Source organism: Streptacidiphilus sp. PB12-B1b (assembly GCF_014084125.1).
Lineage (GTDB): Bacteria > Actinomycetota > Actinomycetes > Streptomycetales > Streptomycetaceae > Streptacidiphilus.
Genome location: NZ_CP048405.1, coordinates 4,726,999 through 4,783,948, shown reverse-complemented (window position 1 = coordinate 4,783,948; position 56,950 = coordinate 4,726,999). Strand labels below are relative to the sequence as shown.

The 56,950-nt window shown below is 74.7% G+C and carries 46 protein-coding genes (1 of these 46 cut by a window edge); 17 read left to right on the top strand and 29 right to left on the bottom strand.

Features of this window, described 5'->3' with window-relative positions; all coding sequences use genetic code 11:
* Positions 1 to 13: 13 nt before the first annotated feature.
* Positions 14 to 1,351: a hypothetical protein gene (locus GXW83_RS21165; RefSeq protein WP_182444586.1), complete on the bottom strand. Its 1,338-nt coding sequence runs from the start codon at positions 1,349 to 1,351 to the stop codon at positions 14 to 16.
* 32 nt (positions 1,352 to 1,383) lie between these two features.
* On the opposite strand from GXW83_RS21165, the gene GXW83_RS21160 reads away from it, so the two are divergent.
* Together GXW83_RS21160 and GXW83_RS21155 are read left to right on the top strand one after the other, a co-directional pair.
* Positions 1,384 to 1,842 carry a hypothetical protein gene (locus tag GXW83_RS21160; protein WP_182444585.1) on the top strand — a complete coding sequence of 153 codons (459 nt, stop codon included), beginning with the start codon at positions 1,384 to 1,386 and terminating at the stop codon, positions 1,840 to 1,842.
* 151 nt (positions 1,843 to 1,993) lie between these two features.
* Entirely contained in the window at positions 1,994 to 2,437 is a 444-nt protein-coding gene (locus GXW83_RS21155; RefSeq protein WP_182444584.1) for an SRPBCC family protein, read from the top strand.
* 30 nt (positions 2,438 to 2,467) lie between these two features.
* On the opposite strand, the gene ligD is transcribed toward GXW83_RS21155, so the two are convergent.
* Positions 2,468 to 3,478 (bottom strand): non-homologous end-joining DNA ligase, encoded by a 1,011-nt coding sequence (gene ligD, locus GXW83_RS21150; protein WP_182444583.1) that lies wholly within the window; start codon positions 3,476 to 3,478, stop codon positions 2,468 to 2,470.
* 76 nt (positions 3,479 to 3,554) lie between these two features.
* On the opposite strand from ligD, the gene GXW83_RS21145 reads away from it, so the two are divergent.
* The 4 genes from GXW83_RS21145 (at position 3,555) to GXW83_RS21130 (ending at position 12,397) form a co-directional block, all read left to right on the top strand.
* Positions 3,555 to 4,628, top strand: a complete 1,074-nt coding sequence (locus GXW83_RS21145; RefSeq protein WP_182444582.1) for an ATP-dependent DNA ligase — start codon at positions 3,555 to 3,557, stop codon at positions 4,626 to 4,628.
* Between the two features lie 183 nt (positions 4,629 to 4,811).
* Complete coding sequence (locus GXW83_RS21140; protein WP_225447148.1) at positions 4,812 to 5,399, top strand: hypothetical protein; 588 nt, start codon at positions 4,812 to 4,814, stop codon at positions 5,397 to 5,399.
* 73 nt (positions 5,400 to 5,472) lie between these two features.
* The gene (locus GXW83_RS21135) at positions 5,473 to 7,503 is read left to right on the top strand and encodes an SPFH domain-containing protein (protein WP_182444580.1); all 2,031 of its coding nucleotides are present in this window, start codon (positions 5,473 to 5,475) and stop codon (positions 7,501 to 7,503) included.
* Positions 7,504 to 7,537: 34 nt separating this feature from the next.
* A complete protein-coding gene (locus tag GXW83_RS21130) occupies positions 7,538 to 12,397 on the top strand; it encodes a DNA repair ATPase (RefSeq protein WP_182444579.1) in 4,860 nt (1,619 codons plus the stop codon).
* Here GXW83_RS21130 and GXW83_RS21125 read toward each other — a convergent pair.
* From GXW83_RS21125 to GXW83_RS21110, 4 genes are all read right to left on the bottom strand, one after another.
* Complete coding sequence (locus GXW83_RS21125; protein WP_182444578.1) at positions 12,328 to 13,401, bottom strand: CdaR family transcriptional regulator; 1,074 nt, start codon at positions 13,399 to 13,401, stop codon at positions 12,328 to 12,330. The genes GXW83_RS21130 and GXW83_RS21125 overlap by 70 nt on opposite strands.
* Before the next feature lie 107 nt (positions 13,402 to 13,508).
* Positions 13,509 to 15,002, bottom strand: coding sequence for a glutamate synthase subunit beta (locus tag GXW83_RS21120; RefSeq protein ID WP_182444577.1), 1,494 nt, complete (start codon positions 15,000 to 15,002; stop codon positions 13,509 to 13,511).
* Between the two features lie 113 nt (positions 15,003 to 15,115).
* Complete coding sequence (locus GXW83_RS21115; protein WP_182444576.1) at positions 15,116 to 15,601, bottom strand: SRPBCC family protein; 486 nt, start codon at positions 15,599 to 15,601, stop codon at positions 15,116 to 15,118.
* 10 nt (positions 15,602 to 15,611) lie between these two features.
* Positions 15,612 to 17,243 carry an NAD(P)/FAD-dependent oxidoreductase gene (locus GXW83_RS21110; RefSeq protein ID WP_182444575.1) on the bottom strand — a complete coding sequence of 544 codons (1,632 nt, stop codon included), beginning with the start codon at positions 17,241 to 17,243 and terminating at the stop codon, positions 15,612 to 15,614.
* 239 nt (positions 17,244 to 17,482) lie between these two features.
* On the opposite strand from GXW83_RS21110, the gene GXW83_RS21105 reads away from it, so the two are divergent.
* The 3 genes from GXW83_RS21105 to GXW83_RS21095 are packed head-to-tail and all read left to right on the top strand — an operon-like array spanning position 17,483 to position 20,767.
* The gene (locus GXW83_RS21105; RefSeq protein WP_182444574.1) at positions 17,483 to 19,258 is read left to right on the top strand and encodes a glycoside hydrolase family 15 protein; all 1,776 of its coding nucleotides are present in this window, start codon (positions 17,483 to 17,485) and stop codon (positions 19,256 to 19,258) included.
* Between the two features lie 46 nt (positions 19,259 to 19,304).
* On the top strand, positions 19,305 to 20,324 hold the full coding sequence (locus GXW83_RS21100; protein ID WP_182444573.1) for an SDR family oxidoreductase: 1,020 nt from the start codon (positions 19,305 to 19,307) through the stop codon (positions 20,322 to 20,324).
* Entirely contained in the window at positions 20,321 to 20,767 is a 447-nt protein-coding gene (locus tag GXW83_RS21095) for a hypothetical protein (protein ID WP_182444572.1), read from the top strand. The genes GXW83_RS21100 and GXW83_RS21095 overlap by 4 nt, the downstream gene beginning before the upstream one ends.
* 11 nt (positions 20,768 to 20,778) lie before the next feature.
* Here the strand turns inward: GXW83_RS21095 and GXW83_RS21090 are convergent, their stop codons facing one another.
* Both GXW83_RS21090 and GXW83_RS21085 read right to left on the bottom strand, forming a co-directional pair.
* Positions 20,779 to 21,663: an alpha/beta fold hydrolase gene (locus GXW83_RS21090; RefSeq protein WP_182444571.1), complete on the bottom strand. Its 885-nt coding sequence runs from the start codon at positions 21,661 to 21,663 to the stop codon at positions 20,779 to 20,781.
* Positions 21,664 to 21,828: 165 nt separating this feature from the next.
* Positions 21,829 to 24,228, bottom strand: a complete 2,400-nt coding sequence (locus tag GXW83_RS21085) for a protease pro-enzyme activation domain-containing protein (protein ID WP_182444570.1) — start codon at positions 24,226 to 24,228, stop codon at positions 21,829 to 21,831.
* Positions 24,229 to 24,574: 346 nt separating this feature from the next.
* Between GXW83_RS21085 and GXW83_RS21080 the strand changes: the two genes are divergently transcribed.
* On the top strand, positions 24,575 to 25,552 hold the full coding sequence (locus GXW83_RS21080; protein WP_225447147.1) for a hypothetical protein: 978 nt from the start codon (positions 24,575 to 24,577) through the stop codon (positions 25,550 to 25,552).
* A 4-nt stretch (positions 25,553 to 25,556) separates the two neighbouring features.
* Here the strand turns inward: GXW83_RS21080 and GXW83_RS21075 are convergent, their stop codons facing one another.
* The 15 genes from GXW83_RS21075 to GXW83_RS21010 all read right to left on the bottom strand — a co-directional run bounded on the left by GXW83_RS21075 (position 25,557) and on the right by GXW83_RS21010 (position 41,168).
* Positions 25,557 to 26,528, bottom strand: a complete 972-nt coding sequence (locus GXW83_RS21075) for an MASE1 domain-containing protein (protein WP_182444569.1) — start codon at positions 26,526 to 26,528, stop codon at positions 25,557 to 25,559.
* 55 nt (positions 26,529 to 26,583) lie between these two features.
* The gene (locus tag GXW83_RS21070; RefSeq protein WP_182444568.1) at positions 26,584 to 27,471 is read right to left on the bottom strand and encodes a PP2C family protein-serine/threonine phosphatase; all 888 of its coding nucleotides are present in this window, start codon (positions 27,469 to 27,471) and stop codon (positions 26,584 to 26,586) included.
* A 224-nt stretch (positions 27,472 to 27,695) separates the two neighbouring features.
* Positions 27,696 to 28,685 carry a hydrogenase expression/formation protein HypE gene (gene hypE, locus GXW83_RS21065; protein WP_182447474.1) on the bottom strand — a complete coding sequence of 330 codons (990 nt, stop codon included), beginning with the start codon at positions 28,683 to 28,685 and terminating at the stop codon, positions 27,696 to 27,698.
* A gap of 94 nt (positions 28,686 to 28,779) precedes the next feature.
* The gene (gene hypD, locus GXW83_RS21060; RefSeq protein WP_182444567.1) at positions 28,780 to 29,904 is read right to left on the bottom strand and encodes a hydrogenase formation protein HypD; all 1,125 of its coding nucleotides are present in this window, start codon (positions 29,902 to 29,904) and stop codon (positions 28,780 to 28,782) included.
* Positions 29,901 to 30,221: a HypC/HybG/HupF family hydrogenase formation chaperone gene (locus GXW83_RS21055; protein ID WP_182444566.1), complete on the bottom strand. Its 321-nt coding sequence runs from the start codon at positions 30,219 to 30,221 to the stop codon at positions 29,901 to 29,903. Before GXW83_RS21055 ends, hypD begins: the two co-directional genes overlap by 4 nt.
* 46 nt (positions 30,222 to 30,267) lie before the next feature.
* Positions 30,268 to 32,697 (bottom strand): carbamoyltransferase HypF, encoded by a 2,430-nt coding sequence (gene hypF / locus GXW83_RS21050; RefSeq protein ID WP_182444565.1) that lies wholly within the window; start codon positions 32,695 to 32,697, stop codon positions 30,268 to 30,270.
* On the bottom strand, positions 32,694 to 33,536 hold the full coding sequence (gene hypB, locus GXW83_RS21045; RefSeq protein WP_182444564.1) for a hydrogenase nickel incorporation protein HypB: 843 nt from the start codon (positions 33,534 to 33,536) through the stop codon (positions 32,694 to 32,696). Before hypB ends, hypF begins: the two co-directional genes overlap by 4 nt.
* A 3-nt stretch (positions 33,537 to 33,539) precedes the next feature.
* A complete protein-coding gene (hypA, locus tag GXW83_RS21040) occupies positions 33,540 to 33,938 on the bottom strand; it encodes a hydrogenase maturation nickel metallochaperone HypA (RefSeq protein WP_182444563.1) in 399 nt (132 codons plus the stop codon).
* Positions 33,939 to 34,170: 232 nt separating this feature from the next.
* Complete coding sequence (locus GXW83_RS21035) at positions 34,171 to 34,800, bottom strand: hydrogenase maturation protease (protein ID WP_225447146.1); 630 nt, start codon at positions 34,798 to 34,800, stop codon at positions 34,171 to 34,173.
* Positions 34,797 to 36,266: a hypothetical protein gene (locus GXW83_RS34290; protein WP_225447145.1), complete on the bottom strand. Its 1,470-nt coding sequence runs from the start codon at positions 36,264 to 36,266 to the stop codon at positions 34,797 to 34,799. Before GXW83_RS34290 ends, GXW83_RS21035 begins: the two co-directional genes overlap by 4 nt.
* On the bottom strand, positions 36,263 to 36,949 hold the full coding sequence (locus GXW83_RS21030; protein WP_182444561.1) for a DUF6084 family protein: 687 nt from the start codon (positions 36,947 to 36,949) through the stop codon (positions 36,263 to 36,265). Before GXW83_RS21030 ends, GXW83_RS34290 begins: the two co-directional genes overlap by 4 nt.
* The gene (locus GXW83_RS21025) at positions 36,946 to 37,554 is read right to left on the bottom strand and encodes a DUF5947 family protein (RefSeq protein WP_182447472.1); all 609 of its coding nucleotides are present in this window, start codon (positions 37,552 to 37,554) and stop codon (positions 36,946 to 36,948) included. The genes GXW83_RS21030 and GXW83_RS21025 overlap by 4 nt, the downstream gene beginning before the upstream one ends.
* Before the next feature lie 62 nt (positions 37,555 to 37,616).
* Positions 37,617 to 38,219 carry a NifU family protein gene (locus GXW83_RS21020; RefSeq protein WP_225447144.1) on the bottom strand — a complete coding sequence of 201 codons (603 nt, stop codon included), beginning with the start codon at positions 38,217 to 38,219 and terminating at the stop codon, positions 37,617 to 37,619.
* Positions 38,216 to 40,000, bottom strand: coding sequence for a nickel-dependent hydrogenase large subunit (locus GXW83_RS21015; RefSeq protein WP_182444560.1), 1,785 nt, complete (start codon positions 39,998 to 40,000; stop codon positions 38,216 to 38,218). The genes GXW83_RS21020 and GXW83_RS21015 overlap by 4 nt, the downstream gene beginning before the upstream one ends.
* 79 nt (positions 40,001 to 40,079) lie before the next feature.
* A complete protein-coding gene (locus GXW83_RS21010) occupies positions 40,080 to 41,168 on the bottom strand; it encodes a hydrogenase expression protein HypE (RefSeq protein ID WP_182444559.1) in 1,089 nt (362 codons plus the stop codon).
* Between the two features lie 255 nt (positions 41,169 to 41,423).
* Here GXW83_RS21010 and GXW83_RS21005 point away from each other — a divergent pair, with 255 nt between their 5' ends.
* Positions 41,424 to 43,601: a carboxyl transferase domain-containing protein gene (locus GXW83_RS21005; RefSeq protein ID WP_225447143.1), complete on the top strand. Its 2,178-nt coding sequence runs from the start codon at positions 41,424 to 41,426 to the stop codon at positions 43,599 to 43,601.
* Positions 43,602 to 43,709: 108 nt separating this feature from the next.
* Here the strand turns inward: GXW83_RS21005 and GXW83_RS21000 are convergent, their stop codons facing one another.
* Positions 43,710 to 45,149, bottom strand: coding sequence for an NAD(P)/FAD-dependent oxidoreductase (locus tag GXW83_RS21000; RefSeq protein ID WP_182444558.1), 1,440 nt, complete (start codon positions 45,147 to 45,149; stop codon positions 43,710 to 43,712).
* 168 nt (positions 45,150 to 45,317) lie between these two features.
* On the opposite strand from GXW83_RS21000, the gene GXW83_RS20995 reads away from it, so the two are divergent.
* Together GXW83_RS20995 and GXW83_RS20990 are read left to right on the top strand one after the other, a co-directional pair.
* A complete protein-coding gene (locus GXW83_RS20995; RefSeq protein ID WP_182444557.1) occupies positions 45,318 to 46,133 on the top strand; it encodes a PIG-L family deacetylase in 816 nt (271 codons plus the stop codon).
* 168 nt (positions 46,134 to 46,301) lie between these two features.
* Positions 46,302 to 47,432 (top strand): glycosyltransferase, encoded by a 1,131-nt coding sequence (locus GXW83_RS20990; protein WP_182444556.1) that lies wholly within the window; start codon positions 46,302 to 46,304, stop codon positions 47,430 to 47,432.
* Between the two features lie 36 nt (positions 47,433 to 47,468).
* On the opposite strand, the gene GXW83_RS20985 is transcribed toward GXW83_RS20990, so the two are convergent.
* The 3 genes from GXW83_RS20985 to GXW83_RS20975 all read right to left on the bottom strand — a co-directional run bounded on the left by GXW83_RS20985 (position 47,469) and on the right by GXW83_RS20975 (position 51,876).
* Positions 47,469 to 49,256 (bottom strand): peptide-N4-asparagine amidase, encoded by a 1,788-nt coding sequence (locus GXW83_RS20985; RefSeq protein ID WP_182444555.1) that lies wholly within the window; start codon positions 49,254 to 49,256, stop codon positions 47,469 to 47,471.
* Positions 49,257 to 49,334: 78 nt separating this feature from the next.
* Positions 49,335 to 51,134 (bottom strand): acyl-CoA dehydrogenase, encoded by a 1,800-nt coding sequence (locus tag GXW83_RS20980; RefSeq protein WP_182444554.1) that lies wholly within the window; start codon positions 51,132 to 51,134, stop codon positions 49,335 to 49,337.
* Positions 51,135 to 51,231: 97 nt separating this feature from the next.
* Positions 51,232 to 51,876, bottom strand: a complete 645-nt coding sequence (locus GXW83_RS20975) for a TetR/AcrR family transcriptional regulator (protein ID WP_182444553.1) — start codon at positions 51,874 to 51,876, stop codon at positions 51,232 to 51,234.
* A gap of 123 nt (positions 51,877 to 51,999) precedes the next feature.
* On the opposite strand from GXW83_RS20975, the gene GXW83_RS20970 reads away from it, so the two are divergent.
* Positions 52,000 to 52,539, top strand: coding sequence for a DUF4240 domain-containing protein (locus GXW83_RS20970; protein WP_182444552.1), 540 nt, complete (start codon positions 52,000 to 52,002; stop codon positions 52,537 to 52,539).
* Here the strand turns inward: GXW83_RS20970 and GXW83_RS20965 are convergent.
* The gene (locus GXW83_RS20965) at positions 52,532 to 54,109 is read right to left on the bottom strand and encodes an NAD(P)/FAD-dependent oxidoreductase (RefSeq protein WP_225447142.1); all 1,578 of its coding nucleotides are present in this window, start codon (positions 54,107 to 54,109) and stop codon (positions 52,532 to 52,534) included. The two genes, GXW83_RS20970 and GXW83_RS20965, sit on opposite strands and share 8 nt — an antisense overlap.
* Positions 54,110 to 54,246: 137 nt before the next feature.
* Between GXW83_RS20965 and GXW83_RS20960 the strand changes: the two genes are divergently transcribed.
* Entirely contained in the window at positions 54,247 to 55,263 is a 1,017-nt protein-coding gene (locus GXW83_RS20960; protein WP_182444551.1) for an AraC family transcriptional regulator, read from the top strand.
* A 3-nt stretch (positions 55,264 to 55,266) separates the two neighbouring features.
* Here the strand turns inward: GXW83_RS20960 and GXW83_RS20955 are convergent, their stop codons facing one another.
* A complete protein-coding gene (locus tag GXW83_RS20955; RefSeq protein ID WP_182444550.1) occupies positions 55,267 to 55,854 on the bottom strand; it encodes a hypothetical protein in 588 nt (195 codons plus the stop codon).
* A gap of 152 nt (positions 55,855 to 56,006) precedes the next feature.
* Between GXW83_RS20955 and GXW83_RS20950 the strand changes: the two genes are divergently transcribed.
* Both GXW83_RS20950 and GXW83_RS20945 read left to right on the top strand, forming a co-directional pair.
* Positions 56,007 to 56,648 (top strand): TetR/AcrR family transcriptional regulator, encoded by a 642-nt coding sequence (locus GXW83_RS20950; protein ID WP_182444549.1) that lies wholly within the window; start codon positions 56,007 to 56,009, stop codon positions 56,646 to 56,648.
* Positions 56,649 to 56,745: 97 nt separating this feature from the next.
* Positions 56,746 to 56,950, top strand: the 5' end (the start) of a protein-coding gene (locus tag GXW83_RS20945; protein WP_182444548.1) for a DUF998 domain-containing protein. It continues 398 nt past the right edge of the window; only the first 205 of its 603 coding nucleotides appear in the window; its start codon is at positions 56,746 to 56,748; the stop codon falls past the right edge of the window.

Genomic DNA, 56,950 nt, shown 5'->3' with positions numbered 1-56,950 from the left:
GGGCCCGCGCCGGTCAGCCCATGGGGTGCAGCTCCAGGCCGGTGTCCAGGTAACCGGAGACGCTGACCGGCCCGGTCCGCGCGGCGGGCACCGCGGCCGTCTGCTGCGGGGTCGCCGACGCCGCCAGCACGGCCGCGCCGCTCACCGCCATCCGGACCACATGGCGGCTTCCGGCGGCCAGCAGGTAGCTCCGGCCGTCGGGCGCCCGCCACCAGGTGGCGGCCAGCACGTACTGCTCGAACCGGCTGCACGCCCGGCCCTGCGGCTGCCGGGCGGTGACGGCGGCCGGCGCGCCCTCGTCGGCGGTGTCGGCCACCGGCGTCAGGAACTCGGTGGCGGCGCTGCCGGTGCCGTCCCAGCGGTCGGCCCGGCTGCACACCCAGGACGCCTGCCCGGCCGAGCCGGGCAGCTGCTGCACGGCGAACTGCCAGGCGTTGACCGACTTCACGCCCTGCTGCCGGAGCGTCGGCAGCAGGCAGGCCAGCCGGTCCCAGGCCAACAGCGCCGATGGCCCGGTGGCCTCGCGCGGGGACTGCGCCGGGCCCGCCTGCGGCGGCGGCTGGTAGGTCAGGTGCGCCGGGACGACCGTGCCCAGGTCGGTCAGCAGGAAGGCGTGGTGCTCGGCGACGACCGGGGAGGAGCGCAGTTGCAATACCGGCCAGCTGCCGCAGCCGGAGCCGGGCGGGGCCGGTACCGGCGGGGTGACGCCGTCCGCCGGGACGGCCAGCTCCCGCCCGGCGGTGTCGGGCGCGCGCAGGTCGCGCAGCTGCACCTGCTGCACCCAGGGCGCGATCAGGAACCGGTCCCCGGCCGGGGTGGAGCGCAGCAGCACCGCGCCCGCGGTGGTGACGTCGGAGTCGTCGTCGCGGCTGATCTCGACCCGGTCCGGGTCGGCCGCGCCGGGGTGGTCCGGACGGGTGTAGCGGGCCAGCCGGGAGCCGTCGTCCAGCAGCACCACACCGGCGCCGTCCAGCTGCCCGGCCCACAGCAGGCGCGGCGGCGCCCCCGGCGGCGCGGCGGCGGCCCCGGCCTCGGCGTGCACCAGCGCCGGGCGGCACCAGGCCGCCAGGGCGTCGGCGACCAGGGCCCGGTCGTCGGTCCCGGCCCCGCGCGCGGGCCAGGCGGTGAAGTCCAGCCGGGCGGTGTCCTGCCAGCTGTCGGCCGGGGTCCGCGGCAGCTCCGGGTGGGCGGCCAGGGTGCAGCCGGGCGGCGCCGGGTCCGCCGCGGGCTGCACCGCCGCGCCCGGGACGGAGGCCAGCGCCGCCGCCAGCACCGCCGCGACCGCCGCCGCCAGCACCGCGATCCGGCCGTGCCTGCGCCGCAGGCAGGGGTCGGTGGGCCGGGCGTGCACGGTGCACGGATCGCACTCGGGGAGCGCAGCAGTTGGTCCACGGCCTCGGTGCGGAAGGCCAGCGCGTCGGCCAGGGCGGTCACGGCCCCGGGCGCGCCGCACTGCCGCAGGACGTCCAGCACCTCCGGTTCGGCCAGCCCCTCCAGCACGGTCAGCGCCAGCGCCGCCCGGGCGGCGGGGGAGAGCCGGGCCAGCTCCCGGCCCAGCCGCAGCGACTCGCCCTGGCCGAGCGCGGGGAACAGCCGCAGGCCCACCACCCGGGGCAGCAGCCAGCGTCCGCGCGTGGACGAGCGCAGCGCTGCGCCGACCACGCCCCGGCGCAGCGCGGGGTAGTCCTGCCCGTCGACGGCGGAGCGCTGGACCGCGCTGTGCGCCAGCAGCACCCGCCGGTGCCGGTCCAGGGTGGCGGGCAGCACGGCGTAGGCGAGCCGGGCCAGCCGGGCGTAGTGGTGGACGAAGGCGGCCTCGGCGTCGTCGCGCCCGGCCGGTGAATGACGGCGACCCACCCGAGGCACGGCACGACCTCCACGACCCACGACTCCCGTGTGCCGCGGCCGGTCGGCGGCGGCACTGGGCTCAACGAGTGAATCTTCGGATGGTCACCCGGCGGCGTCGCCGCCGCTGCCCGCCTACGCTTCGGTCATGGCGTTCTTCGAGATCACCCGCTCCGTCCCGGCCGGTGTGCAGGAGTGCTGGCGGCGGGTGACCGACTGGCCGCGCCACTCCGCCATGGTGCCGCTGACCAGGGTCGCCCAGGTGGGCGCCGGCCCCACCGGCCTGGGCAGCACGGTGCTGGCCCGGACGGCGGTCGGCCCGCTGGGCTTCGACGACCCGATGGAGGTCGTCCTCTGGCAGCCGCCCACGGCGCACGCCCCGGGGCGGGTGCGGCTGGAGAAGCGCGGGTCGGTGGTGCTCGGCTGGGCCGAGGTGGAGGTGCGCGCCGAGGGGCCGGGCAGCGTGGTGCGCTGGCGCGAGGAGATCAGGGTGCGCGGCGTCCCGGCGCCGCTGGACGCGGTGGTGGCCGGCACCGGACGCCGGGTGTTCGGCCGGGTGGTGGACGGCCTGCTGCGCGGCCAGGACCTCTGACGTGTCCCGGAGCGCGGCCACGGATCGCGGCTACGGGTCGTGCCGGGCCCGGCTGGGCTGCACCCGCTTGGGCTCCCCGGCCATCTTGGGGTGCTCCGGCGGGTAGGGCAGATCGCCCTGGCCCCGGTCGCGCTCGTCGCGGTCGGCCAGCTCCAGCACCGGCGCCAGGTCGAAGGCGTGCTCGTCCATGTCGGCGTGGACGTCGCCCAGCCGGGCGTAGCGCTCCGGCATGGTGGCCAGGTCGAAGTCGCGGGGGTGGGCGGAGTCCAGCTCCTCCCAGCGCAGCGGCGCGGAGACCGGGGCGTGCGGGAAGGCCCGGACGGAGTAGGCGGAGGCGATGGTGCGGTCCCGGGCCATCTGGTTGTAGTCCACGAAGATCCGCTCGCCGCGCTCCTCCTTCCACCACGCCGTGGTCACCCGCTCCGGCGCCCGCCGCTCCAGCTCCCGGCCGACGGCGATGGCGGCCCGGCGTACGTGGACGAAGTCCCACTCCGGCCGGATCGGCACGAACACGTGCAGCCCGCGCCCGCCGGACGTCTTCGGCCAGCCGCGCAGCCCCAGCTCCTCCAGCAGCTGGCGCAGCTCCAGGGCGGCGCGCACGGCGTCGGCGAAGTCCGTGCCCGGCTGCGGGTCCAGGTCGATCCGCAGCTCGTCCGGGTGGTCGGTGTCGGCGGCCCGCACCGGCCAGGGGTGGAAGGTCAGGCAGCCGCGGTTCACCGCCCACAGCACGGCGCCGATCCCGTCCGGGCACATCTCGTCGGCGAAGCGCCCGCTGGGGAAGGAGATCCGGGCGGTGGGGATCCACTCGGGCAGCTCCCGGGGCACGCGCTTCTGGTAGAACGACTCGCCCGCCGCGCCCTCCGGGTAGCGCTGCAACGTCGTCGGGCGGTTCCGCAGCGCCCGTACCGCGCCGCCGCCGACGGCCAGGAAGTAGCGGGCCACGTCCAGCTTGGTGAAGCCCCGCTCCGGGAAGTACACCTTGTCGGGATGGGTCAGCCGCACGGTCCGCCCGTCCGCGTCCAGCTCCAGTGCCTCGGCCATGACCTCACCGTAGGTCTGCCCCGGCCGGGCCGCCTTCCGAGCGGCGGCGCGCCGCCCGCCGACGCACAATCGGCTCATGGACCTCCCGGTGATGCCCCCGGTCAAGCCGATGCTGGCCAAAGCCGCCGCCCGCATCCCGCCCGGCATGCAGTACGAGGGCAAGTGGGACGGCTTCCGGGCCATCGTGCACCGCGACGGCCCGGAGATCGTCATCGGCAGCCGCAGCGGCAAGCCGCTCACCCGCTACTTCCCGGAGCTGGCGGCGGCGCTGCTGGAGCGGCTGCCGCAGCGTTGCGTGGTGGACGGCGAGATCGTCGTGGTCACCGCCGACCGGCTGGACTTCGACGCGCTGCAGGAGCGCATCCACCCGGCCGACTCCCGGGTGCGGCTGCTGGCCGAGCGCACCCCGGCCTCCTTCGTCGCCTTCGACCTGCTGGCGCTGGGCGCCGACGCGCTGCTGGAGACCCCGCTGCGGCAGCGCCGCGCCGCCCTGGCCGAGGCGCTGGCGGGCGCCGCACCGCCGTTGTACCTGGCCCCGGCCACGCTGGACCGGGAGCTGGCCGAGGAGTGGTTCAGCGTCTTCGAGGGGGCCGGCCTGGACGGCGTCATGGCCAAGCCGCTGGACCTGCCCTACCGGCCCGACCAGCGGCTGATGGTGAAGGTCAAGCACGAGCGCACCGCCGACTGCGTGGTGGCCGGATACCGCGAGCACAAGAGCGGCCCGGTGGTCGGCTCGCTGCTGCTGGGCCTGTACGACGCCGCGGGCCGGCTGCAGCACGTCGGCGTCTGCGCGTCCTTCCCGATGCGGCGGCGGCAGGAGCTGGTCGAGGGGCTGGCCCCGCTGCGGATCGGCCTGGCCGACCACCCCTGGGCCGACTGGGCCGACGAGCAGGCGCACGCCTCCGGCCGGATGCCCGGCGGCCCCAGCCGCTGGAGCGGCGGCAAGGACCTGGCCTGGGTGCCGCTGCGCCCGGAGCTGGTGGCCGAGGTCGCCTACGACCACATGCAGGGCGACCGCTTCCGGCACACCACCCAGTTCCGCCGCTGGCGGCCGGACCGGGAGCCGTCCGGCTGCGGCTACGCCCAGTTGGAGGAGCCGGTCCGGTACGACCTGTCCGACGTCCTGGCCCCGCCGGGCGGCCCGGCGTGAGCCCCGGTGTGAGCTGAACCACGACATCAACACGGCGTTAAGACTGCCGGGATCATGCACTGTGGGCCCGGCCCCGCCGCTGCCACTCTTTCCCCGGCGGTCACCGGAGTGATCGCCGAGGATTCTGCAGAGGCGGCGACGGCAGTGGGTGGCTTTTCGGGGGCGGTCACGGGGTATCCCACCGTGCTCTTCAGCTTCGCGCTGGTCGTCGTGGTGGCGTACTGGCTGGTGGTGCTCGCGGGGGGCGCGCACATCCACGGGGGGCGCGCGGGGCACGGGGGGAGCCACGGCCACGGGGGACGCCACAGCCACGGGGGACTGCAGAAGGCGCTGGGCCTGGGCGGGGTGCCGGTCACGGTGGCGGTTTCGCTGCTGGTCGCCTTCGCCTGGTTCAGCGCGCTGACCGGCCGGGCGCTGCTCGGCGGCAGGCTCGGGGGAGCCCTGCTGCCGGCGGCCCTGGCCGGCGGGTGGGTGGGGGCCCGGGTGCTGGCGTGGCCGCTGCGGCGGCTCATGCCGGCCCCGGCCCCGCCGCCGACCCGCCGCGACTTCGTCGGTCGCGGCTGCGTCATCCGCACCGGGCGCGTCGGCCCCGACTTCGGCCAGGCCGAGGTCCGCGCCGCCGACGGCTCCGCCGCCCTGGTGCAGGTCCGGCAGAGCCTCGAGGAAGCGGCCGGCCCGGGCAGCGCGCTGACGTCGGGCGCGTCCGCACTGATCTACGACTACGACGCCGAGGGCGAGTTCTTCCGGGTCATGCCCGGGCTGCCCGACTGATCCGGCGGCCGATCCGCCGATCCGGCTGATTGAGCGTCACTTTCCATTCGCAGCAAGGTCCGAGGGGCCAGTCATGTCTGTCGTCACCATCGGGGTCGGCGTTCTCGTCGCCGTGCTCCTGCTCATCGGCCTGGGCACACTGCTGCTCTTCGGCCGCCTGTTCCGCAAGGTGGTCCAGGGCGAGGCCCTGATCATCTCCAGACCCAAGGACGTCGACGTCACCTTCACCGGGGCGCTGGTCCTGCCGATGATGCACCGGGCCGAGGTGATGGACATCTCGGTGAAGACCATCGAGATCTCCCGCACCGGCCGCGAGGGCATGATCTGCCAGGACAACATCCGCGCCGACATCCAGATCACCTTCTTCGTCCGGGTCAACAAGACCGTCGAGGACGTCATCAAGGTCGCCCAGGCCATCGGCACCGACCGGGCCAGCCACCAGGAGACCCTGCAGACGCTGTTCAGCGCCAAGTTCGCGGAGGCGCTGCGCACCGTCGGCAAGCAGCTGGACTTCATCGACCTCTACACCAAGCGCGAGGAGTTCCGGGACCGCATCATCGCCGCCATCGGCACCGACCTCAACGGCTACCACCTGGAGGACGCCGCCATCGACCACCTGGAGCAGACCCCGATGGGGCAGCTCGACCCGGCCAACGTGCTGGACGCCCAGGGCATCCGCAAGATCACCGAGCTGACCGCGCTGGAGCACATCCGCACCAACGACTTCCAGCGCAACGAGCAGATGGAGATCACCCGCCAGGACGTGGACGCCCGCGAGGCCGTGCTGGAGCTGGAGCGCCGCCGCGCCGAGGCGGAGATCCGGCAGCGCAAGGGCATCGAGACGCTGCGCGCCCAGGAGGAGGCGGCCACCGCGCAGGTCCAGGAGGAGGAGCGGCTGAAGGCGCACAGCGCGCTGCTGCGCACCGAGGAACTGCTCGGCGTCCAGCGGGAGAACCAGCAGCGGGAGATCGCGGTGGCGGAGAAGAACCGCGAGCGGGTGATCGCGGTGGAGACCGAGCGGATCGAGAAGGACCGGCTGCTGGAGGTCGTCAACCGGGAGCGCGAGGTCGAGCTCTCCCGGGCCGGGAAGGAGAAGCAGGTCGAGGTGGAGCGCCGGGGCGTGGCCGAGGTGGTCCGCGAGCGGATCGCGGTGGACCGCACCGTCGCCGAGCAGGAGGAGGAGATCAAGCGGGTCCGGGTGGTGCAGGACGCCGAGCGCACCCGGCAGGCCGTGGTCATCGCCGCCGAGGGCGAGGCGCAGGAGCAGCTGGTCAAGGACATCAAGGCGGCCGAGGCCGCCGAGCAGACCGCGCACTACCGCGCCAAGGAGCAGCTGGTGCTGGCCGAGGCCGGGCAGAAGAGCGCGGAGCTGAACGCGGCCGCCGCCGCCCTGGAGGCCGAGGGCGAGCGGGCCAGGGCCGGCGCGGTCGGCCTGGCCCAGGCGGAGGTCGCCGAGCGGCAGGCGCTGGCCGACGCGGCCGGCATCCGGGCCCGGCTGGAGGGCGAGGCCGAGGGGCTGAAGCAGAAGGCCGACGCCGTCCGCAAGGTCGGCCTGGCCGAGGCGGCCGTCGCCGAGAGCAAGGCGCAGGCGGAGGCCACCGGCATCCGCGAGCGGCTGCTGGGCGAGGCCGCCGGGCTCAAGGAGAAGGCGGCGGCCATGGCCGCGCTGGACGAGGTGTCCCGGGCGCACGAGGAGTTCCGGCTGCGGCTGGCCGCCGACAAGGAGGTCCGGCTGGCGGCCCTGGACGTCCAGCGCAAGGTCGCCGAGGCGCAGGCGGCGGTGCTGGCCGCCGGTCTGGAGAGCGCCGACATCGACATCGTCGGCGGGGACTCCATGTTCCTGGAGCGCCTGGTCGGCGCGGTCTCCTTCGGCAAGGGCATCGACGCGGCGGTGCACAGCTCGCAGACGGTGCAGGCGCTCGGCGCCGAGTGGCTGGAGGGCGGGCGCAGCTTCGGCGCGGACGCCACCGAGGTGCTGGGCTCGCTGGCGGCGGGCGGCCCGTGGAACCTGGCGATGCTGCTGAAGCTGCTGGGCGGCGGTGCGGTCGACACCGCGGTGCCGGTGGCCGATCCGGCCCTCCTGGTCAACGGCAGCAGCAAGTAAGCACTCGGACAGGCAGGGAGGACAGGGAGCAGCCATGGGCGTCGAGGACGGGACCGAGCAGGTGCTGCGGGCGCGGCTCGCCGAGCGCGCGGCCGAACTGGGGCGGCAGGCGGCGGAGTTGAACACCCGTCGGCAACTGGCCTTCGGCAGCCGCGGGTTGGAGCTGGCAGGCGCGGTCCGGCCGCGCACCGCCGGTGCGGCCACCGGCTGCGGCCTGGTCGCGGTCCGCCCCGGCGTCCTGCTGCTGGGCACCTCGGCGCCGGAGCTGGCCGAGGGCCTGCTCTCCCTGCACGCCCTGGACGGCTCGCCGTTGGAGCCGTCGGCCGTGCCCGGCCTGCTGGACGACGAGCGCTTCCACCGCGATCTGGCCGAGCTGCTGCGCTACTTCCGCGGCGCCCGGCTGGCGGAGCTGGTGCGCACCGCCGCCGGGCGGCTGCTCGCGGTCTTCCGCACCGGCGAGAACGAGGGCGACATCCGGGTCCTGCGCTGGCAGTTGACGGAACGTCAGGCCGAGTACCTGGACAATCACGGCGAGCGCGACCTGCCCCGGCCCCCGGCCTTCGAACTGCCCTGGGCCGCCACCGGCCGCGACCAGCACGACCGGGGCCGGATCCGGATCGACGGCGGCGAGGGCGCGGTCACGGTGGCCGCCACCGGCGGCAGCCTCACCGTCCGGGCCGTCCCCGGCGACCGGACGCTGTTCCAGGAGCCGGTCGACGACCCGCTGCAGAGCCTGGCCGACGCCGCCGTCGCCCACGCCTCGGCCGGACCGCTGCTGCTGCTCCGGATCCGGCCCTACAACGAGGCCGCCGACCGCTACCTGGTCGTCAACACCCGCACCTGGTCGGTGCGCCGCCAGGACTCGCTCGGGCTCGGCGTCCGGCTGCTGCCGGCCGAGCAGGGCCTGATCTTCCCCGGCGGCTACGAACTGGCCGACGGCAGCCACCGCGCCTTCCGCGTCGACGGCGGCCCGGACGCCCAGGAGCTGCGCTTCGACGCGGTGCTCGCCGCGCCCAACGGCGAGGACCTGCTGTACGTGCTGCGTCGCCCCGGCAGCGCCCGGACGCTGCTGCTGCCGTGGAACACCGTCCGCCGCGAGGCCGCCGCCGCGCTGCACGGCGCCGCCCACGCGCTGCTGCCGGACGGCACGCTGGCGCTGCTCAAACCGGACCGCGAACCGGTCCGCACCCACGAGCTGCAGCTGTGGAGCACCCCCTTCACCTCCGCCGAGTACGCCGCCGCCCAGCCGGTCGGCGACGGCCCGCTGGAACGCATCGGCAACGCCGACCTGGTGCGCGGCATCGCCGACCTGCTGGACGTCGTCCGCACCGCCACCGCCGCCGCGGCCCCCACCGCCGACCGGGCCGCCGCCGCGCCCGCGCTGATCCTGGACGGCTGCGCCAAGGCGGCCGACCGGCACTACTGGCTCGGCGACGCCGGACTCGCCGAACCCCTCGCCGAACTGCGCTCCGCCGCCGAGCAGCTGGCCGCCGAGCAGGCCCGGACGGCGGCGCTGGCCGATCGCGCCGCCGAGGCGCTGGAACAGGCCCGGGAGCAGGCCGCGGCGCTGGTCCGGCGCTCGCACGGCGAGCCCCCGGCCGACGCCGACGGCTGGACCGCGCTGCTGGCCGAGCTGCGCCGGGCCCACGGCCGCACCCGCACCCTGCGCGAGCTGCCACAGCACGACCCGGCCGCGCTGGAGGCGGTCGAGCAGACGCTCACCGCCGAGCTGGCCGCCGCCACCGAGCGCGCCTTCGGCTACTTCGCCGGACCGGACGCCTTCGCCGCCCCGCTGGCCGCCGCCCGCGAGGCCGCCGACGCTGCCGCCGGGACCGCGAGCGCCGCCGAGGCCGCGCAGCTGGCCGGACAGCTGGCCGACCAGGCCGACGCCCTGGCCACCGTCACCGACCTGGTCACCGGCGCGGTCACCGCCGACCCGGGCAAGGGCACCGCCGTGCTGCTCGCCATCGGCGAGGTGCTGGCCGCCGTCAACCGCGCCCGGGCCGTACTGGAGGCCCGCCGCCGGGCGCTGCTGGACAGCGAGCACCGCGCCGCCCACGCCGCCGAGTCCGCGCTGCTGGCCCAGGCCACCACCGCCGCGCTGACCGCCGCCACCACCCCGGCCGCCTGCGACGACCAGCTGGCCCGGCTGCTGTTGCGGCTGGACGGCCTGGAGGCCCGCTTCGCCGAGGCCGAGGACCTCGCCGCCGACCTCGCGCTCCGCCGCGAGGAGGTCCGGCAGGCGTTCGCCGCCCGGCGGCAGGCCCTGCTGGACGAGGCCGCCGCCCGCGCCGACCGGATCGCCGCCTCCGCGCGGCGCGCACTGGAGGCGCTGCGCCGCAGGCTCGCCTCGGCAGCCGCCGTGGAGGACGTCCACGCCGCCCTGGCCGTCGACCCGATGGCGGTGCGGGTCCGCGCCGCCGCCGGGGAGCTGCGCGCCCTGGACGACCAAGTGCGCGCCCAGGAGCTGGAGGACGCCCTGACCGGGGCCGGGCAGACGGCGGTGCGCGCCCTGCGCGACCGGGCCGAGCTGTCCGACGACGGCGGCGCGAGCGTCCGGTTCGGCCGCCACCGCTTCGCCGTCCGCCGCGAGCCGGTCGAGCTGACCCTGCAACCGGACGGCGACGGTCTGGCCTTCGTGGTCACCGGCACCGGCTACCGCCGCCCGGCGGAGCTGCCCGCGCTGCCGGCCGGACTCGCGTTCTGGACCCAGCCGCTGGTCAGCGAGTCGCCCGCGCTCTACCGCGGCGAGTACCTGGCCACCGGCCTGCTGTCGGCCGCGACCGGCGAGCCCGCGGCGGTGCAGGCGCGCCGGGCGGCGGAGCAGGCGTACGACGAGGGCTACGAGCGCGGCGTGCACGACCACGACGCCGCACTGATCCTGGAGGCGCTGCTGCGGCTGCGCGCCGGGGCCGGGCTGCTGGAGCACCCGGCCGAGGTCCGCGCCGCCGCCCAGCTGTTCTGGGCGCACGGCGCCGGCGAGTCCGCCCGCTCCGCCTGGCAGCGCCGCGCCCGCTCGCTCACCCACGCCCGCACCGCCTTCGCGCCCGCCACCGGCCCGGGAGCGCCCGCCACCGGCCCGGGAACGCCCGCCCGCCCCGGCGCGGGCGCCGCGCTGGACGCGCTGGCAGCCGAACTGTCCGACGCCGTAGCCGCGTTCACCGCCGCCGCGGGCCTGCCCGCGACCCCGCCGACCGGCGGCTACCTGCTGGCGGAGCTCGCCGACCCGCACCCCGGCTTCGCCTCCTCCGCCTCCTCCCGCGCGCTGCTCGACGGCTTCCGCCGCACCGCCGCCGCCCCGCAGTTGGCCGCCGACCTGACCGCCCTGGTCACCGACCTCCCGGCGCGCCACCAACTCGCCACCGCCTGGCTGCAGTCCTACGCCGGCGCCGACCCCCAAAAAACCGAAGGAGGAACCCCCGAAGGAGGAACCCCCGAAGGAGGAACCCAAGAAGGATTCCACGACGGCCTGCCCGAGGCCGTCGCCCAGCTCTGCGCCCCCGCCCTGCCGCGCTACGACGTCTCCGCCCCGCTCAGCGAGACCGTCACCGGCCTGCTCGGCTCCCACCCCCGGATCAGCGACGGCCGCCTCACCGTCCGGATCGACCGACTCCCGTACGAGGCAAGCACGTTCAGAGATCAGCGAGTCCCGGCCTTCCGCGCCTTCCAGCGACAGCGCGCGGACGTCCTGGCAGCTGAACGCAGCCGGCTGCGGCTGGACGAGCACCGCCCCCGCCCCCTCGCCGGATTCGTCCGCAACCAGCTCATCGACCAGGTCTACCTGCCGCTCATCGGGGACAACCTGGCCAAGCAGCTCGGCTCGCTGGACTCGGGGGCGGACCGCAGCGGCGTCCTGCTGCTGCTCTCCCCGCCCGGCTACGGCAAGACCACGCTGCTGGAGTACGTCGCGGACCGGCTCGGGCTGCTGATGGTCCGGGTCGACGGCCCGGCGCTGGGCGCGGGCACCACCTCGCTCGACCCGGACCGGGCCCCGGACGCCGCCGCCCGGCGCGAGGTCGAGAAGATCGTCTTCGAGCTGGAGGCGGGCAGCAACGTCCTGCTCCACCTGGACGACATCCAGCACGTCTCCGCCGAGCTGCTGCAGCGGTTCATCCCGCTGTGCGACGCCCAGCGCCGGATCGAGGCGGTCAGCGACGGCCGGGCCCGCAGCTTCGACCTGCGCGGCCGCCGCTTCGCGGTCTGCCTCGCCGGAAACCCGTACACCGCCGGCGGGCAGCGCTTCCAGGTCCCGGACATGCTGGCCAACCGCGCCGACGTGTGGAACCTCGGCGAGGTTCTGACGAGCCGTCAGGAGCTGTTCGCGCTCTCCTTCCTGGAGAACTCGCTGGCCGCCAATCCGGTGCTGGCCCCGCTCGCCGGGAGCGAACCGGAGCAGCTGCGGCTGCTGGTCGCGCTCGCCGACGGCGACCCGGCCGCCCAGGCCGACCAGCTCACCCGGCCGGTGCCCGACCTGGACCGGGTGCTGGCCGCCCTCGCCCGGCTGCGCCGCGTGCAGCGGACCGTCCTGGCCGTCAACCGCGCCTACATCGCCTCGGCCGCCCAGGAGGACTCCGCCCGCACCGAGCCGCCGTTCCTGCTCCAGGGCTCCTACCGGACCATGGCCCGACTCGCCGCCCGGATCGACCCGGTGCTGAACGAGGCCGAGCTGGAGGCGCTGCTGGACGACCACTACCTGGCCGAGGCGCAGACCCTCGGCAGCGCCGCCGAGGCCAACCTGCTGAAGCTCGCCCAGCTGCGCGGCCGGGCCACCCCGGCCCAGACCGCCCGCTGGCAGGCCCTGTGCGCGGGCTGCCCGGCCCCCGGCTACGCCCCGTCCTCCTGGTCCGGCCAGCCCAGCAGCCTGGCGCCGAACGCCGCCGTCTCCAGGGTGTAGCGCTGCAGCGCGTCGTCCGGATCGAGCCCGGTCAGCCGGATGATGCGCTCCAGCCGGTAGGACAGCGCCCGGACGCTCAGTCCCAGCCGCCGGGCCGCCTCCGCCGAGACGTAGCGCGAGTCGGCGTAGGCGGCCAGGGTCTCCAGCAGCGGCTGCGCGCCGCCGCGCGCCTCGCGCAGCGGGCCGAGCACCCCGTGCACCAGCTCCTCCAGCGCGTCCCGGTCCCGCAGCAGCACCGGCAGGACCAGCAGGTCCGCCGAGTGCAGCAGCCGCCCGGGCAGCCGCAGCCGGTTGGCCTGCTCCAGCGCGGCCCGCGCCTCCTCGTACGAGTGGACGACCCCGCCGGGCCCGCTGTGCGGGCGGCCGACCACCACCCGGCGGCCCTCGGTCAGCTCGGCGAACGCCTTCACCGCCGCCGCCTCGCCCGGGCCGCCGGGCACGATGCACACCAGCCGCCCGTGCTTCACCGCCAGCAGCACGTCCTGCTCGCCGAAGCGGCCGAGCAGCTGCCGCTCCACCCCGCGCACCAGCGGGTCCTCCAGGTCGTAGCCGTCGCCGTCGGCGACCGCCACCACGTGCGCGCAGGCCAGGTTCAGCCCGAAGCGCTCGGCGTGCTCGGCCAGTCGGCCCAGGTCGCTGCGGCTGCTCAGCAGGTCGGCGACGAACTCCCGCCGCCCGGCCTCCTCGCGCTGCAACCGCTGCCGGTAGGCCCGGCCGTGCCCGGCGGCGAGCGCGGCCACCGCCGCCCGCAGCGCCGCCATGGACGCCCCGTCCACCGGCTGCCCGGCCCAGACCCGGCCGATCTCGGCCAGCCGCTCGTCGATCAGCTCGGCCAGGGCGCGGCCGTCCTCGGCCGCCCGGTCGCCGCACTGCCGCAGCGACTCCAACTCCTCCCGGCGCAGCCGCCGCCCGCTCCTGGCGACGTCCTCCAGCAGCCGTCCCCACGCCTGCACGCCGGAGCCGGTGGCGGCCCCCGGATCAGCGGCCTCCGCGACTGCGGCCATCTGGTGTTCCTTCCCCCGTACGGACTGCGACGCGCCAGCGTACCCGCTCGGCCGCACCCGCAGTCGCCCCGGAACCGGCCATCCCGCCCGGCCGCGCCCCGCCCCGCTCAGACCGCGAGCATCCGGTCGGTGGCGCGGACCGGGGCGGGCAGCGCGGTGGCGCCGGTCAGGTAGCGGTCCACGGCGGCGGCGGCCGAGCGGCCCTCGGCGATGGCCCAGACGATCACCGACTGACCGCGGCCCGCGTCGCCGGTGACGAACACCCCCGGCACGGCGCAGCCGAAGTCCGGGTCGCGGGCGTAGCCGCCGCCGGCGGCCGGTTCCAGGCCCAGCTGCCGGACCAGCCCGCTGTCCTGCTCCGGCCCGGAGAAGCCCAGCGCCAGCAGCACCAGATCGGCCGGCAGCCGCCGCTCGGTGCCGGGCAGCGGGCGGCGCGTGCCCGGTTCGGCGTCGGCCGCCCGCAGCGCCCGCACCCGCCCCTGCGCGTCGCCCTCGAACTCCACCGTCGAGGCAGAGAAGACCCGCACGTCCTGCCCCTCCTCGGCGTCCGGGCCGTACGCCAGCTCGCGGCCCTCCTGGTGCGCGGGGGAGTCCCGGCGCACCCGCGGATAGGTGGGCCACGGGTCCTGCTCCGAGCGCTCCGCGCCGGGCTGCGGCCGGATGTCCAGCTGCACCACCGAGGCCGCGCCCTGCCGCAGCACCGTGCCCAGGCAGTCCGCGCCGGTGTCGCCGCCGCCGACGATCACCACGTGCCTGCCGCGCGCGTTCAGCGGCGGCTCCGGGTAGTCGCCCTCCTGGACCCGGTTGGCCAGCGGCAGGAACTCCATCGCCTGGTGGATCCCGGCCAGGTCGCCCCCGGGCACCGGCAGTTCCCGGGCGGCCGTCGCGCCGACCGCCACCACCACGGCGTCGTAGCGGGCCAGCAGCTCCGCGCCGTCCACGTCGGAGCCGACCGCCACCCCCGGACGGAAGACCGTCCCCTCCGCCCGCATCTGCTGGATCCGCCGGTCCACCTGGTGCTTCTCCAGCTTGAACGCCGGTATCCCGTAGCGCAGCAGCCCGCCCGGCCGGTCGTCCCGCTCGTACACCGCCACGGTGTGCCCGGCCCGGGTCAGCTGCTGCGCGCAGGCCAGCCCGGCGGGCCCGGAGCCGACCACCGCCACCGTCCGGCCGGACAGCCGCTCCGGCGGCAGCGGCCGTACCCAGCCGTGCTCCCAGGCGTACTCGGCGATGGCCGCCTCGACGTTCTTGATGGCCACCGGCTCCGCGTTGATGGCCAGCACGCACCCGGTCTCGCAGGGGGCGGGGCAGGTCAGCCCGGTGAACTCGGGGAAGTTGTTGGTGGCGTGCAGCCGTTCGCCGGCCGCCGCCCAGTCGTCCTGCTCGACCAGCTGGTTCCATTCGGGGACGAGGTTGCCCAGCGGGCAGCTGCTGTGGCAGAACGGGATCCCGCAGTCCATGCACCGTCCGGCCTGCGCGCCGACGATCGGCAGCAGCGCCCCGGGCCGGTGCACGTCCGCCCAGTCCCGGACCCGCTCCGGCACCGGGCGCAGCGGCCAGTCCCGGCGTGGAGTGGTGAGAAAGCCCCAGGGATCGGCCATGGCGGGCTCCAACCAGCAGAAGGCGTGTCCCGGCGCGGCGCCCCCGCCCGTCGCCGCCGTCCGCCTTCCACGATACGGCCGCCCCCCGCCCACGGCGCGTCCGTGCCCGGGCGTCAGTCCGCTGGCCGGGCCGTCGCCGTCGCCTTGGCCTTCGTCGGGGAGCGCCGGTGGGCGTCGAGGGCGGTGCGGGCGAGGTTGCCGAGCATCCGGCGGTTGCGCAGGTGCAGCAGGAGTTCGCTGGGCGGTCCCTGCAGCCGGGCCCCGGGGCCGAGGAGCGGGTGCTCGTCCAGCAGGACCAGGGTGTTCCGGCCCCAGGGGATGAGTTCGATGGCGATGCGGGCGGTGCCGAACGGCTCCGCCTTGGCCTCCAGTTCGAGGCGGTGCCCGGGCTCGCAGATCCGGACCACGCAGGAGTCGGTGAAGTGGACCGGGCCGAGGCCGACGCGGAACCGCAGTTCGGCGCCGACGGCGGGCCAGGCGGCGTCGGCGTGCAGGATGTCCTGGGTGCCCACGACCCACCGGGCGTAGCCGGTGGCGTCGGCCAGCACCGCCCAGACCTGGTCCGGCGGGCAGGTGATCAGCTGTTGGCGCTTGGCCACGGGAACTCCTCTACTGGGGTGCGGGGCCGGACAGCAGGCGCTGGGCGGCTGCCAGGCCCGGGGACAGGACGCGGGCGGCGGCGCGGGAGTGGGCGCGCAGCGCGGCGCGGGCCGCGTTGGCCCCGCAGGCCCCGTGCACGCCGCCGCCGGGGTGGGCCGAGGCCGAGGCGAGGTAGAGGCGCGGGATCGGCGTCTCGGGGCGGCCGGTGCCGGGGACGGGCCGGAAGACCAGCTGTTGGTGGACGGCGGTGGTGCCGCCGTTGAGGGCTCCGCCGACCAGGCTCTCGTCCAGGGACTGGAACAGCGGCGGGGTCAGGATGCGCCGGCTGCGGACGAGGCCGCGGAAGCCCGGGGCGAAGCGCTCGACCTGCTCCTCGACGCGGTCGGCCATGGCCTCCGCCTCGCGGGCGTCCCAGCGTCCGGTGATGCCGTCCCCGCCCAGGTCGCCGGTGATGTGCTGGGGTACGTGGGTGTAGGCCCAGGCCGACTCGGTACCGGCCGGGGAGCGGCTGGGGTCGGCGGTGGTCATCTGCCCGAGCAGGGTGAACGGCCGCCGGGGCAGGCGCCCGGTGGAGACCTGCAGCGCGTAGTCGCTCAGCTCGTCCATGTCCGCGCCCAGGTGCACCGTGCCGGCGCCGGCCGCCGCCGGGGAGGTCCAGGGGATGGCGCCGTCCAGGGCCCAGTCGACCTTGAAGGTGGAGAAGTCCCACTGGAAGCGGTGCATGTCGGCCCGCACCTGGGCGGGCAGGTCGTCCCAGCCGACCAGGGAGCCGTAGAGGCTGGTGGCGGGCACGTCGGCCAGGACGGCCCGGGTGGCGCGGTGCGCCTGGCCGTCGGCGGTGCGCACCCCGAGGGCCTTGCCGCCCCGGACGACGACCTCCGCCACCCGGGCGCCGCACTGCACCGTCCCGCCCAGCGACTCCAGCCGGCGGACGAGCGCGTCGGTGAGCCGGCCGGCCCCGCCCACCGGCACCGGCCAGCCGACCTGCTGCCCGAGCATGGCCATCAGCCATCCGAACGCCGAACTGCCCGCCGACTCCGGCAGCAGGTCCGCGTGCAGCGCGCAGCCCGCCAGCAGCAGCCCGGCGCCGGGCTGGGTGAACTCCTCCTGGGCCAGCCGGCGCACCGGCAGCGTCATGAACCGGGCCGCCCGCAGCCCGCCGGCCGCGCGCAGCCTGGCCGCCAGCGCCAGCCCGGACTTCACCGGGGGGAACGGCGTGAACAGGGACTGGACCAGGTGCGGCTCCAGGTGCTCCCACAGCCCCGACAGCCGTCCCCAGGCCAGGGCGTCCTGGGCGCCGAAGGTGCTCTCCAGGTCGGCCATGGTGGCTTCGGCGCTGCGGTGCAGCGTGGCGCAGCGCCCGTCCGGCAGCGGGTGGGCCATCACCGTGGGGGCGTGGCTCCAGCGCAGGCCGAACCGCTCCAGCTCCAGGGCGCTGATCACCGGTGAGGCCACGGCCAGGGGGTAGAACGCGGAGAAGACGTCGCTGACGAACTCCGGGTCGGCGCCCCGGTCGCTGCGCACGGCGCCGCCCGGTTCCGGCTGGGCCTCCAGGACCAGGACCTGCCAGCCCGCGTCGGCCAGTACGTTGGCGGCCACCAGGCCGTTCGGGCCCGAACCGATGACGATCGCATCCGGCATGGAAATCCTCGCCTCATGGTGCCCCGCCACTGCGGTCGGAGCAGTGCGGAGCCGCCTACCCCGAATCGACACATTAATGGATCAATGGCCCGGAGCCCGGAAACGGCGCGGCCGACAGCGCGGACCTGCGGGCCCTCACCCCGCGGCGGGGTGATCGTCCGTCCCCGGGGTAGCCGATAGGCAGGGTGTCCCGGAGCCGGGACGCGGCAACCGGGCGTGGTGGAGGATCGGACAGTTCGATGGCAGACAGCACACTCGCCGCGGAGACGGCCCGCTTCCCGCTGCACGTCCTGCGGGACTACGCCCTGGTCGCGGACGGGGAACGGGGCGCGCTGATCGGGCCGCGCGGCGACATCGCGTGGATGTGCGCACCGCGCTGGGATTCGGACGCGGTGCTCTCCACCCTGATCGGCGGCGAGGGCCTGTACGCCGTGACCCCCGCCCAGGAGCCGTTCGTCTGGGGCGGCTCCTACGAGGAGGGTTCACTGATCTGGCGCAACCGCTGGACCACCACCACCCAGCTGGTGGAGTGCCATGACGCCCTCGCCTTTCCCGGCGACCCGTCGGTCACCCGCATCCTGCGCCGGGTCCTGGCCGGTGGTGAGGAGACCCGGGTGCGGGTGGTGCTGGATCCGCGGGCCGGCTTCGGCCGCTTCAAGCTGAGCCGGCTGCGCCGCAGCGACGACGGGGTATGGACGGCCCGCTGCGGACCGCTGTACCTGCGCTGGACCGGCGCGCCCGACGCGACCGAACGCGCCGAAGGCGGCCTGGAGACGGTCGTCACCGTCCCCGACGGCCACCACCACGACCTGGTCCTGGAGATCTCCGAGGAGCGGCTGCCGGAACGGCCCCCGGACCCGGACGCCTGCTGGGCGGCGACCGAGCAGGCCTGGCGGCGCGCCGTGCCGGTGATCACCGGGACCATCGCCGACCGCGACTCCCGGCACGCCTACACCGTCATGCGCGGCATGACCAGCCAGGGCGGCGGCATGGTCGCCGGCGCCACCACCAGCCTGCCGGAACGGGCCGAACAGAACCGCAACTACGACTACCGCTACGCCTGGATCCGGGACCAGTGCTACACCGGCCAGGCCGTCGCCGCGGTGGGCCCCCATCCGCTGCTGGACAACGCGGTGGGCTTCGTCGCCGAGCGCATCCTGGCGGACGGGCCGAACCTCAGACCGGCGTACACCGTGTCCGGCGGCGCCGTCCCCGACGAGCGCCGACTGGACCTGGCGGGCTACCCCGGCGGCTCGGACAAGGTCGGGAACTGGGTCAACGACCAGTTCCAGCTCGACGCCCTGGGCGAGGCGCTGTCCCTGTTCGCCGCCGCCGGGGGCCACGACCGGCTGGACGCCGACCACTGGCGGGCGGTGGAGACCACCGTCGAGGCCATCGTCACGCGCGGGCAGGAGCCCGACGCCGGTCTGTGGGAGCTGGACAACCAGCGCTGGGCCCACTCCCGGCTGGCCTGCGTGGCCGGTCTGCGGGCGATCTCCGCCCACGCCCCGGCCGCCGAGGGCGCGCGCTGGAGCGCCCTGGCCGACGGGATCCTGGCCGACACCGCCAAGGACTGCCTGCACCCCACCGGCCGCTGGCAGCGGGCCCCGGGCGACCCGCGGGTGGACGCGTCCCTGCTGATCCCGGCGATCCGCGGCGCCGTCCCGCCCGAGGACCCGCGCACCCGCGCCACCCTCGCGGCGGTGCTGGAGGAGCTGGGGCGCGACGGCTTCGTCTACCGCTTCCGCCAGGACGAGCGCCCGCTGCACCAGGCCGAGGGCGCCTTCCTGCTGTGCGGCTTCACGACCAGCCTGGCCCTGCACCAGCAGGGCCGCGAGGTCGAGGCCAACCGCTGGTTCGAACGCAACCGCACCGCCTGCGGGACGCCCGGGCTGTTCGCCGAGGAGTACGACATCACCCAGCGCCAACTGCGCGGCAACCTGCCCCAGGCGTTCGTGCACGCCCTGCTGCTGGAGACCGCCCAGCGCCTCACCGCCCCCTGGCCCGGGCCCTGACCGTTCTCGACATCCGCTTCCTTCAACGCAGTTCCAAGGAGATCCGATGAGTGCAGCCAAGTCCGAACAGGTCGTCGTGATCACCGGGGCGAGCGGCGGCATCGGCCGCGCCACCGCCCAGGCCTTCGCCGCCCGCGGCGCCAGGGTCGCCCTGCTCGCCCGGGGCGAGGAGGGACTGGCCGGCGCCGTCGCCGACGTCGAGCGCCTCGGCGGCCGGGCACTGGCCGTGCCGACCGACGTGGCCGACCCCGAGCAGGTGGAGGCCGCCGCCGAGCGCGTCGAGGAGGAGCTCGGCCCGATCGACGTCTGGATCAATGTCGCCTTCACCTCGGTGTTCTCCCCCTTCACCGAGATCACCGCCGCCGAGTACAAGCGGGTGACCGAGGTCAACTACCTCGGCTACGTCTACGGCACGATGGCGGCCCTGAAGCGCATGAAGCCGCGCGACGCCGGGACGATCGTCCAGGTCGGCTCCGCCCTGGCCTACCGGGGCATCCCGCTGCAGACCCCGTACTGCGGCTCCAAGCACGCCATCCAGGGCTTCCACGAGGCCCTGCGCTGCGAGCTGCTGCACGACCGGAGCGGTGTCCGCACCACCATGGTGCAGATGCCCGCGGTCAACACCCCGCAGTTCGACTGGGTCCTCTCGCGCCTGCCCAAGCCCGCCCAGCCGGTCCCGCCGATCTACCAGCCCGAGGTCGCCGCCCGGGGCGTGGTCTACGCCGCCGACCACCCCGGGCGCCGCGAGTACTGGGTCGGCGGCAGCACCGTGGGCACGCTGATGGCCAACGCGGTCGCCCCCGGCCTGCTGGACCGCTACCTCGCGCGGACCGGCTTCTCCTCCCAGCAGGACGACCGCCCCCAGGACAAGGACCACCCGGTCAACCTCTGGGAGCCGGCCGACGGCAAGGACGGCCACGACTACACCGCCCACGGCAGCTTCGACGACCGGGCCACCCACCGCAGCCCCCAGCTCTGGGCCTCCCAGCACCACGGCGCCATCGCGGCGGTGGCCGCCGCGGGCCTCCTCGCCGCCGCCACCGCCGCGCTGAGGTCGCGGCGGTGAACCGCCCGGCGCTGGCCCGCGCCGGCTACGGCCTGCTGCAACTCGCCTGCGCGCCGGTGGTGTTCCGGCGGACGAAGGATGCGACGGCGCTGCGCACGATCCAGGTCCTCGGCGCCCGGCAGCTGGTGCAGGCGGCGGTGACGGCGCCCGCGCCGACCGGCGCGGTGCTCGCCCTGGGCGTCGAGGTGGATCTGCTGCACGCGGCCAGCATGCTGGCCCTGGCCGCGGTCGCCCCCCGTTGGCGCGGCCTGGCGCTGTGGGAGGCCGGAGCGGCGGCGGCCCTGGCCGGCGGCGCCGCCGCCGCCGCGCGTCAACTCCCGCCTGCCCGCAGGCTCGGGTCGGGCGCGGCGACCGGCGGAGGTCTCGTCGCCCTCCGCGACCGGTGCGCCCGGACGCTGGCCCGGCGCACGGTAGCCGCCCCGCTCGGCGCCCAGCCGGGCTGACGCGGACTTCTCTAGCCCTGGGCCGGGGTGCGGGCGGCCCGGGCGCGCGTCTCGGCCGCCTCGGCCTCGGCGCAGGTGGTGAGGATGGTGTCGGCGACCAGGCCCGGGTCGTCGTTCATCGGCACATGGCCGCAGCCGGGCAGGGGGACCAGTCGGGCCCGGGGGATCTCGAGCAGGGTGCGGGCGGCCTGGCGGGGGAGCAGCAGCCGGTCGCCGGTGCCCCAGCCGATGGTCACCGGGACGTCGGGGACGTCGCCGGTGAAGCGGACATCGCGCCCGGCCGCCAGGGTCGGCCCGAAGCCGGTGGCCGAGCGCAGCGCGGCGGTCTCCGCCAGGGCCTCGGCCCGGGTGCGGCGTCCGGGGCGGGCGTAGATGCTGCCGAGCAGGACCGCCCGGCCGCCCGGGCGGTCCGCCAGCCGCTCGGCCACGCCGACCGGCAGGGTGCGCGCACCGGCCCGCATCGACAGCAGCACGGCGAAGGCGTAGCGCCGCTCCCAGGGCTTCCAGAATCCGGCCGGGGAGAGCGCGGTGACCGAGCGGGCCAGGCCGCTGCGTCCCAGCTCCAGCGCCAGCAGCCCGCCCAGGGAGTTGCCCGCGACGTGCGGACGCTCGATGCCGAGGTCGGCGCAGACCCGGCCCAGCAGCGGCACCACCGAGCCCAGCTGGTACGAGGCCCCGGCGGGCAGGGCGGGCGAGGCGCCGAAGCCGGGCAGATCGACGGCGATGACGTCGTGCCGTTCGGCGAGGGCCGGAAGCACTGGCTGCCACGCCTGCCAGTGGTGGCCGATGCCGTGGAGCAGCAGCAGCGGACTGCCGCTCCCCTCGCGGTGGTAGACGGCCGAGACGGTGCGTCGGCCGTGCGGTGTGTCGATCGGAAAGGAGACCTCGGCAGCCATGACGCCCCTTGTATGAGAGTAAGTGTCAATAAGGATTACCGATGAGTAGCTCCCCGGACAAGGGGTCGGACCGGGAACGCCGACGGCCCCCGGCGGACGAGTCCGCCGGGGGCCGGGCGTGGTGCGGGTGGTGCGGGGTGTCTCAGGGGTGCTGCCGACCGTGGGTCAGGAGACGTTCAGGGCCGTGTCGTCGATGACGAAGCTGGTCTGCGCGCCGCTGCCCTCGACCCCGCTGAACTTCAGGGTCACCGTCTGTCCCGCGAAGGACGCCAGGTTGTAGCTCTCCTGGACGTAGCCGTCGGCCGCGTTCAGGTTGGAGTAGGTGGCCAGGGTGGTGGAGTTCGCCGTGACGGTGAGCTTGTCCGACGCCTTGGTGGTGGTCTTGTCCGTGTCGACGTGCAGCCAGAAGCTGAACGTCGCGCCGCAGCCGGCCGGGACGCTGACCGTCTGCGACAGCGTGTCGGTGTGGCTGGAGCCGTAGCCGTCCAGCCACGCGTCCCACGAGCCCGAGTGGGTGGGCTCGTCGCTGGTGTCGTTGTTGACGACGCCGGAGCTGGCCGTCCACGGGGTGGCGGTGCCGGTCTCGAAGCCGGGGTTGCCGATCAGCTGGGCGGCGGTGCAGCTGCTGCTGCCGGTGACGGTCCAGCTGAAGGAGGTGCTGCCGGTGGCGCCAGTGCCGTCCTTGACGGTCACGGTCACCGAGGAGGTGCCGGCCGCGGTGGGGGTGCCGGAGATCAGGCCGGTGGAGGCGTTGATCGACAGACCGGCGGGCAGGCCGGTGGCGCTGTACGCCAGGGTCTGGCCGGAGGCCGAGTCGCTCGCGGCGATCTGCAGCGAGGCGGCGGTGCCGACCTTGCCGCTCTCGCTGCCCGGGTTGGTCACCGTGACGGTGTTGCCGCCGGTGGTGCCGCCGGTGCCGAGCAGGGTGGTGATCAGGCCGTCGGCGACCGGGCTGCCCCAGCCGGTGGCCTCGTCGTAGCCGGTGCCGGCCTTGTAGTCCTGGTTGCCGCCGGTGGTGACGTCGTGCATCACCGAGGTGTAGCTGCTGCCTGCGCCCACCTGGTAGACGGCCGGGTCGGCGAAGCCGAGGGCGGCCTTGCCGGAGGCGGCGGCCTTCTCGTTGTAGAGCGAGGTGAAGCCGGCCCACAGCGGGGCGGCGGCGCTGGTGCCGCCGATCTGCTGCCAGGAGCCGCCGGTGTAGATGGCGTAGCCGCTGTTCGGGTCGGCGTTGGAGGCGACGTCCGGCACGGTGCGGTAGGTGCCGCTGCCGGGCTGCCAGCTCGGGCGGGTGTACAGCGTGGACACGCCGCCGCCGCCGTCGCTCCAGGCGCTCTCGGAGGAGTAGGCGTTGCCGCTGCCCGTGGTCAGCGTGGTGCCGCCGACGCTGGTGTCGTAGACGCTGCTGCCAGGGAAGTCGACCGCCTTGACGCCGGAGCCGCTGGTGCTGCCGGTGCAGTCGCGCGAGCCGCTGTCGCCGGCCGCGCTGTAGATGCTGATGCCCTCGGCGGCGGCCTGCTCGAAGGTGTTGTTCACGGCCGTCATCACCGACGGGGTGGTGTCCTGCTCGCAGGAGCCCCAGGAGATGGAGATGACCGAGACCTTGTCGGCGGAGACGATCGCGTTGGCTATGTCGATCTCGCCCTGGTCCGAGTTGGGGGCCTCGTAGACCAGCTGCGACGCCTGCGGCGCCACGGCGCGGACGACCTCGCTGTCCAGCTCGACCTCGCCCTCGCCCTGGCCGGGGTTGGAGTCGTAGTTGGCGCTGTCCACCGAGACGGTGGACGCCGCCGGGCCGGACAGGCCGTACTGCGAGTTGTAGGTGCTCAGGTCCGAGGACTTGTAGCCGTCGAACTCCCACAGCGCCACGGTCTCGCCGCTGCCGTTCTCACCGGTCTGGTTGATCCGGTAGGCGGTGTCGATCTGGCTGGGGGAGACACCGGACGGCGACGAGTGGGGCGTGGAGTTCGCCTTGCGGACGAGCTCGGGGGTGCGCACCGTGTGGTCGTCCAGACCGCTGACGGCGGCGACCAGCCCGGCCACGGCCGACGGCAGCACCACCGCGTGGTCGTTGGCGTAGAACTGGCGGCGGGTGCTCGGGTCCAGGTAGGTGCTCTCGGTGGTGCCGAAAGCGGTCTGGATCTTCGCGTCGGTGCCGCTGACGTCGATGGACTCGCGGTTGCCGCTGACTCCGGTGACGCTCAGGCCCTTGCTCTTGAGGTACGCCTCGACGGTGGCCACCTCGGCCTGGGTCGGGGCGTAGCCCGCGGCGAACTGGGCCGCCGTCAGGTAGTGGCCGTAGGCCGCGGTGCCGGGCGTGCTGGCCGCCGCGACGAAGTGGGACAGCTGGGCGGTGTTGCGCAGCTTGAGCGTGACGGCCACGGACAGGCGCTGTGTCGCCGGGAGAGCGCCGACCCGGTGGGAGTAGCCCAGGGCCGGGGTGGTGGTGCCTGCCAGCTGCACCGTGCCGGGCTGCGCGGCAGCCTGGGCGATGGGTGCGCCCAGGATGGCCACCGCGGGGGTGAGCAGCGCGAACGCAGCGGCTGCTGCAATGGAGCGGTACCTCAAGTTGAACCTCCTCGTCCTGGCCGCACACCAGGAAGGGGCCTCGCACTCCAGGTCTTGGAGCGTCCAGACGCAACCTGGCAGAAGGTGACCGCCCAGTAGGCAAGGAGAAGCCCATATATTGTCCATGAACTTTCAAATGTTAAGAAACTGTTCACGGACGGAAGGCGATTCGCTGCACACCGTGTGCGCGCCGTCACGGATGAATGATCTCTGCGCGTAGCGTCCGCACGGACGTGGCATGCCTCACAGCGTTCGCAAAGCTACTGGCCAGTGACATGCAGCCGAACGCCGGGCACGATGGTGCCGTTCAGCGCGATGCGCCATGTCGGCAAGACGGGGCAGCACCATGACGCAGTACAGTGACGACCTGTCAGCCCTGGCCACCATGCCGGGGCGTGGCTCCGCCGCCGGCCCCAACGAGGGGGCTGTGCCCGGCACCTTTGCGGAAGGGCTGCATGCCGCCGTCGAGGCCAGCGGCATGAGCCTCTACACCATCCAGCAGCACCTGTCCGCCCGCGGCGCCACCGTCAGCGTGACCACGCTCAGCTACTGGCGCCGGGGCCGCAGCCAGCCCGAGCGCATGGTCTCGCTGCGCGCCGTCACGCTGCTGGAGGAGCTGCTGGGCCTGCCCGAACAGGCCCTGACCGGGCTGCTCGGCTCGCCCCGGCTGCGCGGCCGCTGGGCCGCCCAGCCGCCCAAGCCCGAGGTCCGCCGCTTCGACGAGCTCTGGCCGGAGGACCCCTGGCTGCTGGAGGTCCTGGACGAGCTGGAGGCGCCGCCGCCGGAGTCGCTGGAACGGCTGAGCGTCCACGACACCTACCACGTGGACGCCGAGCGCGGACGGTACCTGCTGCGGGTGCGCCAGGTCGTCCGGGCCACGACCGACCGGGTCTCCCGCTGCGTGGTCGGCTTCCGCACCAACGAGGCCCGGGAGGACCCGGCCGTCTTCAACCTGGTCCGCAACGCCCGGGTCGGACGGCTGCGCCACCGGCCCGACTCCGGCTTCGTCCTGGCCGAGCTGCTCCTGGACGCCCCGCTGAACACCGGCGACACGGCGGTCTTCGACTACGAGCTGCTGCTGCAGAACGGCGAGGTGGCGACCAACGGCGACCGGAGGTTCGCCACCCCGGTGCGCGAGTACGTGCTGCAGGTGCACTTCGACCCGGCCGCCGTGCCCGCCCACTGCTACCACTACGAGCGCGACCCCGGCGCGGACGAGGACCGGCTGCGAAGACCACTGTGGATCGGGCCCTCGGGGACCGCCCACGTGGTCGCGCTGGACCTGCCGCCGGGCGTGGTCGGCGTGCGCTGGGAGTGGAGCTGAGCGGTCAGTCCTCCGGCTCGTCGCCGTGGGCCAGCCGGGCCACCACCTCGGTCAGCGCCTGGCATGCCTGCTCGATCTTCAGATAGGTGTTCCGGCGCTCGGTGACCACCGCCGCCAGCAGCAGCGTGGTCAGCGCCGCGGTGCCGTTCAGTGCCTGCAGGGTGACCATGATGCCGACCGTGCTCTGGTGCTCGAACGGGCCGGTGCCCTCCCTGGCCGCCCCGATCACCAGCACCGACACCAGCAGCACCGACAGCACCGCGCCCACCAGCTGGAACCGGATGGCCGACCAGATCAGCAGCGGGAAGACCAGGAACAGCAGGTCGAGCGTGGTGCGGGTGACCAGCACGGTGAGGAAGGCGGTGCCGGTCAGCACCAGCGCGCCCTCCGCCCAGCGGGCCGCGCCCACGCCCCGCTGCAGCCGTACCGTGAGCACCACCAGCAGCAGCGGCGCCACCACCAGCACGCCCATGGCGTCCCCGGCCCACCACGGCCACCAGGTGTTCCAGAACTGGCTCAGCGGCAGCGACCCGTCCAGCACCAGGGCCGAGCTGCCCGCGGTGGCGCTCAGCAGCATGCCGCACAGGGCGCCGAGGAAGACCAGCGCCACCCCGTCCCGCAGCCGGTCCAGCTCGATCCGGAAGCCCGCGCGGCGCAGCAGCAGGTACGAGCAGACCGGCGCCAGGGTGCTGCCGGCCACGATCGCCACCGACGACGGCCCGAACGGCCCGATGGAGACGATGACCAGCAGCTCGCCCAGCGCGATGCCGGGCCAGATCCGCAGCCCCAGCGTGAGCAGGCAGACCAGGGCGATGCCGGTCGGCGGCCACAGCGGGGTCACCCGGGCCCCGTCCACGACCACCTGCCGCAGCAGGCCGAGCCGGCCGGCGGCGAAGTAGCCGGCGGCGACCGCGACGACCAGGAGCCCTGTCCTGACCGGACGCGGGAGTTCCTGGTAGCGCAGCACAGCAGCCATGAGACAACGACCGGCGGCCGACACCGGCCGTGACACGCGCAGCGGCCCCCGCCTGTCACCCCGCGCCGGGCCCCGAGGCCGCGTCGGGCGGTGCGTCGGGCGGTACGTCCGGCCGTGCGTCGTGCGGTGCGTCGTGGCACAGGACCAGGACCGCGGCGTCGTCGGTGTGCCCGGTGAGGTCGGCCACCTTGATCACCTCGGCGGCCAGCTGCGCCGGGTCTGCCCCGGCGCCGCCGCCCACCCCGGCCCGGACCACCTGCGCCACCTGCTCCAGCCCGGCCTCGATCGGGAACGCGGGGCCCTCGACCACCCCGTCGGTCAGCAGCACGAACGCCCCCGGCTGCGGCAGCCGGTGCCGGGTCACCGGGTAGCCCTCGCCCGGCAGGATGCCGATCGGCAGGCCGCCCTCGTCCTGGACGATGCCGCTGCGGCCGTCCGCGGTGGCCCAGACGGCCGGCACATGGCCGGCCCGGGCGTCCGACAGCTCCCAGGCGACCGGGTCGAAGCACAGGAAGCTGCAGGTGGCGAAGAGGGCGGAGTCCATCGAGAGCAGCAGGTCGTTGGCCCGGCTGAGGACCTCCCCCGGATCGGCGGCGGTGGCCGCCACCGCCCGCAGCACGATCCTGACCTGCCCCATGAAGGCCGCCGCCTCCACGTCGTGGCCCTGGACGTCGCCGATGGAGAAGCCCAGCGAGCCGCCCGGCAGCGCGAAGCCGTCGTACCAGTCGCCGCCGATGTCCAGACCGTGCCGGGCGGGCGCGTAGCGGGCGGCGGTCCGGAGCCCCGGCAGCTGCGGCAGCGCGCCCGGCAGCAGCCCGCGCTGGAGGGCCTCGGCCAGCTCCACCCGGGCCTGCTGGAACTCGGCGCGCTCCAGCGCCTGGGCGGTGAGCCGTCCCAGCTCGCTCAGCAGGTCGTCGGCACTAACGGGATGGCGTCGGGTCATCGACCCTCCGAGGTGCGTCGAACCCCCGGCGTCCTCCTCCCCGTCACCTGCCCGGAGTCGGCCCCAGGGGCTCCCCAACCGACCGGCCCGCGCCCGCACCGGGCCCGAACCGAGCAGCACTCAGCCATTCCATCCTATTTCCGCCCCGCCCCACCCGCCCGACAGACCGCCCGGGGCCCGGCACGGCGGGCCCGGGGCGGTCTGGGGGCGGCCCCGGCGGGCGGTCAGCAGATACGGGGGAGCTGTTCGCCGATGGGGAGGTCGACGACGCGGGTGCCGCCGAGGGCGGTGCGGGCGACGACCATGCCGGGGTGGTCCGGGACGGCCTCGCCGATGACGCGGGCGGCCGCGCCCAGGGGGTGGGCGCGCATCGCGGCCAGGACGGCGTCCGCGTGCTCGCGCGGGACGAAGGCGACCAGTTTGCCCTCGTTGGCGACGTACATCGGGTCCAGGCCGAGGATGGCGCAGGCGTTGGCGACGCCGTCCGGGACGGGCACGCTGCGCTCCTGGACGACCACGCCGGTGCCCGAGGCCGCGGCGATCTCGTTCAGCGAGGCCGCCAGGCCGCCCCGGGTGGGGTCGCGCAGCACGTGCAGGTCGGGGGTGACCGCCAGCATGGCGTCCACCAGGCCGCCCAGCGGGGCACAGTCGCTCTGGATGGCGACGCCGAACTCCAGCCCCTCGCGGACGCTCATGATGGCCACGCCGTGGACGCCGATGTCCCCGCTGACGATCACCACGTCGCCCGGGACGACCCGCTGCGGGCGCAGGTCCACCCCGGCCGGGATCAGGCCGATGCCGGCCGTGTTGATGTAGACGCCGTCGCCGTGGCCGGACTCCACCACCTTGGTGTCGCCGGTCGCCACCTCCACCCCGGCGGCGCGCGCGGCGTCGCCGAGCGCCTGGGCGATGCGGGCGACCACCGGCATCTCCACGCCCTCCTCCAGGATGAACCCGCAGGACAGGTAGGCCGCCCGGGCGCCGCTCATGGCCAGGTCGTTGACGGTGCCGTTGACCGCCAGGTCGCCGATGCAGCCGCCGGGGAAGAACAGCGGGCGGACCACGAAGGAGTCGGTGGAGAACGCCAGCCGGGCCCCGCCGAGGGTGACCGCGGCCGCGTCGCCGAGCTGCGCGAGCACCTCGCCTCCGAAGGCGGGCGCGAAGATGTGCTGGACCAGCTCGGCGGACATCGCGCCGCCGCCGCCGTGGCCCATCACCACCCGGGGCTGGTCGCGCAGCGGGGCGGGGCAGCTCCACGCCGCCGGGTCCACCGGCGGGGGCAGGGGCCCGGTGACGGTCTCGGTGATGTCAGCCAACGGGGCTCGCCTCCATGCGTGCCGGGGCGACGTCGAGCCGCCGGTAGAGGTAGTACGCGGCGCAGGCGCCCTCGCTGGAGACCATGGTCGCGCCGAGCGGGCTGCGCGGGGTGCAGGCGGTGCCGAACGCCTCGCACTCGTGCGGCTTCAGCAGGCCCTGCAGCACCTCGCCGCTGCGGCAGGCGGCCGGCTCCAGGGTGCGGATGCCGGTGACCGAGAAGCGGTGCTCGGCGTCGAACTCGCGGTAGCGCGACGACAGCCGCCAGCCGCTCTGCGGGATCACGCCGATGCCGCGCCAGGCACGGTCGGTGACCTCGAAGACGTCCTCCAGCATGGCCTTGGCCGCCGGGTTGCCCTCCGCCCGCACCGCGCGCGGGTAGGCGTTGTCCACGGTGTGCTCGCCGCGCTCCAGTTGCAGCACGGTGCGGCGGACGCCCTCCAGGATGTCCAGCGGCTCGAAGCCGGTGACCACGATCGGCACCCGGTACCGCCCGGCCAGCTCCGGGTACTCGCCGGTGCCCATCACGCTGCACACGTGCCCGGCGGCCAGGAACGCCTGCACCCGGCAGCTGGGGGAGCGCATGATGGCCTCGATCGCCGGGGGCACCCGGACGTGCGACACCAGCAGGCTGAAGTTGCGGATGCCGAGCCTGCGGGCCTGGTAGACGGTCATGGCGTTGGGCGGGGCGGTGGTTTCGAAGCCGATGCCGAAGAACACCACCTGCTTGTCCGGGTTCTGCTGGGCGATGCGCAGCGCGTCCAGCGGCGAGTACACCACCCGGACGTCCCCGCCCTCGCTGCGCACCTGGAACAGGTCGCGGCCGGTGCCCGGGACGCGCAGCATGTCGCCGAAGGAGCAGAAGACCACGTCCGGGCGCGAGGCGATCTCCAGCGCCTTGTCGATCACCTCCAGCGGCGTGACGCACACCGGGCAGCCCGGGCCGTGGATCAACTCGACCTGCTCGGGCAGCAGTTGGTCGATGCCGTGGCGGATGATGGTGTGCGTCTGGCCGCCGCAGACCTCCATCAGCGCCCAGGGCCTGGTCACCGTGGAGTGGATCTCGTCCAGCAGCCGCCGGGCCAGCTCCGGATTGTGGAACTCGTCGATGTACTTCACTGCCGCGCCTCCTGCGGTGCGCCGTCCTCGTCCGACCAGGAGTGGCCCTGGGCCTCGGCGGCGAGCGCCCACGGGTCGCCGAACTCCTCCTGCAGCATCCCCAGATCGGCGAACAGCTCCAGGGTGCGCAGCGCCGACTCCTCGTCCAGCCGTTGCAGGGCGAAGCCGACGTGGACGATGGCGTACTCGCCCACCTGGAGGTCCGGCAGGTACTCCAGGCACACGTCCTTGACCACGCCGCCGAAGTCGACGCTGGCCATTCGGGTACCGTCCCGTTCCTCGATCTCCAGCACTCTGCCGGGCACCGCTAGGCACATGGGTGTTCTCCTCGATATGTCGACCTGTCGGTCTGTCGGTGTGTCGTCAGGGGGCGGTCGGCGGACCCGGTCGGCGGGCCGCCGCGGCGACCATCAGCTGGCCGAGGGCCAGGCCCCCGTCGTTGGGCGGGACCAAGCGGTGCCGCAGTACCGTGAAGCCGTCCCGGCGCAGGTCGGCGGCGCAGGCGGCGGTGAGCAGGGTGTTGGCGAACACCCCGCCGGTCAGCGCGACCGTGTCCAGGCCGTGCCGCTCCCGGGCCAGCCCGCAGGTCCGCCGGACCAGCTCGGCGACGGCCGCGTGGAACCGGGCCGCGATCAACTCCACCGGGACGCCCCGGCCCAGGTCGGCGGTGACCGCCGCCAGCACCGGCGCCGGATCGGCGACCAGCTCCGCCCCGCCGCTCCTGCCGGACTGCTCGGCGGCGGGCTCGGCCGGGCGCAGCGCGAACCGGTAGCCGTCCCCGGCGCCGTCCACGGTCCCGTCCCCGGCCCGCAGCGCGGCGGCCTCCAGCTCGATCGCGGCCTGCGCCTCGTACTCGGCGAGCTGGCACACCCCCGCCAGCGAGGAGACCGCGTCGAACAGCCGGCCCATGCCGGAGGTCGGCACGCAGTTCAAACCGCGCTCCAACTGTCGTGCCAGAGGCTGAAGTTCATCAGGCGGGCAGGCCCGGACACAGGGCAGCTCCGGGGCCCAGTCGAGACCGGCCGCGCGCAGGTGCGCCAGCGCCATCCGGTACGGCCGCCGGACCGCGGCGTCGCCGCCCGGCAGCGGTACGTACGCCAGCTGGGCGAAGCGGTGGTAGCCGCCGTAGTCGGCGAGCAGGGTCTCCCCGCCCCAGACCGCGCCGTCGTCGCCGTAGCCGGTGCCGTCGAAGGCCACGCCGATGACCCGGCGGGCGCCGTCCAGGCCGTGCTCGGCCATGGCCGAGGCGACATGGGCGTGGTGGTGCTGCACCCGGGCCAGCGGTCGGCCGTCCCGGTGGCGCTCGGCCCACTGGCCGGAGCGGTAGCGCGGGTGCAGGTCGGCGGCGAGCAGCCCGGGGCGGACCCCGGTGATGGACTCCAGCTGCCGCTCGGCGCCGGTCAACGCCTGCTGGGTGGCCAGGTCGTCCATGTCGCCGATGTGCGCGGACAGCCAGGCGCGCCGCCCCTCGCCCAGGCAGAAGACGTTCTTCAGGTCGCCGCCGACCGCCAGCGAGGCCGGGACCGGCAGCGGCAGCGCGACCGGCAGCGGGGCGTAGCCGCGCGAGCGGCGCAGGGTGAGCTGCTGCCCATCGCAGATCCGCACCACCGAGTCGTCGCAGGGCACGTGGATCGGACGGTCGTGGGTGAGCCAGGCGTCGGCGAGCGGCGCCAGCCGGGCCAGCGCCTCGTCGTCGTCGGTGACGATCGGCTCGCCGGACAGGTTGCCGCTGGTCATCACCAGCAGCCGGGGGCCGGGCGGGTCGCCGGGCAGCCCCAGCAGCAGCTGGTGCACTGGGGTGTAGGGCAGCATGAAGCCCAGGTCGGGGCTGCCGGGGGCGACGCCCGGCAGTGCCTGCTCCGACTCCGGGCGGCGGCGCAGCAGCACGATCGGGCGCAGCCCGCCGGTGAGCACGGCCCGCTCCTCGGGGCAGAGCAGTGCCAGCCGCTCGACCTCGGCGGTCTCGGCGGCCATCAGCGCGAAGGGCTTGCGCCCCCGGTTCTTGCGCTGCCGCAGCCGGGCGACGGCCGCCGGATCGGTGGCGTCGCAGGCCAGGTGGTAGCCGCCGATGCCCTTGACGGCCAGGATCGCGCCGTCCGCCAGCAGCCGCCGGGCCTCGGCGACCGGCTCCGGCGCGACCGGCTCCTGCGCGCCGCCCGACGGCAGGCCGGAGCCGGGCACCAGCCGCAGCGTGGGGCCGCAGTCGTGGCAGGCCACCGGCTGGGCGTGGAACCGCCGGTCGGCCGGATCGGCGTACTCGGCGGCGCAGGCCGGGCACAGGGCGAACCGGGCCATGGTGGTGTGCTCCCGGTCGTAGGGGAGCCCGGTGACGATGGTGAAGCGCGGCCCGCAGTTGGTGCAGGTGATGAAGGGGTGCCGGTGCCGGCGGTCCGCCGGGTCGGCCAGCTCGGCCAGGCAGTCGGCGCAAGTGGCCACGTCGGGGGAGACCAGGGTGGCGGCCGGTCCGCCGCCGCGCGAGGCGAGGATGGTGAAGCCGGTCCCCCCGGCCGGGGCCACCTCGTCGTGCTGCACCGACTCCACCACCGCCAGCGGCGGGGCCTCCGCGCCGATCCGCGCACAGAAGGCGTCCACGGCCCGCCGGTCGCCCTCGACCTCGACGAGGACGCCCTCGGCGGAGTTGGTCACGTGCCCGGCGAGGCCGAGCCCGGTGGCCAGGGTGTAGACGAAGGGACGGAAGCCCACGCCCTGCACCACGCCCCGGACGGTGACCCGGCGCCGCCGGGTGCCGTCGGCGACGCCCGGGCCGGGCGGACTGGTCGGCGGAGCGGTCACGACCGGTGCTGCGCCATGGAAGCGGCGGCTGCGGTGGGGCGGTGGTGTCCGTGCGCCCCGCCGCCGTGCCGGTCGTGGTCGTGGCTGTGCGGCCGGTCCTGACCATCGTGGTCCTGGCCGCGGTCCTGGCCGTGGTGGTCGTGGTGGGTGTGGTGCGTGGCCATGACCGGGGTGTGCGTGGGGCTGCCCTGCGCCGCGGCCAGCGCCCGGTCCAGCAGTGCGCCGATGCCGTCCCCGGTCTTGGCCGAGGTCAGCAGGGTCTCCACACCGGGGTTGACCTGGTCGACGTTGCGCCGGAACGCGGCCTCGTCGAACTCGACGGCCCCGGCGATGTCGCTCTTGGTCACCAGCACCAGCTGGGCCAGGCCGAAGGCGGTCGGGTACTTCAGCGGCTTGTCCTCGCCCTCGGTGACCGAGGCCAGCACCACCCGCAGCGTCTCGCCCAGGTCGTAGGAGGCGGGGCAGACCAGGTTGCCGACGTTCTCCACGAACAGCAGCCGGGTGTCGTCCGGCAGCCAGCCCTCCAGGTGGCCGCCGAGCATCCCGGCCTCCAGGTGGCACAGGCCGTCGGTGAGCACCTGCTTGACCGGGACGCCGGAGCGGGCCAGCCGCCGCGCGTCGTTCTCGGTGGCCAGGTCGGCGGTGAGCGCCGCGACCGGCACGCCGCGCCGCCGGGCCAGCGCCAACTCCTGCTCCAGCAGGGCGGTCTTGCCGCTGCCGGGGCTGGAGAGCAGGTTGATCACGACGGTGCCGCGGGCCGCGAGGCCGGACCGCAGATCGTCGGCGCAGACGTTGTTCTTGGCGAGTACCGCCTGCTGCAGGTCGACCACACGACACATGGTTCAGCGCTCCTGGTGGATCGGTTCGCGGGAGGGGGCGGGGGCGGGCGCCGGGCCGTCCTGCCACTGCACGTCGGCGATCTGCAGCTCGCGGCCGGAGAGCAGTTCCGCGGCGGCCGTGCCGCAGGCCGGGCAGCACAGCTCGGGCGGCATGCCCACGGCCCACTCGTCGGCGCACGGCTCGCACCTGGCCCGGGCCGGTACGGGCTCGGCGACCAGCTCGCAGCCCTCCAACAGCGTTCCGGCGCAGGCCAGTTCGAAGCAGAAGGCGAGCGAGTCCGGTACCACTCCGGCGAGTTCGCCCACCTGGAGCCGGACCGACCGGACGGCGGTGGCACCGGCGGCCTGCGCCGCCTCCTCCACCTGGCCGACGACGGCCAGCGCGATGGACATCTCGTGCATGGAGATTCCCTCCCTGCCGCCCGGTGCGGGCCGGTTGCGTTGTCGCCCATTACAGGCCGGTGTGCGGGCGGCGGCGCACTGCCACGCCGCCGCGCGTGATCCCTTTAGCCCGTTCGGCTGCTGACGGATGATCACATGGAGCGGATGCGCAGGTAACGCCGGATGTCCGGCAGCACCTGCGCGGTGACGGCGCAGACCACGGCCAGGGCCGCTCCGCCGAAGATGAGCTTCTTCATGATGCTGGGGTCCTCTCATCGGTTCGCGGCGCGGGTTCGCACCGCTCGTCGTCGGTTGCGTCGGCAACGGCCGCGCCGTCCGGCCCGGGGGTTCCGATCAGCCCGCGGACCATCCGGACGGCGACCGGCACCGCCTCGGCCACCTGGGGGCTGAGCCCCATGCCCTCCTCCAGGTCGGCCGGTTCGCAGCCGACGACCACGGTCCGCCGGGGCGGGCTGCCGCCGGTTCCGGCGCACAGGGTGCCCAGCAGCGCCAGCACCGAGTCGGGGGACATCCGGTGCCCGTCCAGCAGCGGCTGCTGCGGTGAGGCGACGGGAGCGGTCGGGGCGCCGCCGGGAGCCGGGTCCGCGTCGGGGGCGCCGACCTCGATCAGGTACAGCGTCCCCGGTTCGCCGCCGCGTGCGGTGGCGTCCAGCAGGACGAAGGTGTCGTAGCCGTCCAGCAGTTGGTAGGCGAGGTGGACGCCGCGCACGCCCACGTCCACCGCCTCCACCTGCTCCGGCAGCGGTCCGGCGGCCAGGGCGCGCACCGCCTCCACACCGAAGCCGTCGTCGCCGAGGAAGATGTTGCCGACGCCGGCCACCAGCGTCCGGCCTGCGGGTGCGGCGGCGGGTGCGGCGTTCACTCGTCCTCCGGCACGGCGACCTCGTCCGGCTGGAAGTAGAGGAAGCGCCCCTGCTCGCGGCGGATGTCCGCGCCCGGATCGCCCTCGACCGTGACGGCCAGGTGCACCCCGCCGTCGACGTCGTGCAGTACCGCCTCCACCAGCGCGTTGCGGCCGTGCAGGAAGAGGTCCTGGGCGTCGGTGCGGCGCAGCCCCGGGCGCAGTTGCACCCGGCTGCCGGCGCCGATGTGGCGGCCGTCGATCAGCACCCGGTCCCGGGCCGGATCGACGCTGCGGTCGCTCTCCGGATCCCACCAGGGGGTGTCCGGCGCCAGCGGGCCGAAGGAGTCGTTCCAGTCCCAGTCCTGTCCGGTGCTCCCGGCCGGGCCGCTGCCGTCGGGGCCGGACACGGGGGCCGGGGCCGCCGGGTCGGTGATCTCGCGCAGCGCCCGGACCGCGCCGTGCAGCCGCTCCAGCACCTCCGGCGGCATGGAGTCGGCCAGGTCGATCACCGCGGCCGCCCGGTCGTCGGTGCCCCTGGCCTCGCGCTTCTCCTGGTCGGTGAGGGCGGCCGTGCGCAGGGCCAGGATCTCGTCGATCTCGGTCGCGTCGTACAGCGCGCCCGGGCTCTCCGGGGCGATGGCCGGGTGGTCCTCCAGGATGATCGGGGAGGACAGCACCACGTCCGGACGCCCGGCCTCCCCGGCCAGCACCGGCCAGGTGTGCAGGTTCTCGCAGCCCGCGGCGGCTCCCCTGGCCCACTCCGGCGGGTCGGCCATGGACAGGAACGAACCGGAGCTGAGGCCCAGCATCAGGTGCGCGGAGACCAGCGAGCGCGGCAGGGCCGCCTCCCGGTCCGCGCCGGTGTGCTGCGGCTCCCAGCCGCTGGTGTTCTCCACCACCGCCGTCAGCCGCTGCACCAGGTAGGGCCCGGGCACGTCGGCGGCGGTCAGCCGGATCAGCCCGCGCACCTCCTCCCGGCGGCGCAGCAGCCGACCGACCGTCCGCCCCTGCTCGTCCGCGACCGTCTCGGTCTCCTCGCGGACCGGCCGACTGAACGTCAGTTCCTTTGCCCCGGAGGCGAGTTCGGCGATCGGGACGGACAGCTGCACCCGTTCCTCGACCCCCTCGTCCCACGGGGTGAGCACCCGGTCGGCGAGGTCCAGCTCGGCCACGGTCTCGTAGCCGCCGCCCGGCGTGGCCCGCTGGACGGTGCGCCGCTGGGCGTGCAGGAAGCGCAGCTCCACGAAGAGCGTGGCCTCGGCCCGGGGCTCCATCAGGCACTCGGTGCGCTGGAAGGCGTGCTCGCCGCTGTCCGCGCCCCAGGCGGGCGGGACCAGCACGCCGAACTGCCAGCGCAGCCGGTTCTTGGCGGCGGAGGCGCGGTACGGGTACAGCACGTAGCCCTCGAACAGGACGGCGTCCGCCACCTGCCGGGCGGCGGCGAACCGGGTCTCGATCTCGGGGGTGAGCACGGACGTCGTCACGGGGCCGTCCTTTCGGCGGTGAGCGGGAGCCCGGGCCCGGCGGGGGCCGCCGGGTCGTGCGGGGGCGGGTCCAGCAGCGCCTGCACGGTCGCCTCCCAGGAGGGCAGCGCCCGCTGGGAGCGGTAGGCGAGCAGGGCGTCCATGGTGTCGCGGTCCAGCCGCAGCCAGCCGCAGCCGGGGAAGTGCTGCTCGACCATCTCCCGCCAGACCGCGACCGGCATCCGGTACGCCGCCTCGCAGTCCCAGGGCACCGGCTCGACCTGGAAGCCGCCGGGCCCGGTGAAGGCGGTGCCGGAGAACAGCAGCAGCAGCGGCGCCTCGCCGCCCTCCAGCGCGTGGAAGTAGCGGGTCGGCGCGACGTCCAGGTCGTAGCTGCACGGCACCGGCAGCTCCACCTCGGTCTCCCCGGTGAACCCGGGGACGACCAGCGAGACCTGGGCGAACTGCACCGGCTGCATGGAGCTGCCCCAGCGGTCGCGCTCGCCGAAGAGGTCCGCCAGGCCCTCGGCCTCGGACGGGTCGTAGGTGCGCCGCGCCGGTTCGATCCGCAACTGGCAGCGGAGCGCCAGCGCGTGCACCCGGGTGTCGGCGGAGGCGGTGATCCGCAGCCGGAACAGCAGCGTCGGCCCGGCCGCGTAGCGGTCGGCGCGGACGCCGGTGCAGACGAAGGAGAACTCGGTCACTGGTCGGCCCCCCGCAGCTCCCGGGCCCGCCCGGAGACGTGCGCGAAGAACGCCGCCAGGTCCGCGCGGGCCTCGGCCCCGCCGTCGAAACCCTGCCAGTGCAGGCGCATCCGCCCGACCAGCTCGTAGCAGACGTCGATCGGCACCAGGTAGCACGCGTACCGGCCCTCGGTGCGGTGCAGCAGCAGCGCCTCCACGTCCGGCTGGAGCAGCCCGGCCAGCGGCGTGCCGCCGAGGACGGACTGCCAGGTCGAGGAGTCCAGCTCGCTCTCGGTGGCCCCGGCCGGGCTGGGGTACAGCGCGACCAGCCGGTCCAGGGCGGCGTTGCGGAAGAAGAAGGCGACGCTGACCGGGATCTGCAACTGCTCCCAGGCGGCGTCGTCCAGGGTGTGCGTGGGGTCGCAGAGGTAGCGGTCGGGGACGGTGCGGAACCGCCCCCCGGCGGCGCCCTGCCGGTCGAACAGCAGGGCGCACGGGGTGCAGGCGCAGCTCAGCGCCCGCTTCTCGACGTCCACCAGATGGCGGTGTCCGGCCTCGGCGACCGGGGCGCCGCACAGCTCGCAGCGCTCCTGCTGTTCCGGGGCGGGTGCGACGAATCGGCGCAGCCCGGTCGGGGCCGGGCGCCGGCCCGGCCTGGTCGGCCAGGCCTGACGGGTGTCCGCAGTGCTCACGGCGCCTCCGCCGGGGCGAGGCCGGGCCGGGCGGTGATCTGCAGCAGCGTCGGCTGCCCGGCGCCTCCCGGCGGCTCCAGCTCGACCGCCTCCACCTCCGCCGCGAAGCAGGCCAGGGCGGACTCGACCGCCTGCCGGGTCGCGGCGTTGGTGCTCGGGCAGCCGCAGCCGCCCGGATTGGCCGAGCGCACCCGCAGCACGCCGGTCGCCTCGTCGAAGCCGACCAGCTCCACCGGGCGGCCGGGCAGGCCGTCCAGCGCCCGTCCGATCCGGGTGGGCAGGTCCTCCGGGTGCAGGTCGTGCAGCACCAGCAGCCCGGCCACCAGCTCGTCGCCGAGCAGCTGCTCCAGCGGCGCGCCGCCGGACTGCTGCGCGGCCGGGGAGCCGAGCAGGTCCACCACCCGGGCCAGGCCCGCGCCGTAGAAGTCCATCAGGGTGCGCACCAGCTCCTCGGCGGCGGCTCCGGCCGCCGGGTCGCCGGCGGCGGCGAGCCGCTCGAGGATCTCCTCGACCCGCCGCCCGGCCTGCTCGGCGTCGGCGGCCCGCGCCCGCGCGGCGGCGGGCGCGGGGGGTACGGCGGTCTCCGCTGCGGCGCTCATCCGCCCATCCCGCTCAGTCCGGTGGGCACGTGCATGGTCTGCACGGTCTTGCCGCCGCCGACGTACATGTGCACGCCGCAGGGCAGGCAGGGGTCGAAGCTGCGCACGGCCCGCATGATGTCGATGCCCTTGAAGTTCTCCGGGGAGTTCTCCTCGAAGATCGGAGTGTTCTGCACCGCGTCCTCGTACGGGCCGGGCGTCCCGAAGGTGTCGCGGGTGCTGGCGTTCCACGGGGTCGGCGGGTACGGGTGGTAGTTGGCGATCTTGCCGTCGCGGATCACCATGTGGTGCGACAGCACGCCGCGCACCGCCTCGGTGAAGCCCACGCCGAGGCCCTCGTCCGGCACCTCGAACTTCTCCCAGGTCTGGGTGCGCCCGGCGCGGACCTCGGCCAGGCCCTCCTCGGCGAAGTGCAGCGCCGCGGCGGCGGCGTACGCCTGGAAGTACGTGCGGGCGCGGTTGCGCTCCAGCGCGTTGCTCCACTGCGGGATCTTCCACTCGAAGGTGGTCTCCGGCTTGGTCATGGTCTTCGGCAGGTTGATGACCACGCTGTGGCCGGTGGCCTTGACGTAGCCGAAGTCGACCAGCCCGGACAGCGCGGTGGACCACAGCCGGGCGATCGGGCCGCCGCCGGTGTCCAGCGCCAGGTGGTCCTTGCCGTCGAACCAGCGCGGGGACATCACCCAGCTGTACTTGTCGTCGAAGTCGCGCTTCTGCGGCGCGGGGATGGTGTGCTGGTTCCACGGGTGGCGCGGGTCGACCGGGTTGCCGAGCGGGTCGTGCGTGACGAACTGCTCCTTGCCCTCCCAGTCCTGGTAGTACGAGCTGCCGAGCAGGATGCGGATGCCCAGGTTGATCTGGGTGAGGTCGTTGGTGACCAGCTTGCCGTCGACCACGACGCCGGGGGTGACGAACATCCGCCGTCCCCAGTCGGTCATGTTGCGGTAGGTGAAGTCGCAGTACTCGGGGTCGTTGAGCGCGCCCCAGCAGCCGAGCAGCACCCGGCGGCGGCCGACCTCCTCGTACCCGGGCAGCGCCTCGTAGAAGAAGTCGAACAGGTCGTCGTGGAGCGGCACCACCCGCTTCATGAACTCCACGTAGCGCATCAGCCGGCTGAGGTAGTCGGTGAACAGCTGCACCGAGGCGATGGTGCCCACACCGCCGGGGTAGAGCGTGGAGGGGTGCACGTGGCGTCCCTCCATCAGGCAGAACATCTCCCGGGTGTACCGGCTGACCTGGAGCGCCTCGCGGTAGAACTCGCCCTCGATCGGGTTGAGCGACCGCATGATGTCGGCGATGGTCCGGTAGCCGTGGTCCCCGGCGTGCGGGGCCGGGGTGCGCTCGGCCAGCTCCAGCACGCCGGGGTTGGTCTCCTTGACCATCCGCTCGCAGTAGTCGACCCCGACCAGGTTCTCCTGGAAGATGTTGTGGTCGAACATGTACTCGGCGGCCTCGCCCAGGTTGATGATCCACTCACCCAGGTGCGGCGGCTTCACCCCGTACGCCATGTTCTGCGCGTACACCGAGCAGGTGGCGTGGTTGTCGCCGCAGATGCCGCAGATGCGGCTGGTGATGAAGTGCGCGTCGCGGGGGTCCTTGCCGCGCATGAAGACGCTGTAGCCGCGGAAGACCGACGAGGTGCTGTAGCACTCGGCGACCTTCTTCTGCTTGAAGTCGATCTTCGTGTGGATGCCGAGGCTGCCCACGATCCGGGTGATCGGGTCCCAGGCCATCTCTACCAGGCCGCTGCCGTCTCCGGCCGCCTTCGTCGTCGGTGCCATCGTTTCTGCCGTGCCCTTCTCGATGCCAGTGGTGCGGGTGGTGGGGTCTGCTGGGTGGGGCAGCGCTAGCGGGCGGCGGTCACCACGGCGGCCGGTAGCCGGTGGCGAGCTTCTCGCCCCGCTGCCGCCACTTCGGCTCCTGGTCCACGGTGTGCGCGGTGATCGACCGCAGCTTGCGGATCACCGAGCCGTAGGCCGTGCTCGCGGTGCTGGACACCTTGCCGCCGGGGGGCTCGTCCATGAACGGCATGAACTTGTCCGGGAACCCGGGCATGGTGCAGGCGATGCAGATGCCGCCGACGTTCGGGCAGCCGCCGACGCCGTTGATCCAGCCGCGCTTGGGCACGTTGCACTTCACCACCGGCCCCCAGCAGCCCAGCTTCACCAGGCACTTGGGGGAGTCGTAGGTCGTGGCGAACTGGCCCTGCTCGTAGTAGCCGGCCCGGTCGCAGCCCTCGTGCACGGTCGCGCCGAACAGCCAGGAGGGACGCAGCTGGTCGTCCAGCGGGATCATCGGGGCCTGCCCGGTGGCCTGGTACAGCAGGTACACCAGGGTCTCGGAGAAGTTGTCCGGCTGGACCGGGCAGCCCGGCACGCAGACGATCGGGATGCCGGCCTTGGACTTCCAGTCCCAGCCCAGGTAGTCCGGCACACCCATGGCTCCGGTGGGGTTCCCGGCCATGGCGTGGATGCCGCCGTAGGTCGCGCAGGTGCCGATGGCCACCACGGCCAGCGCCTTGGGGGCGAGCCGGTCGATCCACTCGCTGGTGGTGATCGGCTGGCCGGTCTCCGGGTTGTCGCCGAAACCGCACCAGTAACCCTCGGGCTTGATCGCCTCGTTGGGGATCGACCCCTCGATGACCAGGACGAAGGGGTCGATCTCGCCCCGCTCGCCCTTGAAGAACCACTCGATGAAGTTGTCCGCGCCCTGCACCGGGCCGCACTCGAAGTCGATCAGCGGCCAGTGCACGGCGATCTTGGGCAGGCCGGGCAGCACGCTGAGCGCGATCTCCTCGATGCTCGGCTGGGTGGCCGCGGTCAACGAGACGGAGTCGCCGTCGCAGCTCAGGCCGGCGTTGATCCACAGGACGTGGATCGGCGACTCCTCCTCGGCCGTCAGAGCCGTCGCACCGGAGACGCCGACCGCTGTCGCAGGTGAAGCATTCATGGGGATCCTCCTCGGGGAGGGATGGGACGAGCCCCCGCATGTCAGCCACCAGCCTGCGGTCGGCGCGCGGGGCGCGCGACAGGAGCGGGGCCAAACCGGTCACAGGCCGTGCGCCGCCTGCGCCGTACGGGGGGTGCGTACGCTTGATCGCGTGGATGCCTTGGAGCGGGAGCGGGTGCGGCCCGGCGGCCGTACAGGTGACGATGGCCCCGGCCGCTGGCGGCGGCAGACCGGTACCGCCGCGGGCGCGGCCCGATGAACGCGGCCTCCGGCCCGGCGGGCGCGGCCTCCGGCGTGGTGAGCGCGGCCTCCGGCGCGGCGGGTCCGGCCTCCAGCGCGGCGGGTGCGGCTTCCGGCCCGGTGAGCGCGGCCTCCGGCCCGGCGGGCGCGGCCTCCGGCGTGGCGGGTCCGGCCTCCGGCGTGGTGAGCGCGGCCTCCGGCGTGGTGAGCGCGGCCTCCGGCGCGGTGGGTCCGGCTTCCGGCGCGGTGGGTCCGGCTTCCGGCCCGGTGGGTGCGGTCTCCGACGCGGGGAGTCCTGCTTCCGGCCCGGTGAGCGCGGCCTCCGGCCCGGCGGGTCCAGCCTTCGATGCGGTGAGCGCGGCCTCCAGCGCGGTGGGTCCGGCTTCCGGCCCGGTGGGTCCGGCCTCCGACGTGGCGGGCGCGGCCTCCGGCCCGGCGGGCGCGGCTTCCGTCGCGGCGGGCGTCTCGGGCCTGGACGCCGGGCAGTTGATCGCCCGCATCCTCGACCCGGGCAGCTTCCGCTGCTGGGACCGGCCGGTGACGGCCCGGCCCGCCGACCCCGCCTACCGGGCCTCGCTCGCCCGGGCCCGCGAGCGCACCGGCCGGGACGAGGCGGTGACCACCGGTCAGGGGCTGCTCGGCGGCCGCCCGGTGGCCCTGGTGGCGTCCGAGTTCGGCTTCCTCGGCGGCTCGATCGGCGTAGCCACCGCCGAGCGGATCACCCGCGCGGTCGAGCGGGCCACCGCCGAACGGCTGCCCCTGCTGGCCCTGCCGGTCTCCGGCGGCACCCGGATGCAGGAGGGCACGGCCGCCTTCCTGTGCATGGTCCGGGTCACCGCCGCGGTCCAGGCGCACCAGGCCGCGGGACTGCCGTACCTCACCTACCTGCGCAACCCCACCATGGGCGGGGTCTTCGCCTCCTGGGGCACCCTGGGCCACCTGGTGCTGGCCGAACCGGGGGCCAGGCTCGGCTTCCTCGGCCCCCGGGTCTACGAGGAGCTGCGCGGCGAACCACTGGCACCCGAGGTGCAACGCGCCGAGACCCTGGCCGCCCGCGGCCTGATCGACGCGGTGGTCGCCCCCGACCACCTGCGCGACCTCCTGCTCCGCGCCCTCCCCGTCCTCACCGCAGGGCGCGCCACCGCCCCGCCCCCGCAGCCGTCCCCCGCCGAATCCCACCGAGCCACCGCCCGGACCGGAGCGTCCGGCGCAGCCCCGGCCGACGTCGCCGCTGGAATGGCTGCGCCCCAGCCCGAACCCCTGGCTCCGATGCCCGCAGACGGACCGGCCTGCGAGGTCGGCGCAGCCCCGGCCGACCTCACCGCCCGGACCGGTGAGTCCCCCGCGTCGGTAGCGGATGAGCGGGCCCAGTCGCCCGCTCTCGCGGCGTCCGCGTGTTCCGCCGAGGGCCGGGGCCTGACGGGGGATGCGTGGGGGGCGGTGCTGCGGACGCGGAAGGCGGAGCGGCCCGGGGTGCGGGAAGTGCTGCGGTACGCCGACGGTGGCGCGCTGCTGCTGGGCGTGCCCGGGGGCGGGGCGGGCGCGCTGGTGCGGGCGCTGGCCGTGTTCGACGGGCGGCCCGCCGTACTGGTCGGGCAGCAGCGTGCCGGGGCCGGGGCGGAACGCCCCTTCACCGCCGCCGACCTGCGCGCCGTCCGCCGTACCGCGCTGATGGCGGAGCAGCTGGGGCTGCCGCTGGTCACGGTGGTGGACACGGCCGGGGCCGAGCTCTCGGCGGAGGCCGAACTCGACGGCGTGGCGCTGGAGATCGCCCACTGCCTGTCCACGCTGGTGGCGCTGCGCAGTCCGGTGCTGGCGGTGCTGCTGGGCCAGGGTTCCGGCGGCGGCGCGCTGGCCCTGCTGCCCGCCGACCGGGTACTGGCCGCCGAGCACGCCTGGCTGGCGCCGCTGCCGCCGGAGGGCGCCTCCGCGATCGTCCACCGCGACGGCGGCCACGCGGCCGAGCTGGCGCGGGCCCAGGGCATCGGCGCCCACGACCTGGCCGCCGTCGGCCTGGTGGACCAGGTGCTGCCCGAGTACCCCGACGCGGCCGAGGAACCGGCAGCGTTCTGCACCCGGGTCGGCCAGGCCGTCAGCACCGCCCTGACCGCCCTGGCAACCCAACCCGAGGCAGCACGCCTCGCCGAGCGCGTCGCCCGCCACCGCCGCCTGGGCGACCTCGCCGCAGGCTGATCCACGGCCCCGGCCTCACGGTCCGGCCGGGGCCGAGCGGCTGGCCCGGGTCGGTGGTCCGCTACCGCCGTCCGGGCCCGGGGTGCCGGGGTTGCGGGGCCGGGGCGGTCACAGGCCGTACTGCTCCAGTAGGCGCAGCCACAGTTCGCTGGTGGTGGGGAACGCGGGGACGGCGTGCCACAGGCGCTGGAGCGGTACTTCGCCGACGATGGCCACGGTGGCCGCGTGGATCAGTTCGCCGACGCCCGGGCCGACCAGGGTGCAGCCGAGGACCAGCGAGCGCTCCTCGTCCACCACCAGCCGGGCCTGCCCCTGGTAGCCGTCGGCGGACAGGGCCGCGCCGGAGACCTGGCCGATCGGGTAGTCCACCGCCCGCACCGGCAGCCCGGCGCTCTCCGCCCGGGCCAGGGTGAGCCCGACCGAGGCCGCCTCCGGGTGGGTGAACAGCACCTGCGGCACCGCGCCGTGGTCGGCGGTGGCGGTCCAGGCCGCCCAGGGCTCGGCCGGGGTGGAGCGCCCCTCGGCGCGGGCGACGATCGCCGCTGCGCACGTCCGGCCCTGGTACTTGCCCATGTGGGTGAGCGGCGCCCGGCGGTTGATGTCGCCCACCGCGTACAGCCAGCCCTGCTCGACGGCGGTGACCCGGCAGGTGTCGTCCACCTCCAGCCAGCTGCCCGGCGTCAGACCGGCCGTCTCCAGCCCCAGCTCGGCGGTGCTGGGGGTGCGTCCGACGGCGACCAGGAACTCCTCCGACAGTACCGTGGAGCCGTCGCCCAGCTCGGCGGCGACCGGCGCGTCCGGCCGCTCCCGGCCGACCCGCTGCACGGTGACGCCGGTGCGGACGTCCACCCCGGAGGAACGCAGCTCCTCGGCCACGGCCTCGCCCACGAACGGCTCCCAGGAGCTGAGCAGGACGTCGTCCCGCACCAGCATGGTGACCTGGGTGCCCAGGGCGTTCCAGGCGGTGGCCATCTCGCAGGCCACCACGCCGCCGCCGAGGATGCTCAGCCGCGGCGGCACCGCATGCGCCGAGGTGGCCTCACGGCTGGTCCAGGCGCCGATGTCGGCCAGGCCGGGCAGCGGCGGCAGCGCCGCGCCGGTACCGGTGGCCAGTACCACGGCGTGCCGGGCGGTCAGCCCGGTCTCGGTGCCGTCGTCGGCGGTGACGGCCACCCGGCGCTCGCCGACCAGTCGGCCCCGGCCCCGGGCCAGGGTGATGCCCGCGCCCTTGAGCCACTGCACCTGGCCGCTGTCGTCCCAGTCGGAGACGAAGGAGTCGCGCCGCGCCAGGACGGCGGCGGCGTCCAGGGAGCCGGTCACCGCCTCCCGCGCGCCGGCGACCGCGCGCGCCGCCTCCAGCGCGGCGCCCGGGCGCAGCATGGCCTTGCTCGGGATGCAGGCCCAGTAGGAGCACTCCCCGCCGACCCGCTCGGCCTCCACCACCACGGCGCTGAGGCCGGCCTTGACCACCCGGTCGGCGACGTTCTCACCGGCCGGGCCGCCGCCGATCACGATGACGTCGTACTCGGCTGCCTCTACTGGCTGCATGGTGTCGCCTTTCCAAGGGTGCGTGCGCTGGCTGTTCCTGATCAGTGTGCCGGGGAGCGGCCGTTCGTGCAGGGTTGGGTGTCCGGCCCGCTCGCCGTTCGGGAGGCGGGTCGACCGCTTAGGGTGGTACGGAGCCCGGAACCGCTGTTCACTTCGGAGGTCTGACCGATGGATCGTCAACTGACGCTGATGGCCGTGCACGCCCACCCCGACGACGAGGTGCTGTCGACCGGCGGGGTGCTGGCGGCGGCCTCGGCCGAGGGCATCAGAACCGTCCTGGTCACCTGTACCAACGGTGAGCAGGGGGACGGGCCCGGAGGCATCAAGCCCGGTGAGCCCGGCCATGACGAGGCGCAGGTCCGCGAGGTGCGGCTGGCCGAACTGAAGGCGTCGGCGGCGCTGCTGGGCATCACCGACACCGAGCTGCTCGGCTACCACGACTCGGGCATGGTCGGCTGGGAGGCCAACGGGCGTCCGGACGCGTTCGCCAACGTCCCGCTGGAGCAGTCCGCCGCCCGGCTGGCCGCGCTGATGGAGACCTACCGGCCGGATGTCGTGGTCACCTACGACGAGAACGGCGGCTACGGCCACCCCGACCACATCCAGGCGCACCGGATCACCGTGGAGGCGATCCGCACCAGCGGAATCCCGGCGAAGTTCTACCACGCGGCCATCTCCCGCTCCCGGTTCACCACCTTCTTCGCCGACCTGCGCGCACAGGGGGCCGATGTCGGCGATTTCGAGCCGCCCGCCGACTTCGGTACCCCGGACGAGCTGATCACCACCGAGGTGGATGTATCCGCCCAGGTCACGCGGAAGCGCAAGGCGCTGGAGGCGCATGCCAGCCAGGGCGAGAACATCTTCTTCCTGCGGCTTCCGGAAGAGGGCCAGCAGCGGGTGTTCGGCTACGAGTCATTCGTCCGGCAGTTCAGCACGGTGCCGGTGCCGGACCACGAGGACGACCTGTTCGCAGGGCTGCGCTGACGGCCGCGCCCAATTCCCGGGAATAGCCGGGCGCTCCCGTGATCCGGCCATGTGCGGAACCGGGAAGCGCATTCAGGACAGTTCTCCCGTGTTGGTTGCTGGGGCGTCCGCATTCCCCCTTGAATGGGGTGCGGACGCCTCGACTTCGTACCCCAACAGGGAGCCAGCGTGCGTATTCTCTTCAGCGGCCCGGGCGCGGCCGGCCACGTTTTCCCCATGGTGCCGACGGCCCAGGCGCTGCTGTCCGCCGGGCACGACGTGCTGTTCGCCGGCTCCGCCCCGATGGAGCTGCTCCGCAACACCGGGCTGCCGGCCGTGGACGTCGGCGACGGCAGCACCGTCCTGGACGCCTTCCGGACGTCCGCCGCCGGGGCCGGCTACCGCTCGGAGGGCCGCTCCGAGGAGGAGATGCTGCGGGTGGCGGCGGCGGGCTTCGCCCAGCACTCCCGCTCCACCCTGGCCCGGCTCGCCGAGCTGGCCTCGGCCTGGTTACCGGACGTCATCGTGCACGGCGCCTACCAGGGCGCCGCGCCGCTGGTCGCGCGCACGCTGAAGATCCCCGCAGTGGTGCACAACTTCGGGGTGGTGTCCGGGCTGCGGATCGCCGACCGGCTGGTCACCGAACTGGCCGCCGAGTACCGGGAGCACGGCCTGGACGCCGCCGCGCCCGCCGAGCGGACGGTGCTGGACGTCGTCCCGGAGTCCCTCGGCGGCGACGGCGTCGGCTGGCGGGTCCGCTACATCCCCTACAACGGTGGCGGCGTCATCCCGGCCGAGCTGTTCGCCCCCCGGGAGCGGCTGCGGGTCGCGGTCACCCTGGGCACGGTGCTGACCGCGTACGACGGCGTCCGCTCCATCCGCCGGGTGGTCGACGAGGCCGCCTCGGTGGACGCCGAGTTCCTGCTGGCCGTGGGCGGCTCCGACCTCGAACCGCTGGGCGCCCTGCCCGGCAACGTCCGCCCGCTGCCCTGGGTGCCGCTGGCCGGGCTGCTCGCGGCGAGCGACGCCATCGTGCACCACGGCGGCTCGGGGACGATGATGTCGGCCGTGGTCGCGGGCGTGCCGCAGCTGATCCTGCCCCAGGGGGCCGACCACTTCGGCAACGCGGCGGCGGCCGAGGCCCGCGGCTTCGCGCTGCGCGCCGCCGACGAGGCCGTGGACGGCGCGCTCCTGGAGCGGCTGCTGCACGACGACGCGCTGCGCCGGGCGGCGGTCTCGACCCGCGACGAGGTCGCCGCGCTGACCTCGCCCGCCGGGCTGGTGCGCGGCTTCGAGGAGCTGCTGGCCGCCGCCCGCTGAGCGCCCGCCGGGCCGGCTGCCCGGCGGGCGGCCCGGTCAGCCGGCCGACACCCGCAGCACGTCGGCGGTGACATCGCCGTCCTTGGCGGCCAGGTAGTGGTCGTACCACTGGCCCGGGACGTCGTCGGTGCCGGAGTACCGCTGCCAGGCCTGGCCGCCGGCCTGGGTCGCGGTGCCGCCGACCACGGTCAGCACCCCGGTGGAGTGCACCCGGTCGGTCGATCGGGGGCCTGCCTGCGACGGATCGGGCAGGCCGGGGAAGACGGTCCGGTCGCCGCGCACCCGGCGGGTGCTCTGCGCGTCGGCCAGCTGCCGGGTCATGTCGACGGTGGCGGCCAGCGCGAAGTCGTCGTTGTCGGTGCCCTGGAAGTCGGCGTCCACGGTGATCGGGTAGGACCACTGGTGCGTGCTGACCTGGCTGCTGCCCCGGGCGTCGGTGGTCACCGAGACGTTGCGGCCCTGGTCGTGCTCGGTGACGTCCTGCGCCGAGCCGCCCCGGCTGACCACGTCCACGTTGTCGAAGGCGACCTGCTGGCTGACGGTGGTGGTCTCCCGGCCGGCGGAGGTGATCACATAGCCGCTGGTGGTCCAGGAGCGGCGGGCGCCGACGTCGGCGGTGACCGAGCCGTCGGGCGCGGTCGACTCGTGCTGGGTCATCACGGCCGTGGGCGCGATGGTGTCCTCGGTGAGCGCGCCGGAGGTGGTGGCCGCGCCGTGGTCGGTGTAGAGCAGCAGGTTGGCGCTGAGGTTCCAGACGTCCCCGGCGTCGGCCACGGTCAGCGCCACGTCGTGGCTGCCGCCGTCGACCAGCTCGCCGGCGAAGGGGGTGACGTCCAGCAGCTCCGGGGTCATGTCGAAGGTCCCGACCGCCGGGATCGGCCGCCACAGCGTGGGCACGATGCCGCCGGTGTAGACGTACGGGAAGTACTGCGCCACGCCCGCCGGCCGTCCGTCGACGGCCGCGTCCACCTCGCGGTACGGGCCGCTGCCGCAGAGCCCGGCCGAGGGGAAGTCGGCGGAGACATCGTCGGGCACGTCGGTGAACCACTGCTCGTCGCAGCCGTTGCCCTTGATGTAGACCTCGAGGTAGGCGTGGGTGATGTTGCGCGGCAGGCCGGCGGCGGCCAGGTGCACGGTGGGCTGGGTGGCGTCCGCGTCCTGTGAGCCCAGGCCGACGACGGCGTCCGGCTCGGCCGGGGCGGGGGCGGCGCGGTCGGCCTGGTAGTAGGTGAGGGTCACGGTCTGGACGTAGACGCCGGTGTCCACGCTGTTGGTGTAGTTGCCGATGCCGCCGCTGTAGCTGTGCGCGGTCCGCAGCAGCGCGCTGTACTCGGTCAGGTCCTTGGCGACGTGGTAGGTCTTCCCGGCCGGGTCGGGTTCGTAAGTGGTGCCGAAGTAGACCATGGTCGAGCCGATGTCCAGCGAGCCCGAGCGGTCGTACTGGTTGCCCTGCACGCTGGTCGTCCAGTCGAGCACCACCTTGGACCAGGGCCCGGCGCAGCCGGACGGCGGGGCCAGCGTGCCGGAGAAGCTCTGCGGCGCGCCGGTGGCGGAGTTGGACGGGAAGGCGTCGGCCAGGGTCTGCGTGCAGGAGTGCGTACGCGGCCGGGTGACCGGCGGCTCGGCGGTCACCGGGTTCTGCGAGTTGATCTCGATGCCCGGCGCCGCGGCGGCGGGCAGGGCGGCGCTGTGGGCATGGGCGGCCGCACCGACGGGTCGGGCGCTCGCCGTGGGGGCGGCGGCCAGGCCGACGCCGAGCGCCAGCAGGGCCGCCCCGACGACGGCGCGGCAGGTGAGGAGGGGTTTGAGGCGTGGTCGGCGCATGGGCGGTCTCCGGTTTCGGCGGACGGGGCATGACTGTGCATGGTCATACTCCTCCCGGCGCACCCGGATGACACAGCGTCAGAACCAGGCGTCCGCCATCTCCAGCGAGGTCCGGTCCAGCGCCGCCAGCAGATCGAACTGCGGCCCGGTCTTCGGCAGTTCGCAGCGGAAGAAGTAGCGCGCCGCCTGCCGCTTGCCGTCGTAGAAGCCGCCGCTGCGCCCCTCGGCCGCAAGCAGCTGCTCCAGCCACACCCAGGCGACAACGACATGGCCGACCGCCTCCAGGTAGACCGTGGCGTTGGCCAGCGCCGACACCGGGTCGCCGGTGCTCCACAGCCGCCCGGTGACCTCGACCGTGCGCTCGACGGCGGCCTGCAGCTGCGCCCCCAGAGCGGCCGCCTCGCCGCCCGCCGCCACCGCCCGGGCCGCCGTCGCCGACAGGGTCTCGGCCAGCAGTCGCAGGCCCGCGCCGCCCTGCGCCACCACCTTGCGTCCCAGCAGGTCCAGCCCCTGGATGCCGTGGGTGCCCTCGTGGATGGGGTTGAGCCGGTTGTCCCGGTAGAACTGCTCCACGTCGTAGTCGCGGGTGTAGCCGTAGCCGCCGTGGACCTGGATGGCCAGGCTGTTGGCCTCCAGGCACCACTGCGAGGGCCAGCTCTTGGCGATCGGCGTCAGCACGTCCAGCAGCAGCGCCGCGCGCGCCCGCTCGGCCTCGCCGGGGGCGGTGGCCTGCTCGTCCACCAGCAGCGAGCAGTACAGCCCGAGCGCCAGACCGCCCTCCACGTACGCCTTCTGGGCCAGCAGCATCCGCCGTACGTCCGGGTGCTCGACCAGCGGCACCTGCGGCGCGGCCGGGTCCTTCTCGCCGATCGGGCGCCCCTGGGTGCGGGTGCGGGCGTACTCCAGTGCGTGCAGGTAGCCGGTGTAGCCCAGCGCGGTCGCGCCCAGGCCCACGCCCACCCGGGCCTCGTTCATCATGTGGAACATGTAGGCCAGGCCCTGGTGCGGCTCGCCGAGCAGGTAGCCCACCGCGCCGGGCGCGCCCAGCGGGGTGTGCCGGCCCTCGCCGAAGTTGAGCAGGGTGTTGGTGGTGCCCCGGAAGCCCATCTTGTGGTTGAGCCCGGCCAGCACCACGTCGTTGCGCTCGCCCGCGCCGCCGTCCGGCCCCGGCAGGTACTTGGGCACGATGAACAGCGAGATGCCCTTCACCCCGGGCGGACCGCCGGGGATCTTGGCCAGCACCAGGTGGACGATGTTCTCGGTCAGCTCGTGGTCGCCGCCGGAGATCCACATCTTGCTGCCGGTGATCCGGTGGCTGCCGTCCGGCTGCGGGACCGCCCGGGTGGTGATGTCCGCCAGCGAGGAGCCCGCCTGCGGCTCGGACAGGCACATGGTGCCGAAGAACCGGCCCTCGGCCATCGGCCGCACCCAGGTGTCCACCTGCTCCGGGCTGCCGTGCGCGACCAGCAGGTTGGCATTGCCCACGGTCAGGAAGGGATAGGCGGCCGTCCCCGGGTTGGCCGCCTGGAACCAGGCCGCCACCGCCTTGGCGACCACGTTCGGCAGCTGCATGCCGCCGAGCTCCTCGTCCAACTGGCCGGCCAGCAGGCCCGCCTTGGCATAGACCTCCAGTGCCGCCTTGACCTCGGGGATCAGCACCACCCGGCCGTCGGCGTCCATCCGCGGCTCGTTGGCGTCGGCCTTGCGGTTGTGCGGGGCGAACTGCTCGGTGGCGATGGACTCCGCCAGCTCCAGCACCGCGTCGAAGGTCTCGCGGGAGTGCTCGGCGAAGCGGTCGCGGGAGGTGAGGGCGGTGACGTCGAGCCACTCATGGAGCAGGAAGTCCAGGTCGCGCGAGGACAGGATCAGGGAGGACACGGGTTTCCTTTCCGCCTGCGCCAGAGGTGACTAAGCGCTTGCTTAGCTTAGGTGGGCCACCGGGACCAGGCAAGGACCGGCTGCGCAGCGGACGCCGTTACCCCTGCCCGTGTTCCTGCTGCTCGCGCGGGCCGGGCGGGGCCCCGAGCATGCCCAGCACCAGATCGGCGTAGCGCCGGCCCAGCTCGTCCGGGGGCGTCGCGGACCGCTCGTTGTACCAGCGGGCCACGTCCACGCCCAGCGAGATCAGCGCCCGCGCCGCCGTCCGTACGTCCGCCACCGCGAACACGCCCTGGTCCACGCCGTCCGCGATCACCTCGCGGACCGTGGCCTCGATCCGCCGCCGCAGCTCCGCCACGACCTCGTACTCCCGCGGCGGCAGGGCCTGCAGCTCGTACTGGACGATCCGGGCCACGGTGTGGGCCCGGGCGTGCCAGGCGGTGAACTCCGCCACCAGCGCCCGGACCCGCTCCACCGGATCGCCGCCGACGGCCGCCGCGCGCTCCACCAGGGCCATGGTCTGCTCATGGCCGCTGCGGCTGATCTCGAACAGCAGCGCGCTCTTGGACGGGTAGTGGATGTACAGCGCCGCCGGGCTCATCCCGGCGGTCCGGGCGATCTCCCGGGTGGTGGTGGCGTGGTAGCCGAGCCGGGCGAAGGAGTCCACCGCCGCGACCAGCAGCCGCCGGGCGGCCTCCGGCTGTACGTCGGGCCACAGGTCGGCGGTATCCGGGGCGCTCATGACGCCATCCTCCCAGGTCCGCCGCCCGGCGGCGGGGGCGGTGCGGCGGCGCGGTGCGGCGGGGCGTTCCGCCCGGCGGGCAGACGGGGCGGACTGTCAGTGCCGACCGCTAGCTTCGGCACCATGGACACGGGAACCTTCTGGGAACTCATCGACACCGCACGCGCCGAGGTCGCGGACCCGGCCGACGGCCATGCCGTCGCCGCCCGCGCCTCCGCGCTGCTGGGCGAGCTGCCCGCGGCCGACATCGTCGCCGCACAGCAGCTGCTGTGGGACGCCCTCACCCGCTCGTACCGCAGCCCCCTGTGGGCGGCCGCCTACACGCTGAACGGCGGCTGCTCGGACGACGGCTTCGACTACTTCCGTGGCTGGCTGGTGCTGCAGGGCCGGGCCGTGTTCGAGCGCGCGGTGGCCGACCCGGACTCGCTGTCCGAACTGCCGGCGGTGATGACTGCCGCGCAGCACGGCCACGAGCTGGAGTGCGAGGCGGCGCTGGCCATCGCCTGGAACGCCCACCTGGCCGCGACCGGCGCGCACATACCGCGCGGCTCCTGCGCCGTCCGCTACCCCGCGCTCGACCCCGCGTGGGGCTTCGACTTCGACGACGCCGCCGAGATGTCCCGCCGGCTGCCGCGGATCGCCGCGCTGTGCCGGGTCAGCTGACGGCGGGCGCTGCCACAGGCGCGGGGGCGGGCGCGTCCGTGGCGCGGCCGAAGCGGACGGCGTCGGTCACCGGGCCGCGCCGCATCAAGCGCAGGTCGCGCAGGTAGTTCTGGTGCAGCCGCCAGGGCGCGGCGGGCCCCTGCCGGGGCAGCAGGTCGACGCTGCGCCGGACGTACCCGGACGCCAGGTCGATCAGCGGGGCCAGCCGGTCCGGTCCGCCCAGGTCCGGCGCGACCGGGGTGACGCTGTGGAATCCTTGCTCGTCCATGTGCCGGAGGAGGCGGCACACGTACTGCGCGACCAGGTCCGCCTTGAGCGTCCAGGAGGCGTTGGTGTAGCCGAGGGTGAGCGAGAAGTTCGGCACGCCGGACAGCATCATGCCCTTGTAGGCCAGGGTCTGCGCCAGATCGACCTCGGCGCCGTCCACCCGGAGCCGTATGCCGCCGATGGCCAGCAGGTTCAGCCCGGTCGCGGTCACGATGACGTCGGCGGGCAGTTCCGTGCCGGACTCCAGCGCGATGCCGGTGGCGGTGAAGCGCTCGATCCGGTCGGTGACCACGGCCGCCCGGCCCTCGCGGACGGCGGCGAACAGGTCGCCGTCGGGCACCACGCACAGCCGCTGGTCCCACGGGTCGTAGCTGGGCCCGAAGTGGGTGTCCACGTCGTACCCGGGCGGCAGCGCGGCCGCCGCGCCCCGGCGCAGGATGGCCTTCATCAGCCTGGGCCGGCGTCGGCTCAGGCTGTAGCTGCCCATGCTGAACAGCACGTTCTTCCAGCGGATCAGCCGGTAGGCGTGCTGTGCGGGCAGGCGGCGGCGCAGCCGGTCGGCGATGGCGTCCCCGGCGGGCAGCGAGGCGACGTAGGTGGGGGAGCGCTGGAGCATGGTGACATGGGCGGCGGTGGCGGCCATGGAGGGGACCAGGGTCACCGCGGTGGCTCCGCTGCCGATGACCACGACCCGCCGTCCGGCGTAGTCCAGGTCGGCCGGCCAGTGCTGCGGGTGGACGATCCGCCCGGTGAACTCCTCGGCCCCGGGGAAGGCCGGGCTGTAGCCCTGGTCGTAGCGGTAGTAGCCGGAGCAGACCTGGAGGAACGAGCAGCTCAGCGTGGTCGTCCCGGCGTCCTGCGGAGCCTCGCCGGTGCCGGGGGTCTCGCCCGTGCCGGGGTGCTCGCCGGGCCCGGTGCGCTGCACGGTGACCGTCCAGCGTGCGGTCCGGGACGACCAGTCGGCGCGGACCACCCGGTGGTGGAAGCGGATGTGCGGCTCGATCCCGTTCTCGCGGGCGGTGTCGGCGACGTACGTGCGGATGGACTCGCCGTCGGCGATGGCCTTGGCGGCGGTCCACGGGCGGAAGGAGTAGCCGAGGGTGAACATGTCGGAGTCCGAGCGGACGCCGGGGTAGCGGAAGAGGTCCCAGGTGCCGCCGATCGCCCCGCGCGACTCCAGCACGGCGAAGGACTTGTCCGGGCAGGCGCGCCGCAGGTGGCTGGCGGCGCCGATCCCGGACAGGCCCGCGCCGACGATCAGCACGTCGACGTACTCGTGTTCCGGCTCTGCGGCGTCGGTCACCGGTGGCCCCTTTCCGGCAGGCGTTCATGGCGGTGCATGGCGGTGCATGGCGGTGCATGCTGCGAACCCGCCCAGTGTCGCGCCCGGGAGCCGTCCGGCACTTGACACCACGCGACAGAATTTTACCCTTGGGCGACATGACACCCTTGCTGCGGGCCGCCGGACTGCGCGGCCTGGTCCCGCTGGTGGACTCGCTCGGCGGTGACGGCGCGGCTCTGCTGGCCCGCTTCCGGATCGACCCGGACGCCCCCGACTCCGACGACGCGCTCGTCCCGGCTGTGGCCGCGGCGCGGGTGCTGGAGCACGCCGCCGGGCAGTTGCGCCGCCCGGATCTGGGGCTGCTGCTGGCCGAGCAGCAGGACATCAGCGTTCTCGGGCCGCTGGCCGTGGCCGTCGAGCGCTCGGCCACCATCGGTGCGGCGCTGGCCTGCGCCTCCCGCTTCCTGTACATCCACAGCCCGACGCTGAGCGTGCTCCAGGTGCCCGACCCGCGCGGCGCCGCCGGGGTGGTCGGCCTGCGCTACAATGCCTCGCTGCCCGGGCTGCCCAGCCCGCCGCAGGCGATCGACCTCGGCATGGGCCTGATGCACCGGGTTCTGCTGCGGGCCCACGGCGGCTACGGGCTGCGGTCGGTGCACCTGCCGCACCCGGTGCTGGCGCCGTCGGCCCGCTACACCGACTTCTTCGGCGCGGACGTCCGCTTCGACCAGGAGGCCGCCCTGCTGCGGCTGCCCGCCGCGCTGATGTCCGCGCCGCTGGACAGCCGGGACAGCGTGCTGCGCGACATCGCCGTCGACTACATGGCCACGCACTTCGCCGACCCCGGGCACACGCTGACCGCCCGGGTGCGCGGCACGCTGGCGCGCGCCGTCGGCACGGCCGAGCTGTCGGTCGAGGCGGTGGCCCGCTGGCACCGGATGCACCCGCGTACCCTGCAACGCCACCTGGCGGCCGAGGGCACCAGCTACGAGGCGGTCCTGGACGACGTCCGGCGGCAGCGGGCCCGGCAGCTGCTCACCGAGACCGAGCTGCCGCTGTCGCAGATCACCGGCATGCTGGGACTGTCCGAGCAGTCGGCGCTGTCCCGGGCGGCGCGCCGCTGGTTCGGCGAACCGCCCAGCCGGATGCGCGCCCGCGCCCGCAGCCGGTCCTGACCCTCACTCCGCGGGCTCCGCGTCCGGCTGCTCGCCGGGCGGCGGCGTGTCGGGCCCGCGTCCGGCGAGGACGGCGATGGAGGCCAGGATCCCGGTCTCCCGGTCGCCGACCATCTCCCAGGCCCGGGCGATCCCGATGAGCAGCATGGCCACCAGCAGGTTGCCGACCAGCTCGGCGGCGCCGTTGTTGTGCCGATGGACGAGCAGCCGGATGCCGCCGAGGAGTTCGGAGCCGAAGAGGCACAGCAGCAGGACGATGAAGCTGATCTGCCGGCGCTTGTGCTTCCGCTGCGCCGGGGGGTTGGCGACGATGGACCGCGCGCCCGCCGCCGTGAAGAACAGGCCGATCACCGACAGCGGGACGGCCGCGTAGCCGAGGTTGTTGCCGGGCACCAGGCCGAACAGCGAGACCGACAGCGCATTGGTGAAGCACAGGATGGCCGCACCGGCCCGCACCTGCTGGACGATGGCGGGCCGCTCGGGCGTGCCCTGGCTCGGGGCCACGGACATGGCGACGAACAGCAGCCCGGTGAGCGCGGCCGCGCAACTGGAGACCGCCGTGAACAGGTCTTGATAGCTTCCGCTCAGCACCGGACGACCCTATCCGCCCGACTGCCCCCGGGGCCACGAACCGCCGCACCTTCGGGCCGGACGGCCCGGGGGACAAGCCGGTCGGGCTGTCAGGACTGCCATGTGGCACAGCTGACAATTGACTCCGGAGCCAGGCTGGCTAGGCTTCGCCCATGCCTCATCAGAGCGGCGCGCCCGGACTGCGCCAGCGCAAGAAGGAGCAGACCCGCCGCGCGCTGCGGGACTGCGCTGCGGCCCTCTTCGCCGAGCGCGGCTTCGCGGGCACCACGGTCGCCGACATCGCCGCCCGCGCGGACGTGTCCGAGCGCACTTTCTTCCGCTACTTCGACAGCAAGGAGGCGCTGCTGCTGCCGGACAGCATCGACCTGTTCGCCTTCATCGAGGCGGCACTGGCCGAGCGTCCGGCGGACGAGGAGCCGCTGAGCGCGGTCTGCGCGGCATTGCTGACGGCGGCCGAGCCGTTCGCGGGCAGCAGCCTCACCGCCCTCACCCACCCGCTGGAGGGCACCGAGGCGCTGGTCACGGTGGGGCTGGTGAAAGCCTTCACCGAGTTCGAGGACCGGCTGACGCAGCTGGTCCTGAGGCGGCTCGGCCCGCAGCAGGAGGACGCCGAGCTGCGGGCGGCGGTGATCGCCGGGGCGGCGCTGTCGGCGGTCCGGGCCGTGCTGCGGCTCCAGCGCCGCCGCCGCGCCCAGGGCGGCGGCGGGCTGCCCGGCGGGCTGGCCCGGCAGCTGCCGCGCGCCTTCGAGATCCTGGCCGAGACCGGAGTACCCCGCTCCGCAGAAGGCGTCTGAGCCCCCGGACCCCCCTACGCCTGCGGCCCCCGACGGGCGGCACGCCGTCCCGGTCGGGGCTGCTTGATCCGGGCTGACCAGCCGTTACCGTGTGAATATGCGAATTGTCCCCTGGTGGGCGCTGCTGTCCGCGGCGACCGCCCCGGTGCTGCTGATCGTGGGCTGGGTGGTGGCGGCAACGCTCCAGACGCAGGGATACGACCCGGTCCACCAGACCATCAGCACGCTGGCATCCCTGGGCGCGACCGACCGCTGGGTGATGACGCTGGCTCTGTTCGCCCTGGGCGCCTGTCACATGGTCA

Excerpts from the sequence above, each read along its gene's own strand:
- GXW83_RS21145 (WP_182444582.1), top strand. The coding sequence starts at position 3,555 with ATGGACCTCCCGGTGATGCCCCCGGTCAAGCCGATGCTGGCCAAAGCC.
- hypA (WP_182444563.1), bottom strand. The coding sequence starts at position 33,938 with ATGCACGAGATGTCCATCGCGCTGGCCGTCGTCGGCCAGGTGGAGGAG.
- GXW83_RS21010 (WP_182444559.1), bottom strand. The coding sequence starts at position 41,168 with ATGAATGCTTCACCTGCGACAGCGGTCGGCGTCTCCGGTGCGACGGCT.
- GXW83_RS21000 (WP_182444558.1), bottom strand. The coding sequence starts at position 45,149 with ATGCAGCCAGTAGAGGCAGCCGAGTACGACGTCATCGTGATCGGCGGC.
- GXW83_RS20950 (WP_182444549.1), top strand. The coding sequence starts at position 56,007 with ATGCCTCATCAGAGCGGCGCGCCCGGACTGCGCCAGCGCAAGAAGGAG.
- GXW83_RS21090 (WP_182444571.1), bottom strand. The coding sequence starts at position 21,663 with ATGGCTGCCGAGGTCTCCTTTCCGATCGACACACCGCACGGCCGACGC.
- GXW83_RS21015 (WP_182444560.1), bottom strand. The coding sequence starts at position 40,000 with ATGGCACCGACGACGAAGGCGGCCGGAGACGGCAGCGGCCTGGTAGAG.
- GXW83_RS20975 (WP_182444553.1), bottom strand. The coding sequence starts at position 51,876 with ATGAGCGCCCCGGATACCGCCGACCTGTGGCCCGACGTACAGCCGGAG.
- GXW83_RS21125 (WP_182444578.1), bottom strand. The coding sequence starts at position 13,401 with ATGGCCGCAGTCGCGGAGGCCGCTGATCCGGGGGCCGCCACCGGCTCC.
- GXW83_RS21110 (WP_182444575.1), bottom strand. The coding sequence starts at position 17,243 with ATGCCGGATGCGATCGTCATCGGTTCGGGCCCGAACGGCCTGGTGGCC.
- GXW83_RS20970 (WP_182444552.1), top strand. The coding sequence starts at position 52,000 with ATGGACACGGGAACCTTCTGGGAACTCATCGACACCGCACGCGCCGAG.
- GXW83_RS21070 (WP_182444568.1), bottom strand. The coding sequence starts at position 27,471 with ATGACCCGACGCCATCCCGTTAGTGCCGACGACCTGCTGAGCGAGCTG.
- GXW83_RS21155 (WP_182444584.1), top strand. The coding sequence starts at position 1,994 with ATGGCGTTCTTCGAGATCACCCGCTCCGTCCCGGCCGGTGTGCAGGAG.
- GXW83_RS21130 (WP_182444579.1), top strand. The coding sequence starts at position 7,538 with ATGGGCGTCGAGGACGGGACCGAGCAGGTGCTGCGGGCGCGGCTCGCC.
- GXW83_RS20985 (WP_182444555.1), bottom strand. The coding sequence starts at position 49,256 with ATGCGCCGACCACGCCTCAAACCCCTCCTCACCTGCCGCGCCGTCGTC.
- GXW83_RS21120 (WP_182444577.1), bottom strand. The coding sequence starts at position 15,002 with ATGGCCGATCCCTGGGGCTTTCTCACCACTCCACGCCGGGACTGGCCG.
- GXW83_RS21105 (WP_182444574.1), top strand. The coding sequence starts at position 17,483 with ATGGCAGACAGCACACTCGCCGCGGAGACGGCCCGCTTCCCGCTGCAC.
- ligD (WP_182444583.1), bottom strand. The coding sequence starts at position 3,478 with ATGGCCGAGGCACTGGAGCTGGACGCGGACGGGCGGACCGTGCGGCTG.
- GXW83_RS21005 (WP_225447143.1), top strand. The coding sequence starts at position 41,424 with ATGAACGCGGCCTCCGGCCCGGCGGGCGCGGCCTCCGGCGTGGTGAGC.
- GXW83_RS20995 (WP_182444557.1), top strand. The coding sequence starts at position 45,318 with ATGGATCGTCAACTGACGCTGATGGCCGTGCACGCCCACCCCGACGAC.
- GXW83_RS21080 (WP_225447147.1), top strand. The coding sequence starts at position 24,575 with ATGACGCAGTACAGTGACGACCTGTCAGCCCTGGCCACCATGCCGGGG.
- GXW83_RS21135 (WP_182444580.1), top strand. The coding sequence starts at position 5,473 with ATGTCTGTCGTCACCATCGGGGTCGGCGTTCTCGTCGCCGTGCTCCTG.
- GXW83_RS21100 (WP_182444573.1), top strand. The coding sequence starts at position 19,305 with ATGAGTGCAGCCAAGTCCGAACAGGTCGTCGTGATCACCGGGGCGAGC.
- GXW83_RS21020 (WP_225447144.1), bottom strand. The coding sequence starts at position 38,219 with ATGAGCGCCGCAGCGGAGACCGCCGTACCCCCCGCGCCCGCCGCCGCG.
- hypB (WP_182444564.1), bottom strand. The coding sequence starts at position 33,536 with ATGTGTCGTGTGGTCGACCTGCAGCAGGCGGTACTCGCCAAGAACAAC.
- GXW83_RS21055 (WP_182444566.1), bottom strand. The coding sequence starts at position 30,221 with ATGTGCCTAGCGGTGCCCGGCAGAGTGCTGGAGATCGAGGAACGGGAC.
- GXW83_RS20960 (WP_182444551.1), top strand. The coding sequence starts at position 54,247 with ATGACACCCTTGCTGCGGGCCGCCGGACTGCGCGGCCTGGTCCCGCTG.
- GXW83_RS21075 (WP_182444569.1), bottom strand. The coding sequence starts at position 26,528 with ATGGCTGCTGTGCTGCGCTACCAGGAACTCCCGCGTCCGGTCAGGACA.
- hypE (WP_182447474.1), bottom strand. The coding sequence starts at position 28,685 with ATGGGCCACGGCGGCGGCGGCGCGATGTCCGCCGAGCTGGTCCAGCAC.